Source organism: Bacteroides faecichinchillae JCM 17102 (assembly GCF_000614145.1).
Lineage (GTDB): Bacteria > Bacteroidota > Bacteroidia > Bacteroidales > Bacteroidaceae > Bacteroides > Bacteroides faecichinchillae.
In genome coordinates this window covers 1-57,671 of the sequence record NZ_BAKK01000026.1, presented here as the reverse complement: position 1 = coordinate 57,671, position 57,671 = coordinate 1, and the positions used below count along the sequence as shown (strand labels likewise).

Annotated in this window: 41 protein-coding genes, 1 tRNA gene and 7 pseudogenes (1 of these 49 running past the window's edge); 18 read left to right on the top strand and 31 right to left on the bottom strand. The window is 40.8% G+C overall.

Annotated features, from left to right (window positions below; all coding sequences use genetic code 11):
* The 6 genes and pseudogenes from JCM17102_RS31760 to JCM17102_RS29790 all read right to left on the bottom strand — a co-directional run.
* A pseudogene (locus JCM17102_RS31760) lies at positions 1 to 3,997 on the bottom strand (helicase-like domain-containing protein); it reaches 1,817 nt to the left of the window's first position.
* Complete coding sequence (locus JCM17102_RS13495; RefSeq protein ID WP_004304266.1) at positions 3,987 to 4,439, bottom strand: DUF1896 domain-containing protein; 453 nt, start codon at positions 4,437 to 4,439, stop codon at positions 3,987 to 3,989. Before JCM17102_RS13495 ends, JCM17102_RS31760 begins: the two are co-directional and overlap by 11 nt.
* Before the next feature lie 162 nt (positions 4,440 to 4,601).
* Positions 4,602 to 6,688: pseudogene (locus tag JCM17102_RS27630) on the bottom strand (type IA DNA topoisomerase).
* A 60-nt stretch (positions 6,689 to 6,748) separates the two neighbouring features.
* On the bottom strand, positions 6,749 to 8,320 hold the full coding sequence (locus JCM17102_RS13485) for a DUF3945 domain-containing protein (protein WP_004291455.1): 1,572 nt from the start codon (positions 8,318 to 8,320) through the stop codon (positions 6,749 to 6,751).
* A gap of 20 nt (positions 8,321 to 8,340) precedes the next feature.
* The gene (locus JCM17102_RS29795; RefSeq protein WP_004291454.1) at positions 8,341 to 8,691 is read right to left on the bottom strand and encodes a helix-turn-helix domain-containing protein; all 351 of its coding nucleotides are present in this window, start codon (positions 8,689 to 8,691) and stop codon (positions 8,341 to 8,343) included.
* 3 nt (positions 8,692 to 8,694) lie between these two features.
* The gene (locus JCM17102_RS29790; protein WP_004291432.1) at positions 8,695 to 9,120 is read right to left on the bottom strand and encodes a helix-turn-helix domain-containing protein; all 426 of its coding nucleotides are present in this window, start codon (positions 9,118 to 9,120) and stop codon (positions 8,695 to 8,697) included.
* 138 nt (positions 9,121 to 9,258) lie between these two features.
* On the opposite strand from JCM17102_RS29790, the gene JCM17102_RS13470 reads away from it, so the two are divergent.
* Entirely contained in the window at positions 9,259 to 9,558 is a 300-nt protein-coding gene (locus JCM17102_RS13470; protein ID WP_004291426.1) for a helix-turn-helix domain-containing protein, read from the top strand.
* Positions 9,559 to 9,589: 31 nt separating this feature from the next.
* A complete protein-coding gene (locus JCM17102_RS13465) occupies positions 9,590 to 9,895 on the top strand; it encodes a helix-turn-helix domain-containing protein (protein ID WP_004291424.1) in 306 nt (101 codons plus the stop codon).
* A 77-nt stretch (positions 9,896 to 9,972) separates the two neighbouring features.
* Here JCM17102_RS13465 and JCM17102_RS13460 read toward each other — a convergent pair whose 3' ends face one another.
* Both JCM17102_RS13460 and JCM17102_RS23860 read right to left on the bottom strand, forming a co-directional pair.
* Complete coding sequence (locus JCM17102_RS13460; protein WP_004291423.1) at positions 9,973 to 10,335, bottom strand: hypothetical protein; 363 nt, start codon at positions 10,333 to 10,335, stop codon at positions 9,973 to 9,975.
* 11 nt (positions 10,336 to 10,346) lie between these two features.
* Positions 10,347 to 11,582 carry a site-specific integrase gene (locus JCM17102_RS23860; protein WP_004291422.1) on the bottom strand — a complete coding sequence of 412 codons (1,236 nt, stop codon included), beginning with the start codon at positions 11,580 to 11,582 and terminating at the stop codon, positions 10,347 to 10,349.
* A gap of 362 nt (positions 11,583 to 11,944) precedes the next feature.
* Here JCM17102_RS23860 and ffh point away from each other — a divergent pair, with 362 nt between their 5' ends.
* The 7 genes from ffh to JCM17102_RS13410 all read left to right on the top strand — a co-directional run bounded on the left by ffh (position 11,945) and on the right by JCM17102_RS13410 (position 18,384).
* Complete coding sequence (gene ffh, locus JCM17102_RS13445; RefSeq protein WP_025075512.1) at positions 11,945 to 13,267, top strand: signal recognition particle protein; 1,323 nt, start codon at positions 11,945 to 11,947, stop codon at positions 13,265 to 13,267.
* Between the two features lie 44 nt (positions 13,268 to 13,311).
* A complete protein-coding gene (locus JCM17102_RS13440; protein WP_025075511.1) occupies positions 13,312 to 14,142 on the top strand; it encodes a DUF4886 domain-containing protein in 831 nt (276 codons plus the stop codon).
* A 112-nt stretch (positions 14,143 to 14,254) separates the two neighbouring features.
* Positions 14,255 to 15,361, top strand: coding sequence for a TlpA disulfide reductase family protein (locus tag JCM17102_RS13435; protein WP_025075510.1), 1,107 nt, complete (start codon positions 14,255 to 14,257; stop codon positions 15,359 to 15,361).
* Between the two features lie 12 nt (positions 15,362 to 15,373).
* A complete protein-coding gene (gene folD, locus JCM17102_RS13430) occupies positions 15,374 to 16,255 on the top strand; it encodes a bifunctional methylenetetrahydrofolate dehydrogenase/methenyltetrahydrofolate cyclohydrolase FolD (RefSeq protein WP_025075509.1) in 882 nt (293 codons plus the stop codon).
* Positions 16,252 to 17,418, top strand: a complete 1,167-nt coding sequence (locus JCM17102_RS13425) for a CapA family protein (RefSeq protein WP_025075508.1) — start codon at positions 16,252 to 16,254, stop codon at positions 17,416 to 17,418. The genes folD and JCM17102_RS13425 overlap by 4 nt, the downstream gene beginning before the upstream one ends.
* A gap of 61 nt (positions 17,419 to 17,479) precedes the next feature.
* Positions 17,480 to 17,555, top strand: a tRNA-His gene (locus JCM17102_RS13420).
* 589 nt (positions 17,556 to 18,144) lie between these two features.
* On the top strand, positions 18,145 to 18,384 hold the full coding sequence (locus tag JCM17102_RS13410) for a PspC domain-containing protein (RefSeq protein ID WP_025075507.1): 240 nt from the start codon (positions 18,145 to 18,147) through the stop codon (positions 18,382 to 18,384).
* Between the two features lie 146 nt (positions 18,385 to 18,530).
* On the opposite strand, the gene JCM17102_RS13405 is transcribed toward JCM17102_RS13410, so the two are convergent.
* On the bottom strand, positions 18,531 to 20,402 hold the full coding sequence (locus tag JCM17102_RS13405) for a DNA polymerase III subunit gamma/tau (protein WP_025075506.1): 1,872 nt from the start codon (positions 20,400 to 20,402) through the stop codon (positions 18,531 to 18,533).
* 218 nt (positions 20,403 to 20,620) lie between these two features.
* Here JCM17102_RS13405 and JCM17102_RS13400 point away from each other — a divergent pair, with 218 nt between their 5' ends.
* Together JCM17102_RS13400 and JCM17102_RS13395 are read left to right on the top strand one after the other, a co-directional pair.
* Positions 20,621 to 20,923, top strand: a complete 303-nt coding sequence (locus JCM17102_RS13400; RefSeq protein ID WP_025075505.1) for an FtsB family cell division protein — start codon at positions 20,621 to 20,623, stop codon at positions 20,921 to 20,923.
* The gene (locus tag JCM17102_RS13395; RefSeq protein WP_025075504.1) at positions 20,920 to 21,261 is read left to right on the top strand and encodes a hypothetical protein; all 342 of its coding nucleotides are present in this window, start codon (positions 20,920 to 20,922) and stop codon (positions 21,259 to 21,261) included. The genes JCM17102_RS13400 and JCM17102_RS13395 overlap by 4 nt, the downstream gene beginning before the upstream one ends.
* 103 nt (positions 21,262 to 21,364) lie before the next feature.
* Here JCM17102_RS13395 and JCM17102_RS13390 read toward each other — a convergent pair whose 3' ends face one another.
* Both JCM17102_RS13390 and JCM17102_RS13385 read right to left on the bottom strand, forming a co-directional pair.
* Positions 21,365 to 21,973, bottom strand: a complete 609-nt coding sequence (locus tag JCM17102_RS13390; RefSeq protein WP_025075503.1) for an OmpH/Skp family outer membrane protein — start codon at positions 21,971 to 21,973, stop codon at positions 21,365 to 21,367.
* Positions 21,974 to 21,999: 26 nt separating this feature from the next.
* Complete coding sequence (locus tag JCM17102_RS13385; protein WP_025075502.1) at positions 22,000 to 22,233, bottom strand: hypothetical protein; 234 nt, start codon at positions 22,231 to 22,233, stop codon at positions 22,000 to 22,002.
* A 134-nt stretch (positions 22,234 to 22,367) separates the two neighbouring features.
* Here JCM17102_RS13385 and JCM17102_RS13380 point away from each other — a divergent pair, with 134 nt between their 5' ends.
* Together JCM17102_RS13380 and JCM17102_RS13375 are read left to right on the top strand one after the other, a co-directional pair.
* Positions 22,368 to 23,828, top strand: coding sequence for an aminoacyl-histidine dipeptidase (locus tag JCM17102_RS13380; RefSeq protein ID WP_025075501.1), 1,461 nt, complete (start codon positions 22,368 to 22,370; stop codon positions 23,826 to 23,828).
* Entirely contained in the window at positions 23,809 to 24,969 is a 1,161-nt protein-coding gene (locus JCM17102_RS13375) for an endonuclease/exonuclease/phosphatase family protein (protein WP_025075500.1), read from the top strand. Before JCM17102_RS13380 ends, JCM17102_RS13375 begins: the two co-directional genes overlap by 20 nt.
* Positions 24,970 to 25,209: 240 nt before the next feature.
* Here the strand turns inward: JCM17102_RS13375 and JCM17102_RS13370 are convergent, their stop codons facing one another.
* The 8 genes and pseudogenes from JCM17102_RS13370 to JCM17102_RS27615 all read right to left on the bottom strand — a co-directional run bounded on the left by JCM17102_RS13370 (position 25,210) and on the right by JCM17102_RS27615 (position 39,411).
* A complete protein-coding gene (locus JCM17102_RS13370) occupies positions 25,210 to 26,385 on the bottom strand; it encodes a mechanosensitive ion channel family protein (protein ID WP_025075499.1) in 1,176 nt (391 codons plus the stop codon).
* A 122-nt stretch (positions 26,386 to 26,507) separates the two neighbouring features.
* Positions 26,508 to 28,061 carry a sulfatase family protein gene (locus JCM17102_RS13365; protein WP_025075498.1) on the bottom strand — a complete coding sequence of 518 codons (1,554 nt, stop codon included), beginning with the start codon at positions 28,059 to 28,061 and terminating at the stop codon, positions 26,508 to 26,510.
* A gap of 4 nt (positions 28,062 to 28,065) precedes the next feature.
* Positions 28,066 to 29,881, bottom strand: a pseudogene (locus JCM17102_RS27625) (alpha-L-fucosidase).
* A gap of 25 nt (positions 29,882 to 29,906) precedes the next feature.
* Positions 29,907 to 32,988, bottom strand: a pseudogene (locus JCM17102_RS27620) (glycoside hydrolase family 2 TIM barrel-domain containing protein).
* A gap of 65 nt (positions 32,989 to 33,053) precedes the next feature.
* Positions 33,054 to 35,381, bottom strand: coding sequence for a glycoside hydrolase family 20 protein (locus JCM17102_RS13350; RefSeq protein WP_025075497.1), 2,328 nt, complete (start codon positions 35,379 to 35,381; stop codon positions 33,054 to 33,056).
* Positions 35,382 to 35,399: 18 nt separating this feature from the next.
* Entirely contained in the window at positions 35,400 to 36,980 is a 1,581-nt protein-coding gene (locus JCM17102_RS13345; protein ID WP_025075496.1) for a sulfatase family protein, read from the bottom strand.
* 250 nt (positions 36,981 to 37,230) lie between these two features.
* Positions 37,231 to 37,983: a nucleotidyltransferase family protein gene (locus tag JCM17102_RS13340; RefSeq protein ID WP_025075495.1), complete on the bottom strand. Its 753-nt coding sequence runs from the start codon at positions 37,981 to 37,983 to the stop codon at positions 37,231 to 37,233.
* Positions 37,980 to 39,411 (bottom strand): annotated as a pseudogene (locus tag JCM17102_RS27615) (RapZ C-terminal domain-containing protein). Before JCM17102_RS27615 ends, JCM17102_RS13340 begins: the two are co-directional and overlap by 4 nt.
* Before the next feature lie 104 nt (positions 39,412 to 39,515).
* Between JCM17102_RS27615 and JCM17102_RS13330 the strand changes: the two are divergent.
* A complete protein-coding gene (locus tag JCM17102_RS13330) occupies positions 39,516 to 41,036 on the top strand; it encodes an arylsulfatase (RefSeq protein WP_025075494.1) in 1,521 nt (506 codons plus the stop codon).
* 78 nt (positions 41,037 to 41,114) lie between these two features.
* On the opposite strand, the pseudogene JCM17102_RS31755 reads toward JCM17102_RS13330, so the two are convergent.
* From JCM17102_RS31755 to JCM17102_RS13270, 11 genes and pseudogenes are all read right to left on the bottom strand, one after another.
* A pseudogene (locus JCM17102_RS31755) lies at positions 41,115 to 41,234 on the bottom strand (fructose-6-phosphate aldolase); the annotation flags it as partial.
* A gap of 103 nt (positions 41,235 to 41,337) precedes the next feature.
* Positions 41,338 to 42,390, bottom strand: a complete 1,053-nt coding sequence (locus JCM17102_RS13320) for a class I fructose-bisphosphate aldolase (RefSeq protein ID WP_025075493.1) — start codon at positions 42,388 to 42,390, stop codon at positions 41,338 to 41,340.
* Between the two features lie 38 nt (positions 42,391 to 42,428).
* Positions 42,429 to 43,175 (bottom strand): 2,3-diphosphoglycerate-dependent phosphoglycerate mutase, encoded by a 747-nt coding sequence (gpmA, locus tag JCM17102_RS13315; protein ID WP_025075492.1) that lies wholly within the window; start codon positions 43,173 to 43,175, stop codon positions 42,429 to 42,431.
* Between the two features lie 234 nt (positions 43,176 to 43,409).
* Positions 43,410 to 44,522: a UDP-galactopyranose mutase gene (gene glf, locus JCM17102_RS13310; protein WP_025075491.1), complete on the bottom strand. Its 1,113-nt coding sequence runs from the start codon at positions 44,520 to 44,522 to the stop codon at positions 43,410 to 43,412.
* Between the two features lies 1 nt (position 44,523).
* Complete coding sequence (locus tag JCM17102_RS29060) at positions 44,524 to 45,441, bottom strand: glycoside hydrolase family protein (RefSeq protein ID WP_025075490.1); 918 nt, start codon at positions 45,439 to 45,441, stop codon at positions 44,524 to 44,526.
* Between the two features lie 14 nt (positions 45,442 to 45,455).
* The gene (locus JCM17102_RS13300) at positions 45,456 to 46,166 is read right to left on the bottom strand and encodes a glycosyltransferase family 32 protein (RefSeq protein ID WP_033886856.1); all 711 of its coding nucleotides are present in this window, start codon (positions 46,164 to 46,166) and stop codon (positions 45,456 to 45,458) included.
* 318 nt (positions 46,167 to 46,484) lie between these two features.
* Complete coding sequence (locus JCM17102_RS13295; protein WP_025075488.1) at positions 46,485 to 47,150, bottom strand: hypothetical protein; 666 nt, start codon at positions 47,148 to 47,150, stop codon at positions 46,485 to 46,487.
* 132 nt (positions 47,151 to 47,282) lie between these two features.
* A complete protein-coding gene (locus JCM17102_RS13285) occupies positions 47,283 to 47,855 on the bottom strand; it encodes a hypothetical protein (protein WP_159106334.1) in 573 nt (190 codons plus the stop codon).
* Positions 47,824 to 48,156 carry a TIGR04149 family rSAM-modified RiPP gene (locus tag JCM17102_RS13280; RefSeq protein ID WP_025075486.1) on the bottom strand — a complete coding sequence of 111 codons (333 nt, stop codon included), beginning with the start codon at positions 48,154 to 48,156 and terminating at the stop codon, positions 47,824 to 47,826. The genes JCM17102_RS13285 and JCM17102_RS13280 overlap by 32 nt, the downstream gene beginning before the upstream one ends.
* Positions 48,157 to 48,195: 39 nt before the next feature.
* On the bottom strand, positions 48,196 to 49,140 hold the full coding sequence (locus JCM17102_RS29055; protein ID WP_025075485.1) for a hypothetical protein: 945 nt from the start codon (positions 49,138 to 49,140) through the stop codon (positions 48,196 to 48,198).
* Positions 49,137 to 50,993 carry a glycosyltransferase family 2 protein gene (locus JCM17102_RS13270; RefSeq protein WP_025075484.1) on the bottom strand — a complete coding sequence of 619 codons (1,857 nt, stop codon included), beginning with the start codon at positions 50,991 to 50,993 and terminating at the stop codon, positions 49,137 to 49,139. The genes JCM17102_RS29055 and JCM17102_RS13270 overlap by 4 nt, the downstream gene beginning before the upstream one ends.
* Positions 50,994 to 51,148: 155 nt before the next feature.
* Between JCM17102_RS13270 and JCM17102_RS13265 the strand changes: the two genes are divergently transcribed.
* The 4 genes and pseudogenes from JCM17102_RS13265 to JCM17102_RS29780 form a co-directional block, all read left to right on the top strand.
* The gene (locus tag JCM17102_RS13265; RefSeq protein ID WP_025075483.1) at positions 51,149 to 52,462 is read left to right on the top strand and encodes an HlyD family secretion protein; all 1,314 of its coding nucleotides are present in this window, start codon (positions 51,149 to 51,151) and stop codon (positions 52,460 to 52,462) included.
* A 35-nt stretch (positions 52,463 to 52,497) separates the two neighbouring features.
* On the top strand, positions 52,498 to 54,678 hold the full coding sequence (locus JCM17102_RS13260; RefSeq protein ID WP_025075482.1) for a peptidase domain-containing ABC transporter: 2,181 nt from the start codon (positions 52,498 to 52,500) through the stop codon (positions 54,676 to 54,678).
* A gap of 61 nt (positions 54,679 to 54,739) precedes the next feature.
* Positions 54,740 to 56,206, top strand: coding sequence for a TolC family protein (locus tag JCM17102_RS13255; RefSeq protein WP_025075481.1), 1,467 nt, complete (start codon positions 54,740 to 54,742; stop codon positions 56,204 to 56,206).
* 218 nt (positions 56,207 to 56,424) lie between these two features.
* Positions 56,425 to 56,642, top strand: a pseudogene (locus tag JCM17102_RS29780) (IS982 family transposase); the annotation flags it as partial.
* Positions 56,643 to 56,911: 269 nt separating this feature from the next.
* Here JCM17102_RS29780 and JCM17102_RS23830 read toward each other — a convergent pair.
* On the bottom strand, positions 56,912 to 57,671 hold a 760-nt coding region (locus tag JCM17102_RS23830), incomplete at its 5' end, for a hypothetical protein (protein WP_033886852.1).

Sequence of the window (57,671 nt, the reverse complement as noted above, 5' to 3'; positions counted from 1 at the left end):
GACCACATTGTTCGTCACGTTAAATTCAAAATCCGTCGTCTTCTTGGCAAATATCGCCGCCCAAGCGTCGAAACACCTTATGTCCTGCCGTTCCAGCTCCTTCGGGCGCAGGTACTTGAACAGCAGGTACAATTCAGTCAGTGAGTTGCTGATAGTCGTGCCGGAGAGGAAGGTCGCACCCAAGTCTTTTCCTGTGCGCTCCTGTATGGTGCGTATGGCAAAGAGCATGTTAAGTGCCTTCTGGCTTCCCTCGCTGTTTCCCAATCCCGCCACACGGTCGTGGCGCGTGTTGAAAGTCAGATTCTTGAACTGGTGGCTCTCATCTATGAAGATGTGGTCGATGCCCATCTGCTTGAAATCCACCACGTCGTCCGTGCGTGACTTTATGGCGTGTTCCACCTTCTCCAGCTTCGCTTCAAGGTTGTGCTTGCGCTTCTCCAATCCTTTCAGCATCGCCCGCGACACGTTCTTTCCCTGCTGCCGTAGCACTTCGAGGTTTTCCTCCACCGTGTCAAGCTCTGCTTGCAGGATGCGCTGCTGCAATTCCGGCGACTGCGGTATCTTGCCGAACTGGTCGTGCGACATGATGACGCAATCGTAGTCGTTGTTCTTTATATTATTGAAGAAGCGCACACGGTTGGCGGTCGAAAAGTCCTTCTCCGAAGCGTACAGAATACGTGCGTTGGGATATGCCGCCTGATAGGTGGCTGCAATCTCCGCAACGTTGGCTTTCAGCCCGATAATCATCGGCTTGTGTGCCAAATTCAGACGCTTCATCTCATGCGCGGCGATGCACATTATCAGCGTCTTACCGGTTCCCACCTCGTGGTCGCAAATTCCGCCGCCGTTCTGTTTCAACATCCAGACGCAATCCATCTGTGAGGGATAGACGCTCTTGATACCCCGGCTTGCCAGCCTTTCAGGTTGAGGTCGGGAAAGGTCTGATGGGAGCCGTCGTAGCGCGGGCGCACGAAACAGTTGAACTTGCGGTTATACATCGTCACAAGCCGCTCCTTGAACTGCGGCGACTGCTCTTCGAGCCATTCGGAGAAGCCGTTTCGTATCTCGTCAATCTTGGCGTTGGCGAGTTGTATTCCCTCGCTGTCGCGCATCTTGATGTCGTTGCCATGCTCGTCCTTGCCGATGGACTTCATCATGTCAGGGCAGGTGTTGTGCAGGGCGTGTTTTAGGAGGTGCATACCGTCATAGTTCCGGTAATACCCCTTCACCAGAAACTCGTCCGTGATTTTCATGGTGCGGTAGCCGCACACCACCGAAAACTCGTCCATGCTTGCGGAATAGGCGATTTTCACCTCCGTGTCGAACAGCCGGCTCATGTAGGCGGCATAGACACCCGTCGGAATCCAGCGTTCCCCGAAATTGAAGTCCAGATCCTCGAAGGCGATGCGCTGCGGCTCGGCATCTTTCAGAGCCTCCAACGCCTGCTTCACCTCCGGCATACGCTCATTTTCGGGATTGTCACCCATCCATGCCTCTATGCGTTCCGCTTTCTCTATGACATTTCCGGCGATGAAACGGTCTTTGATTTCGTAACCGGTCACGAGCGGATTGTAGTAGATGCGCCCTTGCAGGGCAGTGAGCAAATCCTCCGCCGTGCTGTCGGTTATCTCCCGCATATAGTCGAGATTGACCGTACCATATTTGTTGAGCGACGCAGACAGGGCTTCTTCGGGAGAGCCTACGTTGGCATGGCTCTCCACCGCGAAGGAAACAGGATGCTCGAAGATGTCCGCCTTGACGAACTTTCCGTTTTCCATCCGTTCCAGCGAAAGGATGTCGCGCCCGCCCGCATCCATCATCACTAACTTCACGTTCTGCTTGGCGTTGAGGTTGCCGTAGCGCATGACAAACTCATCGTAACAGGTATTCAGATGCTCTCGCCACGGAACATTTGCCTCGCGCCGGAGCGATTCATAACGGTACAGACGCTCGTAGGCGTCACGCAGCGACACATACAACAACGCCTTTTCCTTCTGGTATCCTTTCAGGTCGAGCGGCTGGAATGTCGCCCCGTATGGCGTGATGTCTTTCAGGTAGCCGATGTTATGACGCCCCCGGTCAGCCACCAGCGACCCTTCGCGCAGGTGCATCTCCGGCGTGCGGTGGTAGGCACGCGGAGAAAGGTCCACGACTTCCTCCTTCGGCTTTTCCGCTTCGATGTCGGGGAAAAGGAAAGTCCCCACCGCTTCCGATGGGGTATCTGTAACGGCAGGTGCGGCGACTGCCTCCGGCTGTGTTTCCTCCTGTCGTGGCTGCTCACGGGAAGTTTCCGGCACGGCTTTCACTTCCGTCTTTTCCGCCACTTGTTTCTCGTTATGCTGCCTTGCCAGTTCCCGAAGTTCTTTCCTACGCTCCGGCGTCAAACCCATCATCATTTCATAGAAACCGTTGATGGGAGGATTGGTATCCCAGTCCAGTGTGGCATAGATGTCGTCCGGGTCGGCAGGCTTGGCGGTGTTCTCCGCTTTCACCTCCTTATTCTCCATTGCGGGTTTTGCAGTTGGAGCTGTCGGTGTAACCGTGACTTTCGGTTTGGGCGGAGTGGACTTTGCCGTAACTGCCTTTTTCACCGTCTTTTTCTTTTTGGAGGTTTTCGGTTGGCTGACCTCTTCCGTCATCCCCCAGAGGTCAAGCAGGGTGAGCTGCACGCCTGCGGAATATTGCGGGCGCGGTTCTATCTCCGGCTTTTCATCTGCGGGTTGCGGCTTTTCTGTCGGAGTTTCCACCGTCTGCGCCGAGGATACTGTTTCCAATTTTATGGCAGGACGCTCTACTTTATTTTGAACGGCAACTTTTTCTTCCGTTCCTGCCTGCCGGATTGAACCCGAATACAAGCGCATGGCAAGCCTGTAATGGAAATCCTCGTCGAGCATACGGCGCAAATCCCCGGCGATGCCTGCTGCCTTGCCCTCGTGCAGATAAACCATAGCGGGCTTCCCGTAGGGTCTGTGTCAAGTTTCGCCATCGTATGCACGATGCGTTCCGGGTGGTGGATGAAATAGGCGTTGTCGGTCAGGGCGGTTTTCGTGTCCGTCTGTATCACGGTCATCAGCCGCTCGTCCTGCGACATTTCCTTCTTGCTGAGGTTCTTTTGCAGGACAATCAGGTCACTGCCCACCTCCGTGCCCGCGTTGTCCGTGAACAGGTTGTTGGGCAGGCGTATCGCGGATACCAGATTGGCCTGACTGAACAGCTCGTTACGCACGGAGGTCTTGGTGCTATTCAATACCCCTTGCGAGGTGATGAACGCCACGATACCGCCGTCACGCACGGCATCCAGTCCTTTGAGAAAGAAATAGTTGTGGATGGTTTTCTGGGCGGAGCGTCTGCCGAAAGAGTCGCTCCGCTGAAACTCCGCGTCGAACACGGCAATGTCACCGAACGGAATGTTGGACACCGCCAAGTCGAAATAATTGTTGAACGGTCTTTCGATTTTCTCAAAACCGCAGGTGCGCATTTTCTGGTCGGGATAGAGATGCCTCAAGATTGTACCCGTGAGCAGATCCTTCTCGAAAGCCATCACATCCGCATTGGGGCTGTGCCGCAGCATGGAATCCACGAACACGCCGACACCTGCCGACGGTTCGAGCATACGGGCGGGGCGGACGCTGTAATCTGCCAGCACGTCCGCGATGGTGTCGGTTATCTCTTTGGGGGTGTAGAAAGCGGTCAGCACGGACGCTTTCAGCGAATCCACAAACCGCTTGTACTCTGTTTCGTCCTTGCTGTTCTCACGGATAAGCCTGTGCAGCTCCACCGTCGGGGCGAACAGTTCGAGGTCGGATTTCGCCCACCGGACGGCATCCGTCAGTTCCTTTGCAGGGTTGAGGATACATTTCAGACCGCCGAAACCGCAGTACCTTTGAAGTATGGCACGCTCTTCGGTTGTCGCTGTCCTATTTTCCCTGTCAAGGATGAATGCCGTCCGTATCGCCTCGATGTTGTCCCGCAGTTTCTGTTTGCGGTTAAACGCCATATTCGTCTAAGTAAAGGACGGTTGCTCCCGTCAGCTCCGTGTAGAGCAGGTCGTAATCGGAAGACAGGGCGAAATTGTCATCCGAGAGGTCATAGACGGAGAACACGTTGCCGACAAGCGGCAGCAGTTTCAGGACAAAGGCTTCACGCTTCTCTTCCGGCACTTCATCGGCAAACTCGTTTTCCACGACTTCGCGGAGGATGGCGTAACGGGAATAATGCAGCCCGCGCAGCAGCGTGTCCATCGCCAGTTCCTGCGCACCATCGGCGGGATAGCCTTCAAGCCGTGCCCTCTCATACGTTTCGGCGGCACGGTCGGCCCGTTCCCGTATGAAAGCGGTGTCGTCAGCCTGTTCAAACTTGTTCGTGCGGAGATAGTCCAGCAGGTACAGACCGTAATAGGAAAAGTCGGTCTGACCCTCGTTTTTCTTCTTGTTGTTCATTACTTTGGATTTAGCGGATTGATAATTAACGGGATAATCGGTTGGAAAAAGGAAGAAAAAGGCACTCGGTATCCCTCCGAGTGCCACCACTAAATCCAAAGTATGAGTGTAATCCGGTATCGAAGAACAATTCATTACTCTGAACAAGTGGCAAAGTTAATACTATTTCTTCCGTCCTGAAAATTTCTTGTCCTTTTTAGCCTCCGGGAACACAAAAGTCGTGTTATATTCCCCGTCAAAGGCGACAACAGCATCGAAACTCTTGCCCTGTTTGCTCTTGAACCCTTTGAGCAGCTTGGTATGCCCTTCGGTGAGCAGGTCTTTGATTTCATCGTCGGACAGGGTGCGTCCCGCTTTCAGCCGGAACACGGGCAGTCCGCACTCCGTGTTGTCGCAGCGTACCACCTTGCCGTAGAACCGCATCCTGCCCGTGCCACACTTGGGACACGCGCAGCCGGAGTCACGGCTGCCGAAGAGCTTGTCGCACGAGATCAGTTCGGAGGTTATCTCACGTGTGTACGCCTCTATCTCCTTGCGGAAGGTGTCGTCGGACAGTTCCCCGCGCTCGATACGCGCCAGCTCCTTTTCCCATTCGCCCGTCATGGCAACATCGGCGATGCGCATCGTCTTGACGACGGAATTGAGGGCAAGTCCTTTTTCGGTGGGAACAAGCGACTTCTTGCAGCGTTCCATGTAACCGCGCTTGAAAAGCGTTTCGATGATGGAGGCGCGTGTGGCGGGAGTACCGATGCCACAGTCCTTCATCGCCTGCCGCAGTGCGTCGTCCTCAATTTCCTTGCCCGCCGTTTCCATTGCCGAGAGCAGGGTGGCTTCGGTATGCAGCGGCTTGGGTTTGGTCTTTCCTTCGGTAATGGACGAGCCTTTCGGTGTCAGCGTGTCGCCTTCCTGCCAGCCGGGATGGTAATTTCCTCTTTTTCCTCGCCATAGACGGCACGCCATCCGGTTTGCTTCACGACGCTGCCTTTTACGGTAAACTCCACTCCGGCACATTCCGCCGTGACAGTGGTCACATCCTTGACGCATTTCTCAGAGAATGCCTCGACCATGCGCCCGGCAATCATCTGATAGATGGTATTGTCCTCTTTGGAGAGGAAGAGCGGTTTCTCACCCGTGACGAGCAGGGCATGGTGGTCTGTCACCTTGCCGTCGTCCACGCTGCGGCGTGTCGGGGCGGCTTTTGCCCGCACCTTGTCTTTCCATTCGGGCTGTGTGCCGATGAAAGCGAGCAGTTTGGGAATTTCGGCAAACACGTCTTCGGGGATGTAGCGGCTTCCCGTTCTCGGATAGGTTATCAACTTCTTTTCGTAGAGTTTCTGCGCGATTTCAAGCGTCTGTTCCGCCGTGAAGCCGTGCTTGGCGTTGGCTTCTTTCTGGAGCGTGGTCAGGTCGTAGAGCAAGGGAGTTTCCTCCGTCTTCTCCTTGCGCTCGGCTTTCGTGACAGTGGCGCAACCTGCCGCCTTTACCTTATTATATAGTTCCATCGCCGGTTCTTTCTCTTTCCATTTCTCGGAGGATGAGAATTTCACGACTTCGCCGTCGCAACCGTCCGTTGCGATATGGAGCTGCCAGAATGCTTCGGACGTAAAGCGGCGGTTCTCCCAGTAGCGTTCACATACCATAGCCAACGTTGGTGTCTGCACCCGCCCCACGGAATACGTGCCGTGTCCGGCGGCGATGGATAACGCCTGTGTGCCGTTGATGCCCACGAGCCAGTCGGATTCGCTCCGCGCTTTGGCGGCGAGGTAGAGGTTGTCGTATTTGCTGCCGTCTTCGAGTTTCCGCAGTCCCTCGCGGATAGCTTTGTCGGTGAGAGAGCTGATCCACAGGCGCACGAAAGGAGTGGTGCAACCCGTATAGTGGTAGAGGTAGCGGAAGATAAGCTCTCCCTCGCGTCCGGCATCGGTCGCCACGATGATATGTTCGCTTGTGTCGAACAGTCTTTTGATGACTTTTATCTGCGACACCACGCCGCTGTCGGGCTTGTAACCTTTCTCCGTCCTGACCTGACGGGGGACGAGCGTGAATGTGTCGGGAATAATCGGGAGGTTGTCACGGACAAATCCGCGCACGCCGTAGCCGTCGGGCATGGCAAGCTGAACGAGGTGTCCGAATGCCCATGTCACGGCATAACCGCCTCCCTCGAAATATCCTTCCTCTCTCTTTGTCGCGCCCACGATGCGGGCGATTTCACGTGCCACGGAGGGCTTTTCTGCAATGATTGTCTTCATGTCTTCTTCTTTTTTGTTGATACTTTGGATTTTATTTTGGATTCAGTGGCGGACACGGGATTACATTTTCATGCCCTTGCCCGTTTTCTTCTGCGGCTTCTCCTGCTGCTGTTGCTGGCGGGCGTCCTTCGGGTTGGTCTGACCTTTCTGCAACGGCTCTCTCAGATTCTTTGTAGCCTCGTTGGTCTTGCCATCGTTGTTCACCGCCACCTGCGTGCGGCTCTCGTTGGACGGAGCAACCTGCTGTGCATTGTCAGGGTTCGTGTCGTAGCGGTACGGGCGTCCCTTCTCCGGGTTGAACTTGATATACATCGTGGCATGGAAGCCCTGCTTGTCGGTCACGTTCTCCAGCTTCACGGCTTTACCCGCCACATAGTCGGCTTTCTGCTGGTCGGTGAAGCTCACGCCGCTCCATTTGCTGATGGGGCGGATGCTGCCGTCCTCGTTCGTCCACGTGTTGCGGCGTTGCTCCTTCTTGGTCTGTGCGGCATTTTCCCCGCCCTGCGCCTGACTTTTCGATGTGTCGCCTTTGGTTTCCTGTGTCTGTGCGGTACGGGGCGACTTGCCGGTTCCCGGCACGAACTCCACGCCGCGCTGCTCCACGTTCACTTGCAGGGTGGTGACGAACTTTCTGCCGTCGTTGCGCTCGATGAGCTTGTCGCGTACGGGCAGTCCGGCGCGGAGCATGTCCCGCTCCTGCGTGGTGATTTCCGTCTTGCCGATGCGCTCCGGGATGCGCACCCTGCTTGCCGGAATGTCCGTGATTTCATTCGTCTTGCGGTCGATGCTGATGTAGGAGGGGATGATCTCGCCCGTTTCCCTGTCCACAATGTCCACGACCCTACCGAGATTGCCCGTTTCGCGGAGGTTCTTCCGGTCATTGTCGGAGAATTTGTGTTCCTTGTACTCATCCAGCTTCTGCTCCTTGCGGATGAAGTGCGGCACGAGGCTGATGTTTCCCTCACCGTCCTTCTTGAAGGAGAGGCGGGCGTCCAGCTCGAATGATTCGCCGCCGAAGGTCGGTTTGACCTTTACCAAGTCGGACTTGCCATAGTTGAGCATCTTCGTAAGGTCGCCGGACTTTTCAAGGTTGTCCCGCTTTACGCCCCATCTGTCCTCCAGCTCCTGCCAGTTGATTTTACTCTCGTCGATGGGCTGGTAGCCACGTTTGCCCTGCATCTGTTCGGATTTGTCCTGTTGCTGTTCTTTCCGTTGTTCCATGTTCTCCTGTTTTTGAGGTTCTTGTTTCTCTGTCTGTTGTGCTGCCATCTCTTCCTGCACCTTCTTCTCATAGTCGGAGGTGTCCACCTTGTGAGGGGCGAGCAGCTCCTTGTTCGCTTCGGGGTCTTTCAGCAGTTGCTTCATCACCTCTAAGAGATTTTCAGCTTGGTCTGCCGCAATGCGGTAGAAACCGAAGCGGCTGGGTTCCTTGCACTGCCGGAAGAAGTTCTTGAAGAAGTTGTCCAGCACGTCGCCATGTCGGTCGAATTGCAGGAAACTCTGCGCGTTCTCCGCTTTTGCGGGGGTGCGCTTGGGTGTGCCGTCCGCGTTCAGCCCGGCTACCACGCTGATCTCGCCTGTCTTCTCGTCACGGACTACCAGCACGTCCTTTTCGTCTTTTTTCTTTGCCATCTGAAAAATGTTTTAATGGGTTATTTATGAAAGAAATTATGGATACGAGCCTTGTAGAAGGCTATATCTTCCTTTTTGAAGTCCTTGATATGGTTGGAAAGGAATGTCAGCACGTCCTCCTCGCTGTAATAGGTCTTCTTGCCCAGCGTCTTGTAGGGCAATGCGCCTACGCTGCGGTAGCGTTGGAGGGTGCGTTTGCTTATCTGGAGCAACATGCACAAATCCTGATTGTCGAAAAGGCGGATGCTTTCCGTGATAGTGGGCTGTTTCCCCTCAGCCTTCATCGCCAGCAGCAGTTCGTCCTGACGGTCGAGCCGTTCCATCAGCTTCTGCATCCAGCCCTCGAAGTTGTTTCGTGTGAGCAGTTCCATGACCTATGTCCTCCTTCCTTTTGGTTTGCCGCCCGTGCGCAGCGTGTGGTTGTGGAACAGGGTGTCTATTGTCCCTTCCTCGTTCCTTACTGTGTTGTCCTCCAATAGCCGCAGTATCTCGGAAAGGCGGTAGCGGCAGCTTCCGCGTACCACCACATACTCGATACGGTGGTCGGTGCGCATACGCTGCATGGTGCGCTTGCTCACGTTGAGCATCTTCGCCGCCTGTGCCGTGTCAAGCAGCTTGTCTTCGGTTTCCCGCTTCCGTTTCTTCTCGTCCCTTGCCTCGCGGATGTACCCTGCGATGTTCGCAATCTGCGCCATCATCTCCTTGTAGGCGGAACTTTCCATTGTTATCACTTTCATGTTCAGTCCTTTCTTTTTGTTTCTGCGACAAAATTCGGCAATAAACAAAAGGGGCTTTAACAACTCACTACGTGACTCACGTAAGATTTTTGCGGAAGATGGCTCCGTAACCCGGTCAAACGGCGCAACAGGCAGCCTTTCAGCGGAAAACGATACGTCTTGTATGCCGTTTCGTTACCTTTGCGGCAAACTCTAAATGACATGAATATGGAAATAGTATCTATCGAGAAAAAGACTTTCGAGATGATGGTGGCGGCATTCGGCGCACTCTCGGAGAAGGTCGCCGCCCTGAGGCGCAAAAGCGACACGGGGCGCATGGAAAGATGGCTCACGGGCGAGGAGGTCTGCGGGCAGTTGAGAATAAGCCCGCGCACGTTGCAGACGCTGCGTGACAGGCGGCTTATCGGCTACTCGCAGATAAACCGCAGGTTCTATTACAAGCCAGAGGAGGTGAAGCGGCTGATACCGCTTGTCGGCACGCTCTATCCGCACGGCAGATGATTTGATTTATTCACCCACTGAATCCGAAGTTATGATGAACGAGAACAACGATGTTTTTACGATGGAAGACGAGCCGATAGCCTCTGTGGTGCAGGATATGCGCAAAGGCTCGAAATGGCTGTCCGCATTTCTGGAAAGCTACCGTCCTCCGCTGGACGGGGAACGTTACCTGACGGACGGCGAGGTGTCGGAACTGCTCCGTGTGAGCCGGCGCACCTTGCAGGAATACCGCAACAACCGCGTGTTGCCCTTCATACTTTTGGGAGGGAAGGTGCTTTACCCGGAAACGGGGCTGCGCGGGGTACTGGAAGCGAACTACCGCAAGCCGCTGGAGTGAGGCGGTTTCATGAAAAAGTAAACGGGTGACACCTTTTGTGGTGCTACCCGTTTACTTGTCTTATGGGGTATGTGCAATCAGCAATACCCGGCTTTTCCGTTCTGTATGAACATCACGTATGTCTGCCGTTTCTCTTGTGAGAGTGCCTTTCCCACCAGCCATGTGCGGAACAGGTGGGTGTTGTAGGTATTCACCCTGAAAGCGACCGGGATGATGATTTCAAGGGCGTACACGTCCGCGTGCAGCCCGTTTTCAAGCTGCATGTAGCGGCACACCTCGTAGTCGTTCAGCACGTCCGACTTGCGGACGGCTCTGATGGCGGCGTTCACTGCCGGGACGGTCGTATGGAACAATCCGGCTATTTCGGTGGCGGTCATCCACACGTCGTTACCGGTTACGCTGACTGCCTTGTCCTCGATGATGATTGTGTCACGTTTCATGGCTTTTCTTTTTAGATGGTGCAACCTGCAAATTCCTCGACGCCGTTCAATCTTGCGGCAAGGTTCTCCATGTCCTGATTGAGCTTCTCTTTGGTTATCTTTGCGTAAATCTGCGTCGTCTTTATGCTCTTGTGTCCGAGCATGGAGCTGACCGTTTCGATGGGAACACCGTTGGAGAGGAATATCGTCGTGGCTGCCGTGTGGCGGCTCTGATGCCACGTGATATGCTTGGTGATGCCGCAACGCTTGGCGACGGCACGGATACCGGCAAGGCACGTGTTATAATGCGGAACGGGAAATATCCTGCCGTCCCCGCACAGTCCCCGGTATTTGCCGATTATGCGGTTGGCGATGTCGAGCAGGCGGATGTTGGACACCACGCCCGTTTTCTGGCGGTTGATGTTTATCCACTCGTGTTCGTCGAAGTAGGTGCGGATATTCTCTTCCGTAAGGTTGCGCATATCCGCGAACGACAGCCCCGTGAAGGCGCAGAACAGGTAGAGGTCGCGGTACAATTCCTGTTTGGCGTTTTTCAGTTTCCCCTCCATCAGCAGGCGGATCTCATCTTTGGTCAGGAAACTGCGTGTTGTTTCCTCCTTCTTGATTTCATACTCGCGGAACGGGTCGCGCGTCAGCCACTCGTTGTTGATGGCGATGAATACCATCGTCCGTAACGGGCAGACGTACAGCCACACGGTATTGGTGCAGCAGTGCTTGTCCGTGCGCAGGAACATCTCGAAGTCGGAGATGAAAGCCGGGGTAAGCTCTTTTAGGGCGATGTCCTTCACATGGTAGCGGATGTCGAGGAACTCTTGCATGTGCTTGTAAACGGTGCGGTACTTCAGCAGCGTGCCTTTGGCTTTCATGCCTGCCTCCACCTGCTTCTCGTAGTCCTCGTTGTGCTGGCGGAACACCTGCATCAGCGTGTGGTAGCGGTGTTCCAGTCCGAGAAAGGCGTTCTTCACCTTCTCCGCCGTGACGAAGTTGTCACGCTCCATGATTTCCTGATAATGCCTGTTGATGCGTACCCGCATCTTGTCAAGCATACGGTTCGTTTCGAGTGCCGCCGTGCTTCTGCCCGTGACACGTCCACCTTTGGTGTCCCACAGTTTCGGATCGACAGTCAGTTTGCAGCTGAACTGTGTCTGGCTGCCGTCCACCGTGATGCGTCCCATGACGGGAACTGTCCCGTCCTTTTTCACTACCTGACGCTTGAGGTAGTAGATTACTGAAAATGTACTCTTCATTGTCCTTAATTTTTGGGTTTCAAAATTAGTTGGTGAAGAGTCCGGTGTTGGTACGCAAAACGGGGAGGAACGGCGCAATCTTTTTCCGTAACCTGATTTTTCGCATGAGTTATGGATAACTCACTATTCCTTAGAGCCTTGTTTCGCTATTCGTACCCGTTTGTCGCATTTTCGGGCATGGTTACGAACAAGTAACGTAGCGGCGTCAGGATTTGGCTTCGGCAGGGATTGTAATGCTTCACGGATTATCGCCACTTCAACCAAAACCCTTGTAACTCAATTCTATCACTATATCTTTCCGCATTTCACTTTTTTGTAGTAACTTTGCGTCATTAATTTAGTAATAAGTAATAAAAATAAATATGTTCGATAATTTAAGTGAGAGACTAGAACGGTCATTTAAGATTCTGAAAGGTGAAGGCAAAATCACCGAGATCAACGTAGCAGAAACGCTGAAAGATGTACGCAAAGCATTGCTCGATGCCGACGTAAACTATAAAGTTGCGAAAGGTTTCACTGATACAGTGAAGGAAAAAGCTATCGGTCAGAATGTGCTTACTGCTGTGAAGCCAAGTCAGTTGATGGTAAAAATCGTACATGATGAACTTACTCAGTTGATGGGTGGAGAAACTGCTGAAATTGACATTAATGCCCGCCCGGCGGTTATCTTGATGTCCGGTCTGCAGGGTTCTGGTAAAACGACCTTCTCCGGTAAGTTAGCACGTATGCTGAAAACAAAAAAGAATCGTAAACCGTTACTTGTTGCTTGTGACGTTTACCGTCCGGCAGCTATCGAACAGTTACGTGTACTTGCTGAGCAAATCGAAGTTCCTATCTATTGCGAACTGGACAGCAAGAACCCGGTAGAAATTGCTCAACATGCTATTCAGGAAGCTAAAGCCAAAGGATACGACCTAGTTATCGTCGATACAGCCGGACGTCTGGCAGTAGACGAACAGATGATGAACGAGATTGCTGCAATTAAGGAAGCTATCAATCCGAATGAAATCTTATTCGTGGTAGACTCCATGACAGGACAGGATGCTGTAAATACTGCTAAAGAATTTAATGATCGCTTGGACTTCAATGGTGTGGTATTGACTAAACTTGATGGTGATACTCGTGGTGGTGCAGCTCTTTCTATCCGTTCGGTGGTCAATAAGCCGATCAAGTTTGTAGGTACGGGCGAAAAGCTGGATGCAATAGACCAGTTCCACCCGGCACGTATGGCAGACCGTATTCTCGGTATGGGTGATATCGTGTCTTTGGTAGAACGTGCTCAGGAACAATATGATGAAGAAGAAGCAAAACGTTTGCAGAAAAAGATTGCCAAGAATCAGTTTGACTTCAACGACTTCCTCAGCCAAATCGCTCAAATCAAAAAGATGGGTAATCTGAAAGATCTTGCCTCTATGATTCCGGGAGTGGGTAAAGCTATTAAAGATATTGATATTGATGATAATGCCTTTAAGAGTATTGAAGCAATCATCCACTCGATGACTCCTGCAGAACGTTCCAATCCTGAGATTCTGAACGGTTCACGTCGTACTCGTATTGCCAAAGGTAGCGGAACGACTATTCAGGAAGTAAATCGTCTGCTGAAACAGTTTGACCAGACACGCAAAATGATGAAGATGGTAACCAGCAGCAAAATGGGTAAGATGATGCCCAAGATGAAACGATAAACTTTTATCTGATAGAATTGAAGTTAAAAACAGGAAAGATAATAGTGAAGAAGCTTATTTTACTTTTATTGATAGGTCTGTCAATCTCCTTTTCTGCTCAAGCAAAAGTTATAAAAATACTAGCTATTGGCAACAGCTTTTCGGCTGATGCAATAGAACAATATTTATACGAACTGGCAGCTGAAGGGGGTGACAGTCTGGTTATTGGTAACGCTTATCGTGGTGGACAAGGTTTTGAGTCACATTGGAAAGTAGTTGAAAAGAATAAACCTGAATTCGAATATCATAAAGTAGTAGGTGGCAAAAAGAGTAATCAGAGAAAAACTTTACTGGAATGTATTCAAGATGAGGAATGGGATTATATAACATTCCAACAAGTAAGTCAGGATAGCGGTGATTATCCTACCTACGAACCTTGGTTGACTCGTCTATTGGAATATGTAAAACAGCATGTACGCAATCCCAAAGTGAAATATGCTCTACACAGGACTTGGGCTTACCCACAAAATTCTGATCATAGAGCATTTAAGAAATACAACAAGGATCAATTGCAAATGTACCGGAGTATAGTAGCTGCCACGAATCAATCAAAGAAGCAGCATAAAGAATTCTGTATGATCATTCCTGCCGGAACAGCCATACAGAATGCACGTACAAGCTTTATAGGTGATAACTTCAATCGTGATGGTTATCATCTTACTTTCGGACTAGGACGTTATACAGCTGCCTGCACATGGCTCGAAAAAATCACCAAGCAAAAGGCTATCGGAAAGAAATTCAGACCGAAAGGCGTCAGTGAAGAGGAAGCACTTATTGCACAGAAAGCTGCCCATTATGCGGTTCGTCATCCTGACAAAGTAACGGAGATAAAGTGATAAAGAAATGATAATACAAAGAGGAAGCTTCGGCCTCCTCTTTTTTATGTCCGAAAGATTGCCGGGTTCGACAAAATATCCTATTTTTGTCCATCATCAAAAAACAATGTACATGAAACGCACTTTTTTATTAAGTTTTATCGTCATTTCTGCCTGTTTTTGTTACGCGCAGCAAAGAGTGGCAACGTATATTGTTGAAGGTGTTCTGTCTGATCCCAGTCTGGAAGGAACAACAGTAACTATCGCAAGATATGATAATTCTAAAATAGTAAATAGCACTAAAGTTTCAAACGGAAAATTTAAAATTACGGGAGAAGTACAAACTCCTTTTCTAGCAAGAATCTATGCAGAAAAGCGCTTTGGCATATTGATAGTAGAAGAAGGTACAATACTTATAGACATGGAGAAAACTCATACTGATACCGGAATCCCAATCATTCATCCGGCATCCGGTACTCCCCTAAATAATGAATTTGCAAACCTTAAAAGGTCTATAGATAGTCTAGTATACAATCAGATCGAACAATACGAACAGATAGAGAAAGAATATACTGATAGTCATAAAAAAGCCCAGCTACAGAATGAGCTTATTGCCAAAATACGTCCAATACTTATATCCAACTATCAAAAGGTATTTCAACAGCATAAGAATGATGTACTCGGAAGTTACACTATCGACGCTCTTTCCAATGAATTATCTCCTGATGAGATGACGTCTGTATTTGCTCAAGCAGGCCCATATATCATGTCACTTCCCAATACACAGGAAATAATTAAACGACTCGAGAAACTCAAGCAGACCTCGAAAGGTAAAATGTTTATTGATTTCGAAGGTAAAAATGAAAACGGACAACCTCTTAAACTATCGAACTTTGTCGGTAAAGGAAAATACACTTTAATTCATTTCTGGTCCAGAAGTTGTGGCGGTTGCCGAAAAGAAATGCCTATTATCGCTGAAGTTTATAAACAATTCGGCAATAAAGGACTGGAAGTGATTGGTGTGGCTGTGAATGAAGGATCTATCAGTACCAAAAAAGCAATTAAGGAATTAAATGTAACGTGGCCCCAAATATTTGAAACAGGTCATCAACCTTTCGAGATTTACGGATTTAATTATATCCCACAAGTCATGTTATTTAGCCCGAATGGAATAATCCTTGCACGTGATTTGAATAGAGAGAATATCCTAAGTAAAGTAGAAGAAATTTTTAAACCATAATAAATTAAAAATATGACATTAATAGATGGAAAAGCCATTTCCGAACAAGTAAAACAAGAGATAGCAGCCGAAGTGGCTGAAATTGTTGCTCGTGGCGGTAAGCGTCCGCATCTGGCAGCCATTCTTGTAGGACACGACGGTGGCAGCGAAACATATGTAGCAGCAAAAGTAAAAGCTTGCGAAGTGTGTGGATTCAAATCTTCACTCATCCGCTACGAAAGTGATGTAACCGAAGAGGAATTGTTGGCAAAAGTTCGTGAACTGAACGAAGATGACGACATAGACGGATTTATTGTACAGCTTCCGTTGCCGAAACATATCTCTGAACAGAAAGTGATCGAAACAATTGATTATCGTAAAGACGTAGACGGGTTCCATCCTATCAACGTAGGACGTATGTCTATCGGTCTTCCCTGCTATGTATCCGCTACTCCTAATGGTATCCTTGAACTGTTGAAACGTTATCAGATAGAGACTTCTGGGAAGAAATGTGTCGTACTTGGACGCAGTAACATTGTTGGTAAACCAATGGCGGCACTAATGATGCAAAAAGCATATCCGGGCGATGCTACTGTCACCGTATGTCATAGTCGCAGTAAAGATTTGATAAAAGAATGCCAGGAAGCTGACATTATCATTGCTGCTTTAGGACAACCCAATTTTGTAAAAGAAGAAATGGTGAAAGAGGGCGCAGTTGTCATCGACGTAGGTACAACTCGTGTTCCGGATGCTACCAAAAAGTCCGGTTTCAAATTAACCGGCGATGTGAAATTCGATGAAGTGGCACACAAATGTTCTTACATTACTCCCGTTCCAGGTGGAGTGGGTCCGATGACAATCGTATCACTCATGAAGAATACACTTTTAGCTGGAAAGAAAGCTATTTACCAATGAAACAGATTTGGTTTCTAATGATAATTTTACTCTCTTTGTCCTGTACTTCACAGTCGCAGACAAAGAGAGAATCTGGGGATGACATACCTCTGGACAGTCTTTCTCTTTCTGATAGCATATCACCTACCGACACAGTCCGACTACTTTTCGTAGGAGACCTTATGCAACATCAAGGGCAAATAAATGCAGCATATGCAGCTAAAGGCTTCAAAGGGTACGATTATTCTTCGTATTTCGAATATGTCAAAGAAGAGATAGGTAGAGCAGATTTTGCCATAGCCAATTTGGAAGTTACTTTAGGAGGTAAACCTTATAAAGGTTATCCTGCCTTCAGTGCTCCAGACGAATATCTTACAGCTATTCATGAAGCAGGTTTCAATGTTCTCGTCACTGCCAACAACCACAGCCTCGATCGTAGGCAAAAGGGCTTGGAACGTACTATACGCCTCATTGATTCTCTGAATATTCCTCATGCAGGTACTTATATCAATAATAAAGAACGGGCCAAGAAATATCCACTTATATTGGAGAAGAACGGTATTCGTATAGCACTACTCAACTATACTTATGGAACTAATGGAATTTCTGTTACACCGCCCAATATCGTAAATTATATCGATACAACTATCATCACCAAGGATATTGATACTTGCAAAACATTACATCCGGATGTAATTATCGCTTGTATGCATTGGGGAGAAGAATATCAATCGCTTCCCAACAAACAACAGAAATTCCTTACTGATTGGATGCTTCAAAAAGGAGTGAATCATATCATTGGTTCGCATCCACACGTCGTACAGCCAATAGAAGTACGTGAGGACAGCCTTACAAATGAAAGAAATCTTGTTGTTTACTCCTTAGGTAACTATATTTCCAATATGTCAGCCCGTCGTACAGACGGAGGATTAATGGTCAAGATGGAATTAGTGAAAGATAGTACCACGCGTCTCAATAATTGCGAGTACAGTTTAGTATGGACAGCCCGTCCCACACAATCCGGGAAAATAAATCATCAATTATATCCCGTCAATATGCCTACAGATTCAATTCCTATAAATACTCGTAACTCATTGAAAATCTTCACAAATGATGCACGAAACCTATTTACCAAGCATAATCGGGGAATAAAAGAATACTTTTTCTACGAAAAAAAAGAGTAGATTTTTTTGGAGATTTAAAGATTATATCTATCTTTGCACCGCGTTAGAGAAACGCAAACATGGTGGATGTAGTTCAGTTGGTTAGAGCGTCAGATTGTGGTTCTGAATGTCGCCGGTTCGAGTCCGGTCTTCCACCCCCCAAGAAACCCTTGTAAGTCAAGTACTTATAAGGGTTTCTTTTTTGTTGGTAGTGGGAATTTGGAGACTGAAATCATGCCCAACATTGCTTAATCTTCCTTGTTGTTGACCTATTGTTGCCCCCCAATTAACAGATTAAGATGCTGACAATTAAAGCGGAAGTCCAACGGGACAAACAAAGAAGTGACGGTACTTATAACGTTAAGGTGAGATTTACACAGGACAGAAAGGTTGAATCAGGGCTTTTGTTTCCTAATAGTTTCCTAATTTAGACCCTCATTATACTCTTGGTTGCTGTACTTTTTTACTGTATATATTTATCAGATCCTATATTAATTGAAGTATATCTATCGTTTCTTAGTTAGTTTTATTATATTTGCATTAACCACTTTAAAATCTATTAAAGAATGAATAGATTTTAAAGTTAATCAAACAAATGTATCGACTATTAAAAGAAACCAAGAAAGATGAGATTAAGAACTCAATAAAAGGTACAATCAAATCATTAGAAATTCTTCATTTATTGGTTTATCAAAAACAGATATAACGAAAAAACATTTAAGACTATAAACTGAAAAAATAAAACTTATGGAAAATAAAAAATTAACCCGCTCTACCCATCGAATGATTGCGGGTGTATGCGCAGGAATTGCTGAATATTTTGGCTGGGATACCACCTTGCTAAGAATAGTCTATGTATTAGTAACTTTCTTTACTGCTTTTGCCGGAGTAATTATATATATTATCCTATGGATTATTATGCCGGGGAAAACACCTAGTGACGGATACAAGGATCGTATGAATGAACGAATACATAATGAAAGATAATCCACCAGATAGAGTAAGAATTTAAAAGCAAATATTTATTATCTTTTAAATACGGATAATAAAACTTATAATATGAAGTTTTATTTCATCCGTATCTACTATTAGAAGTTCTCCCTTTCCCAACTAACAAAACAAACCTTAATATACTAATAAAGCTCCAATCCAAACTCATCTTTTAATTGCATTAATGCTTGATTCTTTTGCGCCATCATCTGGAACTTTTCAACACGACCTACAGCCCGAATCGTCTCAGTGGGTGCACTCACCCGTACAGTCATCAACACTTTACTATTCTTCAAACCTCTACGAAGATAATCTTGAATTTCAGGAATCAAAGCTGTAAAATCCCTAGCAGCAATCTCATTATCAACTACTACTTCAAAAGAGGTCGAATTACCTATTAGCACAGGACGAAGCCCTTGCATACGTTTAGCAATAGCTACTTGTTCTTTAGGTAACTGCCCGGCATATTCCTGCCAATAATAATTCAAATCTCGATCGTTGAATATAAAATCCTCTTCCGATTGCACTTGAACATTAGTAACATTAGTTGTAGTTACATTTTGAGTAATCTGTTCCCGTTGAGGATGTTTGATAGATACCCCCAAACTCGACATCTTCATTACTGGAATCTTCTTCTCCTCTCTAACTATAGGTGAGATTCCTACTCCCTGAGAAGCGACATTCGATGTACCTGCAGAAGGAGTTGCGGATTTTGCAACTGTTGTTGCAGCCACCTGTGATTGTCGAGTTGTAGCAGCACTGTTAGGAGCTTTCGTTCCAACCATTGATGAAGTTGGGTGAACTACAGACTGATGAGCAGGTGATGTAGTATTAACCTGCGGTTGCTGAGCAACAGCAGGTTGAGTAAATACTGGGTTTAGAGTCTTTTTAGGGCTACGCCCACCACTTAGGTCATCTCCCTCGGCAGTAAGTTGTGCAACCTGTATCAAAGCCAATTCAACCAGCAAACGTTTATTTTTGCTAGCACGATAATTTAAATCGCAATCATTGCACAACTTCATAGCACGATATAAGAAAGGCAACGGGCATTTTTGGGCCTGTTCCTGATAACGTTGGCGTATACTGGCCCCTACTTCTAACAACGAGATAGTAACAATATCTTTGCTTACCAACAAATCACGAAAATGAGAAGAAAGACCTGTAATAAAATGACTTCCATCAAATCCCTTATTCAACACATCATTGAAAAGCAACAATGCATCACTTACCTTATTTTCCAAAAAACAATCAGTCAAACGAAAGTAATATTCATAATCCAGGACATTGAGATTCTCAATCACACTTTTATAGGTGATATTTCCCCCCGTAAAACTCACTACCTGATCGAAAATAGACAACGCATCACGCATACCTCCATCCGCTTTCAGAGCAATCACGTTTAAAGCTTCTGGCTCTGCCATAATTCCTTCTTTTGAAGCAACATACGACAGATGTTCCACCGTATCTTCAACGCCGATTCGGTTGAAATCATAAATCTGGCAACGAGAAAGAATCGTAGGAAGAATCTTATGTTTCTCTGTTGTAGCAAGAATAAAAATTGCATGACGAGGTGGTTCTTCCAAGGTTTTCAGAAATGCATTAAAAGCAGACGCTGAAAGCATATGAACCTCATCAATGATGTAAACCTTGTACTTACCAATCTGTGGCGGAATACGCACTTGCTCCACTAATTGGCGAATATCATCCACCGAATTATTGGAAGCAGCATCAAGTTCGTGTATATTATATGACCGCTGCTCATTGAAAGCAATACAAGATTCACATTCGTTACACGCCTCACCATCTGCAGTAGGCGTCATACAATTTATGGTCTTGGCGAAAATACGTGCACATGTCGTCTTGCCCACTCCGCGTGGTCCGCAAAACAAATAAGCATGAGCCAGTTTCTGTGTAGCAATTGCATTCTTCAGTGTAGTAGTCAGTGCTCGTTGCCCTACCACTGATTCAAAAGTGGACGGACGATATTTACGAGCTGATACAATATAGTTTTCCATATCCGGGGTTCTCTCTGTTTTTGAGTTTCTGAAAAATAGAGCGAATAAAGTAAATTAAAGCATACCTGATCAATGCAGGTAAGACCATTTATCGCTTTCAGTGCAAATGTACACAAAAAAGTGATAAGTAATAAAGGTTAGATAGAGAAGTTTTAAACCCGAAGCTATAAGTTTTTAAGTTATTAGTCTTATCTTTGCAGATATAAAAAAGAGAATTTATGGGCAAACTCATCACTATCTGGAATTTTATATGCAAGCACAAGTATATTATTACTATTAGTGCATTTGCTGTTATCATTGGCTTTCTGGACGAAAACAGTCTGGTCCGCCGCTTTGGATATGAACGGGAAATCAGCCAATTAAAAGAAGAGATAGAGAAATATCGGGGAGATTACGAAGAGAACACCAAACGTCTCAACGAACTAAACTCTAATCCAGATGCAATCGAGCAAATAGCTCGAGAGAAATATCTGATGAAGAAGCCGAACGAAGATATTTACGTTTTTGAAGATAATCAATGAAGCAATTAGTACCCGCCCTTTTTATTGTAGGAGCTGTAATGGCTCTCACCGGAGCTGCGATTTACATTACCGGTTGGATTTATGCTCCTTACATATATACTATCGGAGCCGGATTTATTGCATTGGCACAAGTAAATACTCCAGTTAAAGGAAAAAGCAAAACCCTTAAACGTTTGCGTATCCAACAAATATTCGGAGCACTCGCATTGGTCTTAACCGGAGCTTTTATGTTTACCACCCATGGAAATGAATGGATTGCCTGTCTTACCATAGCAGCGGTTCTAGAACTCTACACCGCTTTCCGAATTCCTCAAGAAGAGGAGAAAGAGAAACAATAAAAAAAGCCTATTTGCAACTTTACAGTTTTAAACAGGCACACAAGAAATATAAAAAAGTGAACTCCTCCCCTATAGAAAGGAAAGGAGTTATTTATGAATATTTTTATTTCTTAGAAGGAGATGAATATCTAGCATTCAATCCATCTACAATTTCTTTAGTAATATTAAAAACGCTATCAGCATATAGCAAATTATCAAATCCTGTATTGCTAAAAATCAGGTTATAACCATGTGCCTTATTATATTCTTTCAAGAAAGCATTGATAGAATCACGAAACATCAAACTGTTTTTGTTATTTTCTTCCATCAAACCATTTTGAAGTTTAGTACTAAGCTCCTGTAAATCCTGTTCCATTTTAGTAAGACGATTATATTCTTGTTGAGCTCTTTCTGGTGAAAGGAAAGCATTATTTTCATACTTCTTCTGCCATTCCTGTTGTTCCTTTTTCAAAGCATTAGCTCTTTCTGTCAATGTTAATCGAATATTCTCATTCTTTTTCATCATTGCTTCATTCAAGTCAATACAGAAGTTGTATTTAGTCAATAGCGTATCTATTTCAACATAAGCAATTTTAATTCCTGCAAGTTCGGCATTAGTTTGAGTTGGAGTAGTAGTAGCAGTTTGATTATCAGCTTTGCCAGCGCATTGTGAAAATAAAATAATGAACGCAAGAGCAGCCAAACCGTTCATGAGGTAGTTCATTCTATTCATAACCATAAAATATTGTTTTTAATTAATTAGTTCATACTATCGTTTAAGGCTTTTTCCAATTCCTCAATAGAAAAACGTGACTTCTTCTGCGCTTCCCGATCTTGTGATTGTACACAACCTATCCCCTTTTTACGCAACGCTTTATTTCCACTCACATGACCATTCGGGAACTTCCCGCTCTTCGTAAAGAATACTTTCACCCCTAATAATACAAGGGAAATAGCAACTATTAACAAAGTTATCAGTATAGTCTCAACCATTTCTATTAATTTTGTGAGTGCAAAGATAGGCTTTAATGAGATATGAGTTCAGATAAGTCAATCAAATTAACCATATTTAGCAATAAAAGAGACTAAGAATAGCCTCTCTATTTCTATTTATAAATTAAAATAGCATGGAAAAAAAAGATTTAAAGCCGGCTGGCGTATTTAAGTATTTCGAAGAAATTTGTCAAGTGCCTCGCCCTTCGAAGAAGGAAGAGAAAATGATTGCCTACCTGAAGGCATTCGGAGCTAAACATAACCTGGAAACCAAAGTAGATGAATCAGGTAACGTTCTGATCAAGAAACCTGCTACCCCAGGAAAAGAAAATCTCCAGACCGTCGTATTGCAGTCACATATCGATATGGTGTGCGAAAAGAACAACAATGTTCAACATGATTTCCTGACCGATCCCATTGAAACTGAAATAGATGGAGAATGGCTGAAAGCTAAAGGAACAACTCTTGGGGCCGACAATGGTATCGGTGTAGCCACCGAACTTGCCATTCTTGCTGATGACAGTATTGAACATGGTCCGTTGGAATGTCTTTTTACTGTAGACGAAGAAACCGGACTGACCGGAGCTTTTGCCCTTAAAGAAGGCTTTATGAGTGGTGATATCCTGTTGAATCTTGACTCAGAAGATGAAGGAGAAATTTTTATCGGATGTGCCGGAGGTATTGACTCTGTTGCGGAATTCGAATACAAAGATGTAGAAGTTCCTGCCGGATATTACTTCTTTAAAGTAGAAGTAAAAGGTTTGAAAGGTGGACATTCCGGTGCTGATATTCATCTGGGCAGAGGAAATGCAAACAAGATATTAAACCGTTTCCTTAGTCGTATGGCCGCCAGACAAGATTTGTATCTTTGCGAGATTAATGGAGGTAATTTACGTAATGCCATCCCTCGCGAAGCATATGCCGTCTGTGCTGTGCCCGAAGCTGCAAAGCATGATGTTCGCACTGAACTGAACATCTTCATCAGTGAAATAGAAAATGAACTTGCTGTTATTGAACCGGACCTGGAACTGATCCTCGAATCAGAGTCTCCTCGTTCCACTGCGATAGACCAAGATACCACATCACGCTTGTTAAAAGCATTATATGCAGTTCCACATGGTGTATATGCTATGAGCCAAGATATTCCAGGATTGGTAGAAACTTCTACAAATCTTGCATCTGTCAAGATGAAACCTAACCACATTATTCGCATCGAGACAAGCCAACGTAGCTCTATCCTGTCTGCTCGTAATGATATGGCAAACACTGTTCGCGCTGTTTTCCAATTAGCAGGTGCTATTGTTACTTTCGGTGAAGGTTATCCCGGTTGGAAACCCAATCCGCATTCAGCTATTCTGGAAGTAGCGACCGAATCTTATAAACGTTTGTTCGGAGTAGAAGCTAAAGTAAAAGCAATCCATGCAGGATTGGAATGCGGTCTGTTCCTAGATAAATATCCTAACCTAGATATGGTTTCTTTCGGACCGACTCTTATTGGAGTACACTCTCCTGACGAAAGGATGTTAATCCCTACTGTAGAGAAGTTCTGGAAGCACTTGTTGGATATTCTGGTACATGTTCCTGCCAAGAAGTAACAGACAGATAAATTCACATAAAGGTTATGGCGATAGCAAAAAAGAATTAGCTACTGCCATAATCTTTTTTGCTATGTCTTTCTTTATCGTTTCTCTTAGTCTGGGACAGACACAAGAAATGTCCATGAAGACTCGTATACCATTTCGTATTATGGAATGGAATTTAGAAAATCTTTTCGACACTCATCATGATACCTTAAAGAATGACTATGAATTTCTTCCCGATGCGATCCGCCATTGGAATTATACGAAATATAAAAAGAAATTAAATGAGATTGCTCGAGTAATCACAGCAGTTGGAGAATGGACTCCTCCCGCTTTAGTAGGACTCTGTGAAGTTGAAAATGATTCCGTATTACGTGATCTCACCCGACGTTCTCCCTTAAAAGAATTGGGGTATCGTTATATTATAACTCATTCTCCCGATGAACGAGGTATAGATGTCGCTTTACTCTATCAAAGAGATGTATTCAAACTCTTAACTTCCCGCTCTATAACGATTCCCCCTTTCAAACAACATCGTCCCACGAGAGATCTGTTACATGTCTGTGGTTTACTATTAACGGGAGACACTTTAGATGTAATAGTCTGCCATTTTCCATCACGTTCAGGTGGAGCTAAAGAATCTGAACCTTATCGTCTCTATACCGCTCAGATTCTACATACAGCTGCCGATAGTATTTTACATACACGTCTCCATCCCCAGCTAATTATAATGGGAGATTTCAATGACTATCCTACTAATAAATCTATCCAGAAAGTATTAGATGCACAAGAGGTGCCCATTACAAAACTGATTTCTGTAACTTCAAGAAACTCTTCCATACCATCTATTTCTCCATTAAAACTCTATCATCTCCTTGCCCGTAAAGCAAAGTCTCGCAATTTCGGTTCTTACAAGTATCATGGAGAATGGGGATTACTCGATCACCTGATCGTATCGGGTACATTACTTAATGAATCCAGCGATTTCTACACTAGTGACAAAAAAGCAGATATCTCCCGCCTTCCATTTCTTTTCACCAAAGACGAAAAATATGGTGATAATGAGCCCTTTCGCACCTATAAAGGCATGAAATATCAAGGAGGAATCAGTGATCATCTGCCTATTTATACTGATTTTGAATTAATCTTGCATTAATCAATAAATAATTCATCATATACAATACAACAAAATGTTTCTAAACGTATATTTTACACATTTTCAGCACATTACAACACTGACAAAGTCTATTAATGTCTGAGAAACTGATTATTAATACTTAAAACATAGACTATTAATAGCTGAGAAACAACTAAATAATGGTCTTAAAAACCTCCTGAGAACTACTTGATATAGTTGAAAATTAGATATTATGTTCAAAATGTAATTCAAGAAACACTAATCCGAATATTGATAAACCTTCAGATCGAATTTCGGTACCATTGCCAACAAGTGATCGAATATATCTGACTGAATGCGCTCATATTCTTTCCAAATTTTATTTCTGGAAAAGAAATATACCTGTATAGGTACTCCGTACATTGTAGCTTCCTTCTGACTAATTATCAAATCCAAATCCTGATTTACGATCGGAAGGCTACATAAATATCTTTCTATATATACGCGATACACCTGAGAATTAGTAGGAATAACTCCTTGATCAGGCTGATAATCGGCCATTAAAGGGATTTCTTTCCGATAACGGTCCAACATATCCGGAGTGCAAAATTGGAGTGTTGTCAAATCCAACGTAATATTCTTCATTACCCGACGTCCACCGGATTCCACCATCCCTCTCCAATTTTGAAAAGAGCTACTTACCAACGTATAAGGCGGAATTGTAGAAATTGTATTATCAAAATTTTGAATCTTAACCGTATTTAGTGTAATTTCCTGCACAATACCATTTGCATCACCCGAAGGAAGAGTTACCCAATCCCCTGGACGAATCATATCATTTGCAGAAAGTTGAATACCTGCAACAAACCCCAAAATAGAATCTTTAAATACCAACATCAAAATAGCAGCAGAAGCTCCCAAACCTGCAAATAGACTAGCCGGCGATTTATTCACAATAATAGAAATGATAACAATGCCACCAACAAAAAAAAGAATTACTTGTAACACTTGAATAAACCCTTTCATCGGCCGGTTCCTCATTGACTTTTTTCCATCATAAATGTCCATAATCATCAATAAGATACCGTTAATAGCTAACAATAGGGAAAAAATAATATAAATGGTACAAGCTTTTTGAGAAATAAGTAACAATTCTTTCCCGCGAATAAAAGCCATTGGCAACATAGCATAAATCAGGATAGCGGGAATCGTATGAATCAAATTATGAAACACTCTACGTTTCATCAGTAAAGTATTCCACACATGTGGTTTCCGACGGGTATATTGTCGCATTCCTCCCACAAAAATCGCTTGACAGAGATAATCTAGTCCAACTGCAATAACAATCATTAATATAGCGATTACCGTTTCATCAAACCGATTCGCCATTTTGGGTTCCATTCCCCAATCTATCAGGATTTTATTCATCCATTTTCCTAAATCAACTACTAGCATAAGTTCTATCTTTTTTATAAAGAATAACAGACAAGTAACGATTTAGTTTAGAAAAAAGGACCAGCGGCCGATTCTCTAATCGAAACCACCAGTCCAACTGCTACTCTCTATGCATTCCTTTCCTATCTCGATAAGGGCAGACCATAACGACCATCAACTATCTTGTCCAACTGTTCTGCCATCTTCTTAACTAATTCAGGCTTTTTTCCTGCCAGATTATTCTTCTCCATCGGATCTTTTCTCAAATCATATAGCTGTGGTTCCTGGCTATTTCCCAATTCAATATTCACTTGTTTGTTATATTCCGGACCTTTTCCGGGACGAAGATATTTCCACACGCCATCAGTAACCGATAAATTATTCTGGGCATTCTGGAGCACTAACCATTCTCTCCCTTTCTTTTGTTTACCCGTCCAAGCTTTCAACATCGGTTCACTATCCGGAGCTGCACCTTCCGGCAAACGGACATTCAATATTTCTGCCAAAGTTGCAAACCAATCTATCTGGCAAAGCAACGCATTTGAAACAATTCCAGGTTTAATCACGTTCTTCCAACTCCAAATACAAGGAATCCTTGTACCTGCCTCATAAGCACTATACTTTCCACCTCGATAAATGCCTCCAGGTTTATGATCTCCCAATAGTTCTACAGCTCGGTCTTTATATCCGTCATCTACTACCGGACCATTATCACTGGAAAGTATCACCAAAGTATTCTTATCCAATCCTAAACGTTCTAACGCATTCAAAATCTCACCCACCGACCAGTCAAATTCGAGCAAACAATCTCCACGAGGTCCCATTCCACTTTTCCCTGCAAACTGTGCACCCGGCACACGAGGGACGTGTGCATCTTGAGTAGCAAAATACAAGAAGAAAGGTGTATCTTTGCGTTCTTCAATAAAGGAAACAGCTTTACCGGTCAATGTCTCGGCAATTTGATCATCCTGCCACAAGGCCGACTTTCCTCCTTTCATATATCCAATACGAGAAATTCCATTCACAATACTTTGATTGTGTCCATGAGAAGGGTGCATTTTCAACATTTCAGGATTATCTTTTCCTGTAGGCTCACCAGGAAAATTCTTTTTATAACTCACTTGTAAAGGATCATTCGGATCTAAATTAATCACCTGATCATTTTCTACAAACACACAAGGTACTCTATCGCCTGTAGCTGCCATTATAAATGAATATTCAAAACCTATATCATTAGTTCCAGGTTTCAAAGGTTTGTTCCAATCCTGTTCTCCCCCTTTGTCTCCAAGCCCCAAATGCCATTTGCCAACTACTCCTGTTCGATAGCCCGCGTCTTTAAACATATCTGCCATAGTATAACGTTCCGGACGGATAATAGAAGCTGCATCACCATCCGCTATCCCCGTTCCTGCCTTTCGCCAAGCATATTCACCTGTCAGCATTGCATAGCGGGAAGGAGTACTCGTAGCAGCAGCACTATGTGCATTCGTAAAACGTATTCCCATAGCAGCAAGGCGCTCTACATTCGGAGTATGAATTGTTTTTGTTCCGTTACAACTCAAATCTCCATAACCAATATCATCTGCATAGATAAAAACGACATTAGGATGATCCTTTTGTTTTTCCTGTGGTGTTGCCTGAGAAACCAAACAAGAAGTCAAAGCCAGTGGCAATATTCCATAAAATTCTTTCTTCATATCATTATTTATTAATCGTCACTCCTATTTCATTCATTTCTACTTTAGCCATGGTTGAAGTCGGCGTAGTAGCTTCCAGCCTGATAAAACGTGCCGAAACTTTTTCTCCGAGAGAAATAGTTTGAGGTAACGGATTATGCATAATATTACTGAACTCACCATTAGTAGACACTTCCTGCCATTTCTTACCATCCACACTTACATAAAACTTATAACGATATGCCATAGTCGGCTTCGCTTCCGCATTCTGTGGTGCATAGGTAAATGCTGACAGAACAACCTCCTTACCAAGATCAATTGTTAATGGAGAAGCTGACAACATTTTCCATTCCGAACGAGGTAATGTATTCCAATCTTCTCTCTGAACCCCTTCCAAAAGAGGCTCTGCATAGTATGCAGCAACCTGACTAATATTTGAATTCAGACGACATTTATCTATTTTGATTCGTAATTGATTGGCCTGAACTGTTGGGAAACGTAACAAACGCTTATACCCTATCGTCGTACCCTTTCCAACTTCTTTCCAGCCATTATCCGTCAGTGCCTCTACTGTAAAATTTTCTACCCTCTGACCTTTTGTTATATCTTCTTGAATCATCACTACATTAATCTGCGATTTCGGTCTCAAAGCATATACTTTTTCACTTCCCGGAGCTGCATTCCAATATTTACGACCTTTCTTTATCTTATTATCTGAAAATACCTGCTTCCGATAGGCAGCAAACTCCATCAAACGTTTAACATCCGCTTCATGAATCAATCCCCTACGATCAGGAGGTATATTCAATAAAAGCACTGAATTATAGCCAACTGATTGAAAATAAATATCAGTCAAATGTTTGAGCGATTTTACTTTATTATCTTCTTCAGCATGATAAAACCACCCCGGACGAATAGAAACATCCACTTCTGAAGGATACCAAAATAATTCTGTCGCCTTTTCCAACATGTCACGACTTCCCAAATCTGTCGACAAGCTAGATATCCCTAAGCGGTTATTACTTTCATCCGAACGTTTGTAAATACCAGGTGCTAATACAGTTGCACTCCATTCTGTTTCACGTCCCAACCCTTTCTCATTACCTACCCAACGAACATCATCCCCCATGATCGCCATCACAGCTTTCGGCTGCAATCGTTGAATCGTATTATAAAAAGCCTCCCAATCATAGACTTGCTTCTTTCCATTCGGTCCCTCTCCGTTTGCACCATCAAACCAAACTTCATGTACCTCCCCATAATTAGTCAGCAATTCAGTCAGCTGCTGGATAAAGAATTCATTGTAACGAGGAGAATCTCCATAACATTCCGCATTTCTGTCCCATGGAGAAAGGTAAACTCCAAACTTCATATCATACTTATTGCACGCCTCCCTAAGTTCTTTCACGACATCTCCCTGACCATTTTTCCAGGAAGAAGAAGCGACGGAGTGTTTCGTTGTAGCTGTGGGCCACAGACAGAACCCATCATGATGTTTCGCTGTCAAAATCACCATTTTAAACCCAGCCTTTTTAAGACTACATACACTGTCCAGCGTCCAATTGGGAAGGATTAAAGAACTTTGGATTTTCCTTTCCGTCCCCCCATTCACGTCCGGTAAAAGTATTGATACCGAAGTGAAGAAAAGCAGTTAGTTCCATTTGTTGCCACGCATACTGTTGGGGAGTGGGGGTCAGTCTGGCAGCTAAATCTATTTTCTGTTCAAGAGTAGCATGCTGAGGGAATTCTACATACTTCACATAGTAGTTTTCTTTCTTCTGTGCCTGTCCCCCTAACGCAATGACAGAGGACAAGAAAAGGGAAATCAGTAGCTTATTCATTATTTCAATATATTAATTTAACCCATTATTTATTTAATGCTTGTTTCACCGGACAAAGAGTAAATTCAAAACTCTGTTTCTTTAACGGCACCAGATATTGTGGCAGAACACTCGGTCCACAGGTTGCAGTACCTACTCCAGCTTGTTTGGCATCCAAATGTACTGTAACCATTCCATCCCGTTCCAATTCATTAATATGACGTGCTTTCTCTAATAATATATCTGAGAACGGAATTATACTCAATTGAAAAGGCACATTTGATTCAAAAAATAGTCCTTCACCAGATTGATCCGTCAATTTCGCCCAGCGTACATCTGTACGGTTACCCGTAGATTGCGGAGTTACATAGTAGTGAAACATACGTTCGGGAGTTGTTCGATTGATACTGATTCTACCCGATTGATTACGATCAATATACGTTTCATTATCACCACGTCCCAGATAAGAAATATCATTAAACGCATCGTTCATCTGGAATGTAAGTCCTAAACGTGCCATTGACTTCACAATTGTCGTGTCCGGTTGGAAAGTAGTACGAACTTTTACTGCTCCATTCTTATCAAGAATATAGACGAATTCCGCCTGCCCGACTTTTTGTCCTTTTACATTGAGAATTTCTACTTGTGCTGTAGTCGATTCGGTATGCTCCTTTAACGAAACAAGCTTCTGCGTCAAATTATCCAATCCAGCATTCCGCCATAGTTTAGCACCATTCTTATCTCGATTATCATTATCTGTAGCGGGACGGAAAAGACTCAACGTAACAGGAGTAGCTAGCAATTCCTTCCCGTCTAAGGTCAAAGAGGATAAAGAGCCTGTTTTCTCATCTACTACAAATGCTGTTTCTCCTGTCTTCTGTGGACAATAAGTGACTAAGCTTTTATTGCCTGGAAGGATAAATTGATCATATGCCACTTCCCAAGTCTTATTAATCATTGGAGAAGCCTCTTTCCTTGTCCAACTCATATTCAGATAAGCCTCACGAACCGTATCCGGAAGTTTCACATTACCCAATGCTATGTCTATCGTAGCATGAGGTTCACAATCTACACCTTTGTTCCTTCCGTCAGTTTCTCCCCCTGATCGGTAGTTACATCCCAATGCAAGACATATTCGTTCAAATTAGAGAAGTCATACCAATTCTTGATACGAAGTTTCATATTTTTCGGAGTCAGCAAAATGGCTTTGATATTCTGATAGATCTTCTTTACTTCAAGTAAATGCGGATGTGGTTCACGATCTGCATTTACCAATCCATTACAACAGAAATTACCAAAACTAGGTACTCCTTCCGGTCCGTAATCACCGCCATATGTCCAATACCATTTACCATTTTTATCTATTTCACGAAAAGATTGATCTACCCAATCCCACACATTCCCACCTTGCGCCATCGGTTCGTTCTCAAAAACATCCCAATACTCTTTCAATCCTCCACAGCTATTACCCATAGCATGAAGATATTCACAAAGTATAAAGGGACGGGTAATATCTTTTCTGGTTACATAGTCTTTGATCTCGTCCACACTGCGGTACATACGACAATAGATATCCGTATTATAATTTAATTCGGCACGCTCATATTGAACGGGGCGTGATTGATCTACAGATTTCAGCCAATCATAAGTACGTTCAAAGTTGATACCGTTTCCTGCCTCATTTCCCAATGACCAGATTACAATCGCAGGGTGATTTTTTGAACGTTCATACATTCGTTGTGTACGGTCCATATGGCTGTCAGCCAAGTACTGTCTTTAGCTAAAGAAGCAGGACCATACCCCATTCCATGCGATTCAATGTTCGCTTCATCAATCATATATAATCCATAACGATTACAAAGCTGATACCAATATGGATGCGTAGGATAATGTGAATTACGAACAAGATTAATATTATGCTGCTTCATCAACTTAATATCCTGTTCCATCAGTTCCTTGCTTACCGTACGTCCCATTTGTGAATGTTCATGCCGATTGGTTCCCTTCACCAATACCGGAACACCATTGATACAAAAACGACCATCTTTGATTTCCGAAGTACGGAACCCCACTTCACCTCCTGTCAATTCGGTCACTTTTCCTTGTGCATCTTTCAACTCGAGAACTAGAGTATAGAGATTAGGATATTCAGCACTCCAAGCTCTAACTTCCGGTATTTTCTTTTCATCAAAGACGATAAAGTTACTCAAACTATGAGCTTTTATGTTTATGTCATCTTGTAAAACAGTTTTTCCTGAAATATCTTTCAATGTATAAGATATAGAACCAGAGGCAGTTGAGGGACCTTCCACTGTTACTTCAAGCCCGAAGACACCATCTTTATATTTATCTTTATCCAAAGAAGCATTCACTTTATAATCAGCAATATACTGTTTTGGAGTAGTATAAAGATACACATCACGTTCTATACCACTAAGCCGCCACATGTCCTGACATTCCAAATAAGATCCTGAACTCCAGCGATATACTTCCATAGCTATTACATTCTCACCTTCGTTCAATACATCGGTAATATCCCATTCGGCAGCAGTTTTAGACCCTTGATTATAGCCAAGTAGTTTTCCATTCACCCATATATAATAGAAAGAAGTTACCCCTTCACAACAAAGTACTACCCGTCGTCCCTTCCAATTGGCAGGGATATTGAAAGTACGACGATAAGAACCAACTTCATTTTCTTCAAATGGAACCAACGGTGGATTCTTTTTAAAATGAAACATCTTATCGTCAAATTCATAGGTCTCATTCACATAGATAGCAGTACCATATCCCTGACGTTCCCAATTACCGGGAACATTAATATCGGCCCATCCCCCCGTATAATATGATGGCTGATAAAACTTTTTCGGGCGATTATCCGGATTCTTCACCCAATGAAATTTCCACTTTCCATTCAAACTCATATAATATGGAGACTGTTCATACTCTCCAGGCTTCCCGATATCAGAAGCATTAACATATGGCCATACATAAGTATGAGGAGCGACTTTATTTAGTCCTACTGCATATTGACTTTGCCATTCCGGAAGTAACAGTTTCTGTGCTGTAGCCGGAATGATTGTTATTCCTGCCAATAAGATTAGAAAAAATCGTTTCTTTAAATTCATCTTTAGATTCTTTTAAAAAGTAGTTAGAAATCATGCGGATTACACTACTGTTCAAATATACTTAATTATTGAATAATCACCTCATCAAAATATACTTTTGATTCTTCACCTGGACGAACATGATTTTCTGGACACGCTCCCACACCTTCAGCAGTCACTTTAACATAACGGGCTGTCACTCCCTTCATATCCATTTCAAGGTTCTCTGTGAATGTTCCTTCACGAAATATTTCTTCAGGAGTAAAGTTTAAGCTTGCTATATCCCTGTATGTAACATTGTCATCCGATACTGCAACACTGATTGACTTTGGTTTATGTACAGCCATGCCATAATTTGTAATGCTACCGATAATAACCTTTTCCAGTTTCTCACCCTTCTGTAAATCAACAGTAAAGGAAATATGATCGTTATTCTTCCAACCACACCACTCAAAATCCGTATATTTCAAACTGCCACGCACTCCATTTGTTAATACTGCTTCATTCGGTTTATTACCGAGCAATGGCTTCCCGGTTGCTTTATTATGAAATACAATTAGTGTCAGCACCTCTCCCATCTGCTTCCCCTTTGAGAACGTAGCACATTGAACTACCTTTGTTCCTTTTACTACAATCGGTTCTTTATAAAGTTCTGAATCTGCTGCAGGTTCCTTAATACCTCCCGTAGTAAAGCGAATTTCCACATCCGGTCGGATACACTCCAATTTGACTAATGATGTATCTATCTTTCCTGTTACTGTATGTTGGATGTTGTACATTGAACGGGCAACTGTGATTCCTTTCTTGTCCAAATGAGCAGTAAAACAGTCCAATGCCTCCAAAAAAGAAGGCCAATCCTTATCTTTAGGCTGTACCCAAGCCCCCTCTGCCAATGCTGCCAATCGTGGAAATATCTGATACTCTACATCCTCAGGTTTGTTACAAAACTCAGTCCACATAGAAGCTTGTACCCCCATCAACAAGGATGCATATTCTGGTTTCCAATTTTCCTGAATCGGTTCATAATCATACACATCTTTCAAAGTATTATTGCCAAAGTAAGTCAGCGGTTCAAACCATTGTGGCCCCTGATAACGAATCAGATACATTACACGTGCGGGTGTCATGATAAAACGATGTCCCTGTGCTGCAGCTTTCAATGCTGCCTGTCCGTATCCTTGCCAGCCATAAATAATAGCTCCTTCGGGAAGCTTGCTATTTGTAAGCTCATCCCACCCCATTACTTCTTTGCCTTTACTACGCACATAGCCAGCCATTCGATTCATAAAATAACCTTGAAGATCTTCCTCGTCAGCCAAATGTTCCTTCTTTATCCGCGACTGGCAAAGTGGACATTTCTTCCAGTTTGTTTTCCATGCCTCATCTCCTCCTAAATGAATGTACTGCGAAGGGAATAGTGTAACCATTTCGTCAATCACATTTTGGAGAAAAGTGAAAACACTATCATTTCCGGCACAATAGATAATATCGGCATGATCTCCTCCTAAACCAGGAAGTACACCTATAAACTTATCCACTACAGGACAAGCCAGTTGAGGATACGAAGCAAGAGCAGCATTACTATGTGCCGGCATCTCGATTTCCGGTATCACTTCAATTTGCCGCTGCGCAGCATAAGTAACAATTTCTTTTATATCTTCTTGTGTGTAGAATCCTCCTACCGGAGTAGGCTCTCCAGGTTCCGGATTTCTGCGAGCAGGGAAAGGTATATCTTTGCGATCCACCCGCCAAGCTCCTACTTCTGTCAAACGAGGATACTTTTTGATTTCCAATCGCCAACCGTTATCATCTCCCAAGTGAAAATGCAATTTATTCAATTTCAGCATTCCCATACAGTCGATGATACGCAATACATTTTCTTTAGGCATAAAATAACGTGCCACGTCAAGCATCATACCACGATAACCGAAACGAGGTTCATCTGCAATGGTTAGTGTAGGAATTTCCCAATGTATATTTTCATGGGTCACTCGATCGCTTTCAATATTAGAAGGTAATAACTGTCGGATTGTCTGCAAAGCATAGAAGAAACCTTTGCCATTGGAAGCTTTTATTAGTACTTCCTTAGGAGAAACTTTCAATATATAAGCCTCATCTTTCAATGCAGTGTCCGTTATTAAACGAATATCACCTTCCTGACTTCCTAGTTTTATTTCCGGCGTAAATCCTGCTGCACGAGTGAACAATCCGGTCAATAGTTCTACTACTTCTGCTTGTTCTTTATTTTCTACTGCAAATACAGTTTTTTCTGAAAAAAGGTAGTTCCCGCTACCCGACACTAATTGTGTCGGGCGCGGAACCAAAGCTACTGAGTGTGTTAAGTTAGCTTCAGCACATCCTGTCAGTAGGGGCGACAGGACGGCTGTTAATAATATAAATAAGTATTTTATCATCTGGTCAATTCAAAAGATTCATTCTTTGTCACGTTCCGGCGAAAAACGAACAGGATCTTTATATTGTTCCTGAAGTTTCAGCAATTCATTTTTTAGTTCTTCTACAACAGGTTCATATTCAGCTTGTCCGTAGAGATTATGCATTTCCGTCGAATCTGCTTGTAAATCATAAAGCTCCCAACAGTCAATATCATTGTAGAAGTGAATTAATTTATAACGTTCTGTACGTATACCATAGTGACGTTTTACCATGTGTTCGGCGGGGTACTCATAGAAATGATAGTAAAGAGCTTTACGCCAGTTCTCCGGATGTTCTCCTTTCAATAAAGGAACCAATGAAATACCTTGTATATCATCTGGAATTTCCACACCGGCAAGTTCCAGGAATGTAGGCGCATAATCAATATTCTGTACCATCTCGGTTACATCTCCTCTACGCTCAAAACCTTTCGGCAATCGCATGATTAACGGAGTACGCATAGACTCTTCGTACATAAAGCGTTTGTCAAACCAACCATGCTCACCCATATAAAAACCTTGATCAGAAGTGTAAACCACCAATGTGTTATCAAGCAATCCTTTTTCTTTTAGATAATCAAGTACACGCCCTACGTTATCGTCAAGCGACTTTACCGTCTTCATATAATCTCGCATATAACGTTGGAATTTCCAGTTAGCAAGTTCTTTTCCTTGTAAACTCTTCTGATAGAAATCATCTATAATCGGACCATAAAATTTATCCCAAGCTGCTCGTTGTGCTTGATCCATTCTTCCAAGATATTTCTCGTAAAGAGATTTTAAACGGCTATTCTTGTCAGGTCGCAACATTTTGAGATCATAGATCATATCCATATCTTTCACAATGCTCATCTCTTGTGCGGCAGCTGCCGGACGCCCCTCGTAGTTGTCGAAGAAATTATCCGGTAAAGGGAATGTCTTGTCTTCATAAAGAGCTAGATTACAAGTATCTGCCAACCAGTTCCGATGAATGGCTTTGTGATGAATCAACAAACAAAATGGTTGGCCAGGATTACGCTGATTCTCCATCCAGTCAATGGCATCGTCTGTTATAAGATTTGTAATGTAACCATGCTTCTCAATAGTATCGTTATTCTGTGTGATGAAGTCTGGATTGTAATAATCACCTTGGCCGGGAACGATTTTCCAATAATCGAATCCGGATGGCAGACTTTCCAAGTGCCATTTGCCCACTAGTGCTGTCTGGTAACCGACTTTTTGCAATAACTTCGGAAAAGTTTGTTGCGAACTGTCGAACACACAGGTGGTATTATCATAAAATTTATTGGCACAACTATGTTTACCCGTAATCATACAAGCACGACTAGGACCGCTCAAAGAATTTGCAACAAAGCTTTGTGTAAAACGTACTCCATCTGCTGCAATACGGTCAAGATTCGGAGTTTCCACATAGCGATTGTCATAGCAACTCATCATTTGAGCAGTATGATCATCCGTCATTATATAGACAATGTTCAAGGGTTTCTGTTTCTCAGTCTGCTGACTATTACAAGAAGCCAGAGAAGCAATAACTACTACTCCGGCGAGAGGATAACATAAATTAGACTTTGTTTTTTCCATAATATTATTTGTTAGATAACCGAAAGCAAAGATAGGAAGCAATCGTAAGACTGATGTCTACAAATAACCAATGAATTTCCAATATTCTCCATTTTTACCGATTTCATCGGAAAATATCAAATAAATGAAAGAGAAATAAAAAAGAATATCCCAAAGTCTACATACATAACTTTTCAGACATGGAACGCGGAGTTAAAGATTTAGTTCCTGAAATCTAAAAAATCCGCGTCTGAAAAAACGCTTTAAATAGCTAATTTACTCTTGATACGTTAATAAATTCTTCAGCACATGCCAATGTTTCAGGTTTACCAATATCAATCAGTTGCAAATTTTCGGTAAGATAACCATTATATTCCGTCTCTTGGCAAGTAGCAAGATAAAAATCCATAATAGAGAATTTTCCTTCCCAACATGGAACATCCATCAATCGGAAAATAGCTGGTGAAAGCACATGAATGCCACTGAACGCATATTCTTTATAAAGAGTCTCGTCATAATGAAAACCCGCCGGTTTTACTTGCGCCGTATCCTTGTTAATCCATCCGCAAAGTCTTTTCTCTGCATCAAAAAGCAAGTAACGGGAGGTTTTACGCTGACTAGCCAATAAAGTTGCCACGCCACCTTTTTGAATATGATAGTCATATAACTCTTTCAGATTGATATCCGAAAGAATATCGACATTATGAATTAAAAATGGTTCGTCAGAATCCTCAAAAAAAGAACGGGCTTTCTTGATACCGCCCCCTGTATCCAGTAAGTAATCTCTCTCATCGGAAACGAGAATATTAAGCCCAAAATTATGATTAACTTTCAAAAAGTCAAGGATCTGATTCCCAAAATGATGAATATTAATCACAATCTTAGTGAATCCCGATGCTTTCAATTTTAAGATAACATGTTCCAACATGGGACATCCGGCCACCGGGACCAAGGCTTTAGGCATTGTATCGGTCAAAGGCTTCAGCCGACTTCCCAAGCCGGCCGCAAATATCATAGCTTTCATACTGTTGCTTCAAATGTCTTTTCTATATTCTGTTCACGATGCACCAATTCAACTTTGACTCCGAATTTACGATTTAGATGTTCAGCCATATGTTGAGCAGAATAAACAGAGCGGTGTTGCCCTCCCGTACAACCGAAACACACAGAAAGATTACTGAATCCACGCTCCATGTAACGCTTTACAGAAGCATCTACTAATGCATAGGCAGAATCCAAAAAATGAAGAATCTCACCATCTTCCTCTAAGAAACTAATAACAGGTTCATCCAATCCGGTAAAAGGTTTATAACGTTCATATTTACCCGGATTATTCACTGCACGACAATCAAAGACGTATCCACCGCCATTGCCCGTCGGATCATCAGGAATTCCTTTCTTATAAGCAAAACTCATCACCTTAACAGTAAGTTGCCGTTTTTTCAGATCGTCAGTAAATTGTTTCAGTTCGGTTAATTCTCTCAATACTTTGCAAAGATATGGATATTCAGGATAGTCTTCTTTCAGTAATTCCCGTAAGTTCTCAATAGCATAAGGTACACTCTGAATAAAATGAGGCTTCTTCTCAAAGTATCCCCTAAAACCATAAGCTCCCAATACCTGCAAAGTACGAAAAAGCACAAAATGCCGTAACTGACTATAGAAATAAGATTCGTCAATCGGTTTATACTTTCGCAAAGCATTCATATATTCCTCCAAAAGTTCTCTCCGCAAACTATCAGGATATTTAGCTTTCGCTTGCCAAAGGAAAGAAGCGACATCATAATAAAAAGGACCTTTCCGTCCTCCCTGAAAATCTATAAACCAAGGCTCTCCGTCTTTGATCATTACGTTACGGCTTTGGAAATCACGATACATAAAGGTAGCAGAAGAACTACGCAACAAAACATCACTCATTTTCTGAAAATCATCCTCCAGTTTATCCTCCTGAAACTCCATTCCAGTAGCCTTAAGGAAACAATATTTGAAGTAATTCAAGTCCCAAAGTATAGAACGTTGATTGAATTCGGGCTGAGGATAACAACGGGAAAAATCAAATCCATTGGCTCCGGCAAACTGAATAGCAGGAAGCAAACGTATCGTTTTACGTAACAATATTTTTTTCCTCTTCAGAAAAAACACTTGTGGCACGCCCCTTCTCTATAGCATTGAACAGAAGAGTATCATTCAAATCCTCCTGTAGATAATAATTTTTATCATTTGAAGTACAATACACCTCAGGAACAGGAATCCCAGCTTTCCGGAAATGATCTGCCATATAAATAAAAGCCTCGTTCTCTTCAACAGAAGTACCGTAAACACCAATTAATGTTTGTACACCTGAAAGACGAAAGTAACGGCGATTAGAGCCGGAAGACGGTAACTCGCTAATCGTTTCTGCAGGAGCTCCCGTATATGTTTGATATATTTTCTGTAATTCTTCAGTTATCATAGTCGTACATTTTCGAGCAAAGATAGAAATTAAGATTGTAGTTTTAACAAATATTCAGTTGAAAATAGTATCTTTGTTTCAAATACCTCCAAATAATGAATATTATGAATTATCAATCACTTTCTCTGGTTAGTGGCGCACTATTACTTTCTACATTATCCGTCAGTGCACAAAAAAATAGCACTAAACCAAATATTATTTTTATCCTTTGTGACGATATGGGATATGGAGATTTAGGATGCTATGGCCAACCTTTCATCAATACCCCTCACCTGGATGCAATGGCCAGTGAAGGAATGCGATTTACACAAGCTTATGCAGGTAGCCCGGTCAGCGCTCCTTCCAGAGCGTCATTCATGACAGGACAACATACAGGACATTGCGAAGTCAGAGGAAATAAAGAATATTGGAGAAATGTACCCACTGTAATGTATGGCAACAACAAAGAGTATTCCGTTGTAGGCCAACATCCTTATGATCCTAATCATGTCATTTTACCCGAGATAATGAAAGATAACGGATATACTACCGGTATGTTCGGTAAATGGGCAGGAGGCTATGAAGGATCTTGTTCTACACCCGACAAACGGGGTATTGATGAATATTTCGGTTACATCTGCCAATTTCAAGCACATTTATATTATCCTAATTTTCTAAACAGATATAGCAAAGCATTGGGAGATACAGGCACAGTACGTGTTGTCATGGATGAAAATATCAAATATCCGATGTATGGTCCCGATTATCACAAAAGACCACAATACTCCGCTGATATAATCCATCAAAAAGCGATGGAATGGTTGGATCAGCAAGATGGTGAACAACCATTCTTTGGAGTATTTACCTATACTTTACCCCACGCAGAGCTAGTTCAGCCGGAAGATTCCATCCTAAACGGATATAAAGCAAAATTTAATCCGGATAAAAGCTTTGGCGGACAAGAAGGTTCCAGATACAATGCAATTACCCACGTACACGCACAATTCGCCGGAATGATTACCCGATTGGACTATTACGTCGGAGAAATACTGGAAAAATTGAAAGAAAAAGGTTTGGACAAAAACACATTAGTTATTTTCTCCAGTGACAATGGCCCTCATGAAGAAGGAGGTGCAGATCCGACTTTCTTTGGCAGAGATGGCAAATTACGCGGATTAAAACGACAATGCTATGAAGGAGGAATCCGTATACCATTTATTGCCCGTTGGCCGGGACACATTTCTGCAGGTACCGTAAATGACCATATCTGTGCTTTCTACGATATAATGCCTACTTTCTGCGAATTAATTGGTGTAAAAGACTATGAAACGAAATATGCCAATCCCAAGAAAGTAATCAACTACTTTGACGGAATATCCTTCGCTCCTACTTTATTGGGTAAGAAAGGGCAAAAAGAACATGGCTTTTTATATTGGGAATTTAACGAAACAGACCAAATAGGAGTACGAATGGGAAATTGGAAGTTAGTAGTTAAAAAAGGGGAACCCTTTTTATATAATCTCGCAACAGATATCCACGAAGATAATAACATAGCTGCAGAACATCCGGATATTTTAAACCAGATGATCTTTATTATCCATACGCAGCATATTCCTAATCCACATTTTCAAGTTACCTTACCGTAAATCTATTCATATCAAACAAATAATTGCAATTGGGCGCGAATAATACAAAATCCGCGCCCAATAACATTCAATATTAAACTATCCATTCACCTTTTTATAATCTTCCAGAAATTTCTTCAATCCTGCATCCGTAAGCGGATGATTCAGTAATCCTTTGATTGCGCTTAACGGACAAGTAGCCACATCAGCACTCACATCACCATTAACAATCTCACATATTTTAATATAATGATCATGCTGATTTTAAACTCTTTAAATACCTTTCTTCGCCATTAACGAAGGATTAATAGTTTTCTAAAAATCAAGCAATAGTAATTGCCGGATCAAGATATACATCCTGAATAGCATTCAACAATTCCACTCCCTTATTCATCTGCTTCTGGAAAGCTTTACGTCCACTAATCAATCCCATACCCCCTGCACGTTTATTTACTACAGCAGTTATAACAGCATCTCGTAAATCAGAAGCTCCATGGGATTCTCCACCAGAGTTAATCAGTCCGACACGTCCCATATATCCATTCGCTACCTGATAACGACAAAGGTCAATTGGATGATCGGAAGCCAATTCCGTATACATTCGTTCATCTACCTTACCGAAATTAAGAACTTTAAATCCACCGTTATTAGTCGGAAGTTTTTGTTTCACAATATCAGCTTTGATAGTAACTCCCAGACGATCGGCCTGTCCCGTAAGGTCAGCTGCAGAATGATAATCAACTCCGTCTTTTTTAAAGTCACTATTACGCAAATAACACCACAGAATAGTTGCCATCCCCAACTCATGAGCATGTTCAAAAGCCTCAGCGATTTCCACCAATTGACGACGACTCTGTTCGGAGCCAAAATAAATTGTAGCCCCCACTGCTACAGCACCCATATTCCAAGCTTCTTTTACTGTTCCGAAAAGAACTTGATCATAAGTATTTGGATAAGACAATAACTCATTATGATTCAGTTTTACCACAAAAGGTATTTTATGCGCATATTTTCGAGCCACAGCTCCTAAAATACCGAAGGTAGAAGCCACAGCATTACAACCTCCTTCAATAGCTAATTTTACTATATTTTCAGGATCAAAATAAATCGGATTGGGAGCAAAAGAAGCCCCTGCAGTATGTTCTATATCCTGATCGACAGGCAAAATAGATACATAACCGGTGTTCGCCAACCGTCCATGTCCTAAAATAGTTTGAAGACTATTTAATACTCTCGTATTCCTATCAGAATTAATCCAGATTTTATCAACTGTATCCGGAGAAGGAACATGAATTAACGACTTATCAATAGTCTTGCAAGTATGATCCAAATAATAACTGGCCTTGTTACCCAGTAAATCTATAATTTTACTCATAATAAAAATAATTTAGTTTAGGCAAAATATCTTATATGCTATTTTTTCTTTCCCTGATTGGCTACAGCTTCCATCAGTTTTTTTATTTCTTCCGGATTTCCCAGAAAGTAATCATTTGCGACTTTCAGGTTCTCATCAAACTCAAAAACATACGGAATAGCTGTAGGCAAATTCAGTTTTACAATATCCTCATCAGATATATGCTTCAGATGTTTGATAATCCCTCGCAAACTATTACCATGTGCAACCACTAATAAAGTATTTGCCGTTTTTAAATTAGGAAATATATCCGATTCCCAATAAGGCATAATACGATCTATCGTATCTTTCAGAGATTCCGTACGAGGTAACTCTGTATCCGGCACTTTGTGATAACGATAATCAAAGCGTGGATTCCTTAGATCACTCTCCGATAACGGATTGGGAGCAATATCATAACTACGGCGCCAAATCAAGACTTGTTCTTCACCATACTTTTCCGCTGTTTCTGCTTTATTTAATCCTTGAAGGTCCCCATAATGCTTTTCATTCAATCGCCAGCTCTTTTCTACCGGAATCCAATCCAAATCCATCTCGTCCAACACACAGTTCAGTGTTTTCACCGCACGTTTCAAATAAGAAGTATAAGCTTTATCAAAATTGAAACCATATTCTCTGAGAGTAATTCCCGCTTTATTGGCTTCTTCAATTCCTTTTTCGGTTAGGTCTACATCAGTCCACCCCGTAAAACGGTTTTCCTTGTTCCATACACTTTCTCCATGACGAAGCAATACAATTTTTTTCATTTGTTCTCCTTTCTTTTTCTAATAGAACACTTTAATTGTCTCATTCTATTAAGAACACTTTATACTTTCACAAAGTTCATAAAAGAAATGGAGAACATCAATACCTAAAAACTTATGATAAACTTAAGCTCAAATCTCCCTATAGGCATTGATTTGTACGATAAGAATGAAAATTAAACGACTTGAATTGTTACTAGAAACAAACGATAAAGGTTACATACTCCCTATAAAATACTATTTTTTAAGTTCCAATAAAGTTACTAGACACAATGCATGTTCAATAACCTGATCCATATTATAATATTTATATTCAGCCAGTCTCCCGCCAAAATACACGTTTATCTGTTGTCGTGATAACTCACTATATTTCTCATAAAGAGCATTATTCTCATCATTATTAACGGGATAATAAGGTTCATCACCTAATTGAAATGTCAAAGGATACTCTTTAGTAATCACAGTAACCGGCTGACGACCGAATTCAAAATGTTTATGTTCAATAATCCGGGTATAAGGAGTTTCCGAATCGGTATAATTAACTACCGCGTTACCTTGAAAATTAGATTGATTCTCTAACACAGTCGTTTCAAATCGCAAACTGCGATATTCCAAAGCACCATAACAATAATCGAAATACCGATCAATCTCTCCTGTATAAACCACCGTATCTGCTAAACTATCCAAATATTCTTTATCAGAAAAATAATCAGTATCCAATACAACCTCACTTCCCGACAACATCTTTTCAATGATAGGAGTATATCCTCCTATTGGAATTCCCTGATATCTATCATCAAAATAGTTGTTATCAAAAGTAAAACGCACCGGTAAACGCCGAATGATAAAAGCCGGAAGATCAACAGCCTTCTTTCCCCATTGTTTTTCCGTATATCCTTTTATCAACTTTTCATAAATATCCTTTCCCACAAGAGATATAGCTTGTTCTTCTAAATTAGATGGAACACCAATACCCGATTCTCTCTTCTGAGATTCTATTTTCTCTAAAGCCTCGGTAGGCGTCTTCACTCCCCACATCCGATAAAATGTATTCATATTAAAAGGCAAATTATACAGTTCACCTTTATAATTTGCTAACGGAGAATTGGTATATCTATTAAACTCTGCAAACGAATTCAAGTAATCCCATACCACTTTATTATTAGTATGGAAGATATGAGCTCCATACTTATGAACTGTAATATCTTTCATTTTCTCAGTATAGATATTACCCCCAATATGACTACGTTTATCAATTACAATACATAATTTCCCTTTTGCAGTCAATTCGTGTGCAACAATCGAACCATATAATCCGCTACCAACTATTAAATAATCATACTTCTTCATACTAGACTTTCTTGAATTTATTCATATTCATCAAGTATATACCTAATGGAACCCAAATACCTTTTAAATCTTGTATCTCATTATCTATAAGATACAAAAGTTTGTCAACTTCCGGAATGATAGCGTTATCACTCCATTGAGAAAAAAGAATTTGTTGCCATAATATTTTTCTATAAGCTTCGATACTCCAATCTTTATCTTCTAAATTACTCAATCTAGCCATAACCTCTTTTTTCAAAGGAGTAGTATCAGGCATCTGATGCAACAGATTAAAAAGAATAACAGTATCACCATATATATCTTTTTCAATATCTTTATAATCCAACAAATAAGTTAAAATTTTCCAGATAAGTTTATCAGCTTCCCATACATGAACATTTTGTTTTTTCAACTCAAGAAGAAAGTATAACATGGAATTTATCAGATCCAAAGGCTTCTTTTTATTGTCATAAATACTTAAACAATAATATCTACATGTATTCAAAAGAGTTAACACATAAACATCATAATTTCCCAACATCTCCTTACCTCCATATTTCGACAAAAGATAAACAGCAGGAGATAACATAGAAAAGTTAATGCCAAAATCCACAGATTCCCCGGAAAAAAGGTTGTACTCCAAATCAATAAGAGCATCCTCAGTTACTTCCACAAACTCATTACGAATAAGATAATTTATTCCACAGCCAATCCCAGCAAGCCCTAGCTCAATACCATTATTACCTACTTTTCCAGCTTTACTCAAAACCTCATCCAATAAATTATTCGCCAAATGATTGTCTATTTCAAGAGACAAATATCTAGAAAATTCATAATAAAACAAAACCAATCCCATTTTTCCCTCAGTCAATCCGATACTTTTCATATCTTGTAAATGGGCAGTTACTATATCAGCAATTTTAAATAATTGTTTATTCATACTTATAAAGCACGTTAATCATTCCAACTACCAAAATAATAATGTATAGCATAGGCATCTTTTATACTATCTTCAAGACGTTTATCCCAACACCCTTTTTTGGCTATATTCGCAAGAGGAAGATCAAAAGGATTGATATATAAAGGGGAAATAAGATAAACATCCTTCCTCTCCTCTTCAGACAAGCTTTCATAAGCATTTACCAATACCCACTGCCCTGTTGTGTCAAACACAACATCCTTATTACGAGCAGTAAACGAGAGTTTCAAATTCTCCTCTGAAAAAACCTTGTCAATAATTTTCTTCACATAAATATGTTTAGGAACACATGCCATCAACGAGTTATTAATGATAAATCCCCGCCTAAAAATTCCACAATGAGATATTGGTTCTTGTGGAAAGCAGCACTGTTTATCAGACAGAAATCCATCCATAGGCTTTAAAGATTCGAAATCGAAATCTACATACATACCACCCATTTCATAGAGTATCAAATACCGGATAGCATCCCAACGCTGTATATTATAAGGAAAACGATTATAAATATCCAAATATTCCGGAAAATGTTCCAATATAAATGAGCTCATCCTATGGTCGTTCCAATAAATATATTGCCAATCCGAATAATCATACTTCCAAGTATCCGCCATTTTAAGAAAATGTTCCGGTAAGGGTCTCTCTTTGTCCGACCAAAGCTGATGAATAATTTTAGGTATTTGTTTCATTATAAATTGTGATTTTAAGGAAATATTTAATAAAGTACATTATAATATAAAGAGAGATGAATCAAAACTCTTTTCTCAGCAAAATGACCCCTGCTACAGATATCTATAACAAGGGTCTTTTTATACCTTGGGGAATTCTAACACGCTCTTAAAGAAAAACAGATATAGCTACATAAACTTCAACCACCTCATATAATTTCATTATTAGTATGAAAGAAGTAAGCATTATAATTATACCAATGATTCTAGTATAGACATCGATCTAATCCAACAGCATACATTAATATATACACAGTAAATCAATCATATTGCATCATACTATTTCTTCGATTTAAGATACAACTCGTGTAGTACTTTCATCATTTTTTCTGAATCATAAGACCAATTATCATTATTACGGTACTTTATTGTTTTATAAAATTTTGAGAGAAACTTTCTTTTTTCCATTTCCCCTTTATCAGTAAAATAGCATTTAAAACTTATAGGTACTCGACCTGATTTACAAGCATATATTCCCATACTGTATTTGTATTTTCCTAAATAAGGCTTTTTAATAGGTAACTGTACTATAAAAACCGTATCAGCATTAAATGGCACATTCTTATCTGTAATTTTAATTACATTATCTCCTATATTAGAATATCTTAAATCAGAAGGATATGCCTCATCTGAAACTTTCTTCATATCATAAGCCATCTGTCTTCGAATAAAAGTGCAACCACATTCTGCTTTATTCAAAAAAGCAGCTGTAAGGTTGGAATACAATATAAGACAGTCTCCATCTTTTGATTGCATTTTACCACCATAAAAGGAAACAAACGATTTTTGTTCCCAATTACTCTGTGTTTTATATGATGTTTCTAACTTTTCCCAAATAAAGTCTTTTGGTTTTTTACATGATATATCCGCGACTTTTGATAAATAAGCAGAATAATCAGAAAAAGAATTCATCACATCATATTGAGCAAAAACTTCTATCTCCATGAAATTAAAGCAAAACACAAATAGAAATATAAATCTACATACTTTCATAAGTTCATTTAAGCTTTATAAAACCAATTATTATTAAACACATTTTTTATCTTAATACTTGCAAATGGTCCAGAATTACCAAATTTATTTCTTTCCATCTACCCTATACAAATGGGTAATATCGAGAGTATTGCAAGTACCAATACTGTTGTTATTCTGGGGATCCAAATAAGTAACATCAGTACCCTTAATTTCCATAATAATAACAGAATGTCCATTGCCATTTGAAGTTTTTACGGAAGCTATTAATTGAGGATGAACTCCATACTGGTAATGAAAAGGAGGAATAGGTGTGGGACTACCATTGAGGTAATGACTTAACACTTCATAATATTTATCTCCAGGAACCCCATTTGGTCCATATTGACTTCTTATCCATGCATCAATCTCATTAGCATCTTTACCAAGAATAGCAGCAAGAGTTTGTGCAACACAATCAGTTGGTCCAACAACTTCACCATATCCATAGTACCCATCCATTACATATGAATACGAATACTCTCCCCAATAACCATCTCCATCTCCATATCCATCGCCCCACCCGGGATAAGCACTACCACCATAGTAACCATAGTCATTATTAGGCTTATTTCCATAGATAACCACCTCATCAAGATACCCATAATCAACATCCCAGCCGTCCCCCCTCATAGCCATAACTACCATCAGAGTTACCATAAAAGCTATAACCACCAAAGCCATAGTCACCTGCAGAGAATGCGCAAATTCCCAAATCCGATGTCCAAACATCTTCTTCCATTTCATCATCCTTGTCACTTCCAACAGCCGAACAAGCATCCATGTCTATATCTAAAGTATAAACATTTAAAAGTGCCAAATCACTATCATCGTATAGAGTGGTAGAGTTACCACCCACATAACGACGCATCTCTTCTTTGTTTAAAACAGGGTAACGTTGACGCAACCCTTCAAAATTTGCACGAGTAATCTTTTTCATAAGATCATTTTTAATTAATACAATTACACATATCTATTTTTACTTTGACATTAACCATAATCCAGCCGAAGATAATTTACTATTAATCATTGATATATCATAAAAAGAACCTTGAATCTTTTTATCTATATACATTTTTATATCGTCGAAGGATAATTCTTCTAGAATAGGCACATTATACAATATTCCCCACCATGCATTATCATACCACACGTCCAATGTATTCATATCCACAAAACAATCCAAACAATCTATCTTCTCCAAGACCGGTCCACCGGTCACTTTCAATTCCTCAGGAAGTTTCTTTATGGTTTGTTTGAGTAATATGATATCAATATCCTGATAATTCTGTCCGTCAATGCTCTGAACACAAAGATTTAAAATGTCATTTAACAACGTTCTAATTCCTACTTTATTCACTTCAAGTCTTTCATAAAAACCACAAAGCACATACAACATAGAATTCAATAGAGAAAGTTTTAACTTCCGTTTATTATTAATGCCACTTGCTATTATCAAACGTGAATTCTCAATCATACCGGCAATCCAAACATTATCTATATCATCCATTCGCCAGGACATCCGAGAAAGTAAATACATTCCCGAAGAAAATAAGGGAACCGGGAAATTTATTTCTTTCATTAATGGAGACCTTACATCACGAAAAAGAGCTTCATCAACATAATGAAATACAGATTCTCTTGGATCAACTTCCAGAAATCCCTCTTTTATAAGATTAGTTAAACCCAATCCGATACCGGCAACCCCGTCTATAGCACTAGGAGACAAATCAGGCTTCAACTGACCAAAAATCTCATCTAACAGATTGGAAGCTATGTTCTCATATATTCCGTTACCCGAATATCGGGCATATCTATACAAAAAAAGACATACTCCTATTTTCCCATCGAACAACCCTACTTGTTCCGTATTCGCCAGATTAGCGACAATGGTATTTGCTGTCTGAAGTAGTATTTTATTCATAAAGTTTGTGCATTTTGAGTTTCTATAATATGTTTGAACAATTGAATAAGATGAGGAACATGATAATCAAAACTAAACACCCTTCTACATTCACACATATTATCTGTCAATTCTTTCATCATAATCTCATTCTTCAATTGGGAGCACAATTTCAAATAATTATCAAAAAGAATACCGACACGCAATGCTTTTACAAGTTCTTGCGTAGCTACAATATGACCAGAATTATCACGCAAAATTACAGGCAATCCCGCCGCTGCATATGTACTGATTCGAGCCGGAATATTCAAATCGTCCCAAGACGCTTTCAACAAATCACCATTGTTATGACTTTGTAAACAATGCAACCATCCGGCATCATATTGTGACAACTCCTTAGTCCAATTATCTGCAGAAACATGGTCATGAACATGAAAATGCTTTGGAGCCATTCGAAGCCGATGAAGATTCTCTTTTTCACGATTATTGTGATAATTTTCTGTATACAAATGGACATGTATATTATTTTGTGCCAAGAATACCAAATCATCTCCCGATATTCCAATCATCCTTCCAGTTACTACTGTATGTACCGCCCCATCCTGCACCGACAATTTAGGAGAAAAATCATTCTTAAAGTAATCTCCTTTAGGTAAATCACCATCCATAATAAATGATAAACTCTTAGTGGGTGGTAAGTACTGTTCAAACCAAGCTTTCACTGTATCATTCAAAAATATCTTTCCCGCAGCATGAGTGTATAAATATATTAATTTATCCCACATACCTTGCCGAAGACATATAGATGGACCTTCCTTAAAATGCCAAACAAATGGAATATCCGGAAACGACTTCATTACATCATAAGCCAAATGAACTGCGCCAAAATTCAGCATTCCATAAATAACATCAGGTCTTATTTCTTGAATTTTTTCTTTCCAGTTTTCGAAAGGTATATCTTCCACATGACCAAAAGGCAAAGGTCCTACAGTAGAAAAACAAAACACCGGATTGGGAATCCAAAGTCCGTAAAGTTTATGCCCGGCCTGTTCCAAGGCATAAATACGTTCCGGATTATATGCCAGCTCCCCTAATATCAATATTTTTAAAGGAGACTCACAAAGAGGACACTCCATTCTAAAATCAGCATATAATTTTTCTTCATCAACAAATTTATATTTGGACACTCGCATTTTAACCGGAGACTTCACCTGATAATGACTTCTGTATTTATTTAAACCTCCACCATATTTTTCACCGATTAAGCGATGACGCTGGGCAGGATGAGAAGTCCAATAACAAGTAATTTCATTCGTCATATCGAAACTTCCAAGAGATGTCAACTTATACCAAAACATAGCAAATAAATCTTCACTCACCCATTCTTTTCTTTCCACCCAACGTTTATTCGTATTTCTGTGAGCAGTCTGGACCAATTGCAAACAATAGTTTTTCCTTAATCCTTTACTTTCTGTAGAATTCGTATAATATAATGTATCAGTAGAATCAAATTTCATTCCTGTATATACAAGAAATATATTATTATTCTCCTCAAATTTTTTATAAACAGATTCCAGATGGTTCTCATAATAATAGTCATCAGATGGCAAGTAAGCAATCAAGTCATGTTTAGCTGCCTCAAGTCCCTGATTAAGGGCGTGCCCCAGTCCCTGATTACTTTCATTCTTAATATATACAATACGATCATCATTTAGAAAATCACTAATATACAGTTCTGTTTCATCGGTACATCCATCATTTACAATGATCAGCTCCCAATTTTTATACGTCTGGTTATATATACTGGATATTGCCCTTCTTATAAAAGAAGCTTGATTATAAGTAGGCATTATTATAGAAAAATGCGTGTTCATATTAGATTTATTAAGGTTAATAATCTTGGGAACAAAGATAAACAATAAAAATATAATAAGCAAGAAAATAAAAAATAGAATGTTATATTTATTGATATTATTGTTTTTTACATTAAAAAGTACTTTCTTTGTACAGCAAAACTATTATAAAAACTATGAAAGACAATACAGTAGAGGAAAAGGTACAACGTAACGAAGAAGTACAAGCAATTATAGACAGGATGCCGACCAGAAGTGCAACTTACGCTATCATACTTACGCTATTACTTGCGGGTGCAATAGTTACATTAGGATTTATTATAAAATATCCGGAAACTGTAGACGGACAAATTTCCATCACTGCACGGTTAGCCCCCGTCAGATTAGTAGCTAATACTTCTGGAAAATTGCATTTACTTGTTAATAACAAAACCACTGTAAGTGAAGGTACAGTGGTAGCCTACCTTGATAATCAAGCAAATTATAAAGATGTATTGTTCTTAGATTCATTATTAAAGAGGTATAATGATCAAGAATTGGAAAATTTCCCTATAATAACCGGACTTTTATTGGGAGAAATTAGTTCAGCCTTCAATTCATTTGTCATTACCCATTCAAGATACTACCGGATGATACACTCTGACATTTATCAGACAATGCGTAACAGTCTCTTGCAACAAAATGAAATTAATGCAAATATCATTGAGAATCTTAATAAAGAAATAGCATTAAAAGGAAATAAATTGAATATCGAAGAGGAACTGCTAGACAAAGACAGTATACTGACTCATGCCAAAGCACTCAGTAAGCAAACATACGACCGCCAAAGAAGTTCCTTTTATGACTTACAAGCAACATACAAAGACTTACACAACAACAAACTATCTTATATGGCACAGATCAAAAGAAATAACCAACAAATACAACAATACATATTAGAAGAGCAGGAAAACCTGGACAGATTAAAAGAAGAGTTGTCAGCTAATAAGTCTCAATTGATAAATATCATTCATGCCTGGAAAAAACAATACCTCCAAATAAGTCCTATAGATGGACAAGTAGAATATTTAGGGTTTTGGAGAGAAAACTATTTTATACAAAGTGGACAAGAACTATTTTCTGTACTTCCAAATCAAAATGATGTCATAGGTGAAGTAATAGTTCCATCATTCGGCATCGGTAAAGTAAAAGTCGGTCAAACAGCCAACGTAAAAGTGAACAATTATCCCTATATGGAATATGGGCTCATTAAGGGAAAAGTCAGTTCAATTTCTCGGCTGTCCAATAAAATCAAACAATCAACAACTGGAGTTACCAATGAAGGGAGTGTATATCGTGTACTTATCACTTTCCCCAATGGCTTACAAACTAATTTCAACAAGACTCTCGACCTCGACTTCGAATCACAAGGAACTGCTGAGATTATAACAAAGCCCAAAAAACTAATAGAAAGGTTATTTGATAATTTAAAGGCAAATGCCGAACAATAAAACTTCTAATTATAATACATAAATCATAACACACAATGATATTACACAGATTTCCGGTTGATTATCAAATGGATATGCAAGATTGCGGTCCGGCTTGCCTTAAAATTGTAGCCAAACACTTTGGAAGATTTTATTCATTACAGTATCTTAGAGACCGATGTGGGATAACTAATCAAGGCGTATCATTACTAGATTTAAGTACCGGTGCCGAAAGTATCGGACTTCGTACATTAGCTATTAAATGTACACTGAGTGATGTAGTAAATCAAGTCCCTTTCCCGGCTATCATTTTTTGGAAAGAATCCCATTTTATTGTAGTTTATCATGCCAATAAAAAATACATTTGGGTATCCGACCCTGCAAAAGGAAGGGTAAAATACACACATGAGGAATTCCGGGCGGGATGGTATCCAAAGGGAGAATCTATTGGCGTACTTTTAGCAATAGAACCTACAATTGATTTTCAACGAAGTAGTATCGAAAAAGAACTGGAAAAAAATAGTTTTATAAGCATCCTACGTTATTTTATACCTTATAAGAATAGTTTTGCAACCATATTTTTTATCATGCTTGTAGCTACACTGCTCCAAGGTATTCTCCCTTTTATTTCAAAAGCTGTGATTGATGTGGGTATTAAAACAACTGATATCAACTTCATCAACATGGTATTGATAGGCAATATATGTATCCTATTAAGTATCACAATATTCAATGTAATACGTGACTGGATATTACTGCACATCACCTCACGGGTAAATATTGCTCTTATATCTGATTATTTGATTAAACTGATGAAACTTCCGGTTACCTTCTTTGAGAATAAACTATTAGGAGACATATTGCAACGTGCTCGTGACCACGAACGTATCCGAAGCTTTATCATGAATAATTCTTTGTCACTGGTATTCTCCACACTTACTTTTATTGTTTTCAGTGTCATTCTGCTAATTTATAATCCCATCATATTTTATATTTTCCTTTCCGGATCAATACTGTATGCAGCTTGGGTACTTCTTTTCCTCCGTATCCGAAAAAGGCTGGATTGGGAATACTTCGAACTAATCTCTCAAGATCAAAGTTATTGGGTTGAAACGGTATCTGCCATTCAGGACATTAAAATATACAACTACGAAAAACACAGAAGATGGAAATGGGAAGAAATACAAGCCAGACTATACAAGGTCAATAAAAGAGTACTTAATGTTACTAATATGCAAAACCTTGGAGCACAGTTTATTGAGAATATAAAAAACATGGGCATTGTGTTTTTTTGTGCCAGTGCTGTCATTAAAGGAGAAATCACTTTCGGTGTCATGATATCCACACAGTTTATTATCGGCATGCTAAACGGTCCATTGGTTCAGTTTATCGGCTTCGTGGTATCCGCTCAATACGCAAAAATCAGTTTCTTACGTATGAATGAAATTAGACAATTGAAAGATGAAGAAGAGTTATTATCCATTGGAGCTACTTCCATTTTACCGGAAAGTCGGGATATTACACTATCAAACATTATTTTTCAATATAGCCCCAACTCACCTTTAGTACTTTCCAATATATTCCTGACTATCCCACAGAACAAAGTGACCGCCATCGTCGGCGGAAGTGGTAGTGGAAAATCCACCTTATTAAAATTATTAGTAAGACTGTATAAACCGACTTACGGAGATATAAAAATGGGAAATATGAACGTATCGAGTATTAACTTACGTACATGGCGCAATATGTGTGGAGTAGTGATGCAGGATGGTAAACTATTCAGCGACACAATTCTTGCCAATATAGTACTGGATGACGAACATATCAATTATGACCGCTTACATGAAGCATGTAAAATGGCTCAGATCGAAGACGAAATAAACGGCATGCCAAAAGGTTTTGATACTTTCATTGGAGAAAAAGGCCGGGGATTGAGCGGAGGACAAAAACAAAGATTATTAATAGCACGTGCTTTATATCGTGACCCTGATTTCCTCTTTTTGGATGAAGCCACAAATTCACTGGATGTCATCAATGAAAAGAAAATTGTTGAAGCATTAAATTCCGCATTTAAAAACAGAACCGTAATCGTTGTAGCACACAGATTAAGTACCATACGCCATGCGGACCAGATTGTTGTTCTGCATCAAGGAAGAATTGTAGAAATTGGCAATCATGACAATCTGATGGAAAGAAAAGGAGAATATTATAACCTGGTTTCTTCACAATCAGAATAATTCTATCAATCCATAGAATATAAACGATCCTTCTATCTAAAATAATAAATAAAATGTTCCTATGAACCGTAAATGGATAATCGCATGGCTTATATTTGTTCCCGCTTTTTTACATGGACAGCCATTTCAAATTTCTTTAGAGCAAGTATTGAATGAATGGTGCTTATCTTCACCGTCAGCAAAAAAAATAAAGTTATCTTATGAAAATACATTATTAGCATTTGATAACTACAAGAAACAATTTCTACCTTCCATTGCTTTTTCATTAAACCCTGTGAACTTTAACCGTTCTCAGAAATTAATGCAGAACGCTGAAAGTGGAAACTACTCTTATGTGGAAGACTATACCAACAGTAGTAGCACAGAGATTGCTATCCGACAAAAGATTGGTATTATAGGTGGAGAACTGAGTGTTAGCTCCCGTTTGAACTACCTACGTGAATTTTCCAACCATAGAGATCGCTTTGGTACGAATCCGCTATACATCAATTATTCACAGCCTTTTGTCGGAGGATTTTATAACTACAAGAAACAACGGGATATACAATATGCACAACTCAATAATTCAATAAAGCAATATTGCTCAGAGATTGCAAATGTTCAGACACAAGCGGTAAATCTGTTTATGAGTCTGTTTTCAAGCAAACTTTCTACTGAACTATCCTATAAGAATCTCCAAATATCAGATACTCTCCTTACTGCCAGTAAAGCATTACTCGACAATGGTTATTTCACAGAGTACGAATATCACCAAATGGAGTTGCAACAACTTAACAATCAGTATGCTTATGAAAGTTCTACCAAAAGTTATCAGAAAGCCCTAAGAGAACTTATAACCTTTCTCAATAAATCAGAATGGATGGATAAGGAAGTGGAAATACAGACACCGGAATTTGATTTACCACTGAAAATAGATGAAAAGCTAGCTATCTTTTATGCATGGCACAACAGTCCCTTTGCTTTAACACAAGAAGAAAAAAGGCTAAAGGCTGAACAAACATTATTTACTGCCAAACTAAATAACCGTTTCAATGGTAACCTTAACTTAAGTTATGGTTTAAACCAATATTCCGACCATTTTCTAAATGCTTACAGAAAACCGGATTATACACAAGGAATTATGATAGGAATACAAATACCAATCTTTCAATGGGGCATCAACCGTAACAAAATACGTATGGCAAAAAATAACTATCAACACAGCATGATAGAAATAGACCAAGCTGAAGCTAATTTTGACAATGACATACAAGACATAGTAGAAGATTACAATCATAATATGAATTTATGGTTCGTTGCCACTAAAAGTTACCAACTGTCTCAGGAACAATATGCTTTGTTAGCACAAAAGTTCCATTCCGGCAAAGTATCTGTTTATGAACTGGCTTCCGCTCAACAAGAGCAATATAATGCAATGCAAAGATATTACAATGCCATCATGAATGCTTGGAATAGCTTCTGCATGTTACGAAAAACAACACTTTATGATTTTGCAAAACAAACGGAATTGGAAGATTTATTCTTCTAATCTTCCTATTCCGTCATTATTAATCGTCAACGTAAAGGTATATTCAGATAGTTTGTAAACTCCCACCTCTGATTTACATATGAAACTCGAAAAAAGCGCCTAGAATAAGAGTTCCATGAATAGTCTATAATGGATCTATACTCCACAAAGGCAAATTTTCGGAAGCCTCTTTCAGTAGATCGTTTACCAAACGTATAAGAGCTCCAGCTCCTTTCTAATGGAAATCAACATTCTCTCCCTTTGCCAGAACAAGAAAAAGGATAGAGAATTTATTCTCGCAGCTGTGTGACCAGGTTATGATTATACATAATTATGCGAAAGAAACAGAAGGATTGTTCACCCGAATCATCGGGAAGATTAGGCAATGACAATCCTCCAAGATATTTACTACAAAAATGAAAAAACGATTGGAAGAGTCAAATATGCGCTAATTTAATTCCGCCAACGGGTATCTGAATTTCTACCTACATAACGACGCATCTCCTCTTTTGTTAATACCGGATAATATTAGCGTAATCCCTAAAAATATTTACGTGTATTCTTTTTGATATTTTTAATCTATTTAATTATTAAAACAATATTTATTAAAAATTATTTATTCATATAACACAAACCAATAACATATAACTTAGCATTGATAATCGTTTCACAATAAAAATACACCTTTCTATATTACTAATAAAAACAAAATTATATTGTTCATAACTATCTCACAGACTTTAAATATAGTTCATATTGTAACATCTGAGCTTTTTCATTATCATAAGACCAATTATCATTTCGACGATACTTTACTGCTTTATAAAATTTAGAAAGGTACTTTTCTTCATTCATTTTTCCTTCTTCCGTAAAAAAGCATTTAAATATCATAGACGGTCTTCCCCATTTACAAGCATAAATTCCTGTACAATACATATACTTTCCTTGATAAAGATTTTCTAACGGAATCTGAGATACAAATACAGTATCTGCATTAAAAGGAGTATCTTTTCCTATATACGTAGTGACATACTTTTCCCAAACTATCGATATAGTATCTGAATCCATACCTGGTTTTAAAGCACAATGCAGATCATCCAACATTTGATTTCGAGGTAAAACAGGATCACCCGTCCATTTCCACGGGACCTCTTTATTGTCAACCAACATAAAATTCATGTTGGGATACAATATAAGACAATTTCCATCTTTTGACTGCAGCATCCCACTATAAACAGCCCCCATACCTCGTCCCCTTTTTCCTTGAGATAAAATAACCGTTGACCTTTCCCAAACAAAAGTCTTTGACCGTTTCCAACTAATATCCATAACCTCAGATATATACTTAGAATAATCTGAAAATGAATTCTCTATGCTATATTGAGCAGAAACCTCTACTACAACACAATTACAATACATAATCAGTAACAGCACAATCTTCCATATGATCCTGCTATGTTTAAAATTATATGATCGTTTCATATCT

Bases quoted from the DNA above. Each gene is read 5' to 3' on its own strand.
- JCM17102_RS13495 (WP_004304266.1), bottom strand. From the start codon at position 4,439: ATGAACAACAAGAAGAAAAACGAGGGTCAGACCGACTTTTCCTATTAC.
- JCM17102_RS13485 (WP_004291455.1), bottom strand. From the start codon at position 8,320: ATGGCAAAGAAAAAAGACGAAAAGGACGTGCTGGTAGTCCGTGACGAG.
- JCM17102_RS29795 (WP_004291454.1), bottom strand. From the start codon at position 8,691: ATGGAACTGCTCACACGAAACAACTTCGAGGGCTGGATGCAGAAGCTG.
- JCM17102_RS13470 (WP_004291426.1), top strand. From the start codon at position 9,259: ATGAATATGGAAATAGTATCTATCGAGAAAAAGACTTTCGAGATGATG.
- JCM17102_RS13465 (WP_004291424.1), top strand. From the start codon at position 9,590: ATGATGAACGAGAACAACGATGTTTTTACGATGGAAGACGAGCCGATA.
- JCM17102_RS13460 (WP_004291423.1), bottom strand. From the start codon at position 10,335: ATGAAACGTGACACAATCATCATCGAGGACAAGGCAGTCAGCGTAACC.
- JCM17102_RS23860 (WP_004291422.1), bottom strand. From the start codon at position 11,582: ATGAAGAGTACATTTTCAGTAATCTACTACCTCAAGCGTCAGGTAGTG.
- ffh (WP_025075512.1), top strand. From the start codon at position 11,945: ATGTTCGATAATTTAAGTGAGAGACTAGAACGGTCATTTAAGATTCTG.
- JCM17102_RS13435 (WP_025075510.1), top strand. From the start codon at position 14,255: ATGAAACGCACTTTTTTATTAAGTTTTATCGTCATTTCTGCCTGTTTT.
- folD (WP_025075509.1), top strand. From the start codon at position 15,374: ATGACATTAATAGATGGAAAAGCCATTTCCGAACAAGTAAAACAAGAG.
- JCM17102_RS13425 (WP_025075508.1), top strand. From the start codon at position 16,252: ATGAAACAGATTTGGTTTCTAATGATAATTTTACTCTCTTTGTCCTGT.
- JCM17102_RS13410 (WP_025075507.1), top strand. From the start codon at position 18,145: ATGGAAAATAAAAAATTAACCCGCTCTACCCATCGAATGATTGCGGGT.
- JCM17102_RS13405 (WP_025075506.1), bottom strand. From the start codon at position 20,402: ATGGAAAACTATATTGTATCAGCTCGTAAATATCGTCCGTCCACTTTT.
- JCM17102_RS13400 (WP_025075505.1), top strand. From the start codon at position 20,621: ATGGGCAAACTCATCACTATCTGGAATTTTATATGCAAGCACAAGTAT.
- JCM17102_RS13395 (WP_025075504.1), top strand. From the start codon at position 20,920: ATGAAGCAATTAGTACCCGCCCTTTTTATTGTAGGAGCTGTAATGGCT.
- JCM17102_RS13390 (WP_025075503.1), bottom strand. From the start codon at position 21,973: ATGAATAGAATGAACTACCTCATGAACGGTTTGGCTGCTCTTGCGTTC.
- JCM17102_RS13385 (WP_025075502.1), bottom strand. From the start codon at position 22,233: ATGGTTGAGACTATACTGATAACTTTGTTAATAGTTGCTATTTCCCTT.
- JCM17102_RS13380 (WP_025075501.1), top strand. From the start codon at position 22,368: ATGGAAAAAAAAGATTTAAAGCCGGCTGGCGTATTTAAGTATTTCGAA.
- JCM17102_RS13375 (WP_025075500.1), top strand. From the start codon at position 23,809: ATGTTCCTGCCAAGAAGTAACAGACAGATAAATTCACATAAAGGTTAT.
- JCM17102_RS13370 (WP_025075499.1), bottom strand. From the start codon at position 26,385: ATGCTAGTAGTTGATTTAGGAAAATGGATGAATAAAATCCTGATAGAT.
- JCM17102_RS13365 (WP_025075498.1), bottom strand. From the start codon at position 28,061: ATGAAGAAAGAATTTTATGGAATATTGCCACTGGCTTTGACTTCTTGT.
- JCM17102_RS13350 (WP_025075497.1), bottom strand. From the start codon at position 35,381: ATGATAAAATACTTATTTATATTATTAACAGCCGTCCTGTCGCCCCTA.
- JCM17102_RS13345 (WP_025075496.1), bottom strand. From the start codon at position 36,980: ATGGAAAAAACAAAGTCTAATTTATGTTATCCTCTCGCCGGAGTAGTA.
- JCM17102_RS13340 (WP_025075495.1), bottom strand. From the start codon at position 37,983: ATGAAAGCTATGATATTTGCGGCCGGCTTGGGAAGTCGGCTGAAGCCT.
- JCM17102_RS13330 (WP_025075494.1), top strand. From the start codon at position 39,516: ATGAATTATCAATCACTTTCTCTGGTTAGTGGCGCACTATTACTTTCT.
- JCM17102_RS13320 (WP_025075493.1), bottom strand. From the start codon at position 42,390: ATGAGTAAAATTATAGATTTACTGGGTAACAAGGCCAGTTATTATTTG.
- gpmA (WP_025075492.1), bottom strand. From the start codon at position 43,175: ATGAAAAAAATTGTATTGCTTCGTCATGGAGAAAGTGTATGGAACAAG.
- glf (WP_025075491.1), bottom strand. From the start codon at position 44,522: ATGAAGAAGTATGATTATTTAATAGTTGGTAGCGGATTATATGGTTCG.
- JCM17102_RS29060 (WP_025075490.1), bottom strand. From the start codon at position 45,441: ATGAATAAACAATTATTTAAAATTGCTGATATAGTAACTGCCCATTTA.
- JCM17102_RS13300 (WP_033886856.1), bottom strand. From the start codon at position 46,166: ATGAAACAAATACCTAAAATTATTCATCAGCTTTGGTCGGACAAAGAG.
- JCM17102_RS13295 (WP_025075488.1), bottom strand. From the start codon at position 47,150: ATGGAGATAGAAGTTTTTGCTCAATATGATGTGATGAATTCTTTTTCT.
- JCM17102_RS13285 (WP_159106334.1), bottom strand. From the start codon at position 47,855: ATGGCTATGAGGGGGGACGGCTGGGATGTTGATTATGGGTATCTTGAT.
- JCM17102_RS13280 (WP_025075486.1), bottom strand. From the start codon at position 48,156: ATGAAAAAGATTACTCGTGCAAATTTTGAAGGGTTGCGTCAACGTTAC.
- JCM17102_RS29055 (WP_025075485.1), bottom strand. From the start codon at position 49,140: ATGAATAAAATACTACTTCAGACAGCAAATACCATTGTCGCTAATCTG.
- JCM17102_RS13270 (WP_025075484.1), bottom strand. From the start codon at position 50,993: ATGAACACGCATTTTTCTATAATAATGCCTACTTATAATCAAGCTTCT.
- JCM17102_RS13265 (WP_025075483.1), top strand. From the start codon at position 51,149: ATGAAAGACAATACAGTAGAGGAAAAGGTACAACGTAACGAAGAAGTA.
- JCM17102_RS13260 (WP_025075482.1), top strand. From the start codon at position 52,498: ATGATATTACACAGATTTCCGGTTGATTATCAAATGGATATGCAAGAT.
- JCM17102_RS13255 (WP_025075481.1), top strand. From the start codon at position 54,740: ATGAACCGTAAATGGATAATCGCATGGCTTATATTTGTTCCCGCTTTT.